The following is a 57,671-nucleotide window of genomic DNA, read 5'->3' as shown; positions in this document are numbered from 1 at the left end:
CCCTGCTCATGCCGCTGGCGCTGATGACCTACGTGCTCAAGTACACAATCTTGGGCCTTGTGCTCGTGTACGGCCTCGCGTCGGAGTGGAGCGGGAAGGCCGAGCTCGGCTGGGGGATAGTCGCGGGCGTCGTTGTCTGGACCGCGGTGCAGGCCTGGTGGTTCACCCGTCTCGGTCGCAAAAAATGATCTCGTACGGCGTGTTTTGCCTCGTCAGCGGCTCTTTCGTGGAGGGTTGACCACCTTTCGGTGACGTGAACGGTCGTGGCGTGTTGGGTTATGGCGAAGGGGGAGTACCGTGTCCGTTCAGTTGCGGGACTCCTGACGCCTGGACAACATCAGTTGTGCGGGGGGCCCCGCCTAGCCGTGTCTGCCCTGCTGATATCGTTCGGGCCAACATGACCGGTCATGAACCCTCACAGAATCCCCGCGGTGACGACGACGGTCCTCCCCCTGCCGACACCGGCATGGGCATGACAGCGCTCGCTTATCTCATTTCGGGCATGGTGGTGTGGGGCGGGATCGGTCTACTGGTCGACCACTTTGTGGGGACCAGGGGCATCTTCGCCGGGATCGGCTCGATCATTGGGATCGGCGCGGGTGTCTACCTCATCGTGCGCCATCTCGGCGCCTGACAGGAAAGGGCTACGGTGAGCGGTCAGTCGATCGTCCTCGCAGCGGACGTTCCATTCCCGCCGAGTGTCGAGGACTTCTTCCCGCCCAGCATCCTGCCGTGGGGTGAACAGAACAACTACTGGTTTACCAAGATCTCGCTGCTGGTCTTCCTCTCGATGGCAGCGATCATCATTTTCTTCCTGGTCACGTACCGGAAGCCGAAGCTGGTTCCGACCAAGAAGCAGTGGCTCGCCGAGAGCGTCTACGGCTTCGTGCGCAACAGCGTCTCGATCGACATGCTCGGGACGAAGGCGGGCATCCGGTTCGCGCCGTACTTCACGACATTGTTCTGTTTCGTCTTCCTGAACAATCTGTGGAGCATCATTCCGCTGGCGCAGATCTCGCCGAACTCGCACATCGCGTTCCCGGCGTTCCTGGCGATCATCAGCTACGTGATGTTCATCGCGGTCGGCATCCGCAAGCACGGCTTCTTCAAGTACTTCAAGATGGCTCTCGTCCCGCCGGCGCCGTGGTTCATCCTGCCGCTGCTCATCCCGATCGAGTTCTTCTCGAACTTCCTGGTGCGGCCGTTCTCGCTCGCCGTCCGTCTCTTCGCCAACATGTTCGCCGGCCACATGCTGCTGCTGGTGTTCACGCTCGGCGGCTTCGCGCTGATCAACGCCAACGTCGCGTTCGCGCCGTTCGCCGTCGTCTCGTGGCTGATGACGATCGCACTGACCTTCCTGGAGTTCCTGGTCATCGTCCTCCAGGCCTACGTCTTCACGGTGCTGACCGCGAGCTACGTCCAGGGCTCGCTCGCGGAAGGGCACTGAGGTTCACCTGCAATACCCCGTTTGTCGTCCCGCGTGACAGTCACGCGAGATACCAGGAGGATTCCTAATGATTACTGCTGATGTCGTCGGCAGCACCGCCGCTATCGGCTACGGTCTCGCTGCTATCGGCCCCGGCATTGGCGTGGGCCTGGTCTTCTCGGCCTACATCCAGTCGACGGCGCGCCAGCCCGAGTCGTCGCGTCTGACCCTTCCGTACGTCTGGATCGGCTTCGCGATCATCGAGGCGCTCGCGCTGCTCGGCATCGCCTTCGGCTTCATCTGGGCGGGCAACGTTTAATCTCCCTCCGCCTCGAAGGAGGTAAGTGTGATCACCGAATTCATGGTGGTGGCCGCCGAAGAGGGCGACCACAACCCGATCCTGCCGATCTGGCAGGAGATCCTTTTCGGCGTCATCGCCTTCGCGGTCCTCTGCTTCGTGCTGATGAAGTTCGTCTTCCCGATGATGGAGAAGACGTTCGCGGCGCGGGTGGACGCGATCGAAGGTGGCATCAAACGCGCCGAGACGGCTCAGGCCGAGGCGAACCAGCTGCTCGAGCAGTATCGTGCGCAGCTCGCCGAGGCCCGCACCGAGGCCGCGCGCATCCGCGACGAGGCCCGGGCCGACGCCGAGGGCATCCGTCAGGATGTGCTGGCCAAGGCACGCGAGGAGTCCGACCGCATCATCGCGGCCGGCCAGGAGCAGCTCGCCGCACAGCGCGAGAGCATCGTGCGTGACCTGCGCTCCGAGGTCGGCAACCTGGCGGTGGACCTGGCCGGCCGGATCGTCGGCGAAGCCCTCGAGGACGAGGCACGTCGTCGCGGCACGGTCGAGCGGTTCATCGACGAGCTCGGCGCGGCCGGCTCGGCGGGCGGGCGGCGCTGATGGCGTCGAGCGTCAGCCAGCAGGCCTACGCCGAGGCCCTGGAGCGGTTCACCGCGGACACCACGTCGGCCTCGGCCGCGCAGCTGTCCTCGGTGGCCGACGAGATCCTCTCGGTGGCCGCCCTCCTGCGGGACCAGCCCCGGCTGCGCCGGGCGCTGACCGATCCCTCGCGGGCCGGCGCGCAGCGGGCGGACCTGCTCCGCTCGCTGATCACGGGCAAGCTCTCCGAGGTCACGGTCGACACGCTGACCACCCTGGTGGCCGGCCGGTTCTCCGCGCCGACCGAGCTTCTCGACGTCACCGAGCGGCTGGGCGCCGAGGCGTTGCTGGCCTCGGCCCAGAAGGCCGGGAACCTGGCCGACGTCGAGGACGAGCTGTTCCGCTTCGGTCAGATCGTCTCGGGCAACCCCGAGCTGGCGGTTACGCTGAGTGATCCCGGGGCGCCGACTTCGCGCCGGGTTAAGCTTGTCGAGGACTTGCTGAAGGGCAAGGCCCAGCCGGCGACGCTCCGTCTCGCCGAGGTGGCGCTCGAGGGTTTCGGGGGCCGCAGTTTCGAGGGCTCGCTGACCCGCCTGGTGGAGCTCACCGCCGCGAAGCGCGACCGGGAGGTCGCCTACGTGACGGTGGCGAAGCCGCTCGCCGAGGCGGACGAGCAGGCGCTGGCTGCCAAGTTGTCCGACATCTACGGCCGGGAAGTGTCGCTGAAGGTGGACGTCGACCCCTCCGTCATCGGCGGCGTCAGCGTGCAGATCGGCCCTGACCTCTACGACGGCACCATCCTGCGCCGGCTCAACCAGGCGAAGCAGGCGTTCGCGAAGTAATTTTCCCTCGACCGGCGGCAACGCCGGGTCGAGTAGGCCCCTCGGCGGCGGTGACGTCCCGAGCTAGACAAAGAAGGCAGAGGATGGCCGAGCTGACCATCTCCTCGGACGAGATCCGGGGGGCGCTAGAGCGCTACGTCTCGTCCTATTCGCCCGAGGTCTCCCGTGAGGAGGTCGGCATCGTCTCCGATGCGGGCGACGGCATCGCACACGTCGAGGGTCTGCCCTCGACCATGGCGAACGAACTGCTCGAGTTCGAGGACGGCACGCTGGGTGTGGCCCTGAATCTCGACGTCCGCGAGATCGGCGTCGTGGTCCTGGGCGAGTTCGCCGGCATCGAGGAAGGCCAGCAGGTCAAGCGGACCGGCCGTGTCCTCTCCGTGCCGGTCGGCGACGCCTTCCTCGGTCGCGTGGTGGACCCGCTGGGTAACCCCATCGACGACCGTGGCGAGATCGCCAACGAGGGCTTCCGTGAGCTCGAGCTCCAGGCCCCGAACGTGATGGCCCGGCAGCCGGTGAAGCAGCCGCTGCAGACCGGCATCAAGGCGATCGACGCGATGACGCCGATCGGCCGCGGTCAGCGCCAGCTGATCATCGGGGACCGCAAGACCGGCAAGACCACGGTCGCCATCGACACGATCATCAACCAGCGCGCGAACTGGGAGTCCGGCGACCCGGACAAGCAGGTCCGCTGCATCTACGTGGCGATCGGCCAGAAGGCCACCACCATCGCCAGCATCCGGGGCACCCTCGAGGAGCAGGGCGCGCTCGACTACACGACGATCGTGGCGGCGCCCGCGTCCGACCCGGCCGGCTTCAAGTACATCGCGCCGTACACCGGCTCGGCCATCGGCCAGCACTGGATGTACGCCGGCAAGCACGTCCTGATCGTCTTCGACGACCTGACCAAGCAGGCCGAGGCGTACCGCGCCGTGTCGCTGCTGCTGCGCCGCCCGCCGGGCCGCGAGGCGTACCCGGGCGACGTCTTCTACCTGCACTCCCGGCTGCTCGAGCGGTGCGCGAAGCTCTCCGACGAGCTCGGTGGCGGCTCGATGACCGGTCTGCCGATCATCGAGACCAAGGCCAACGACATCTCGGCCTACATCCCGACCAACGTCATCTCGATCACCGACGGCCAGATCTTCCTGGAGAGCGACCTGTTCGCCTCGGGTGTCCGCCCGGCGATCAACGTCGGCACCTCGGTGTCGCGGGTGGGTGGTTCGGCGCAGGTCAAGGCCATGCGCTCGGTCTCCGGCCGCCTCCGGCTCGACCTGGCCCAGTTCCGTGAGCTGGAGGCGTTCTCCGCCTTCGCCTCCGATCTGGACAAGGCGTCGCGGGCCCAGCTGGACAAGGGCGTACGCCTGGTCGAGCTGCTCAAGCAGCCGCAGTACTCGCCGTACTCGGTGGTCGACGAGGTCATCGTGATCTGGGCCGGCACCACCGGCCAGCTCGACGACATCCCGGTCGGCGACGTGCGCCGCTTCGAGCAGGACTTCCTGCAGTGGATCAAGCGGCACCGCAGCGACACCTACACCGCGATCGAGTCGTCCGGCCTGCTGTCCGACGACAACATCGAGGCGTTGCAGTCCGGCGTGAACGAGTTCAAGGACCTGTTCAAGCGTGGCGAGACCGGCACTCGGGTCAACGAGAACCCGGCCGACGCGCTCGAAGAGGGCCGCGAGACCCGCGAGACGGTGACCCGCGAGGTCCGTCGTCCGGCCGCAGAAGAGAACTAGTCATGGCCGGTCAGGTACAGGCACTCCGGCGGCGCATCCGCACCGTCCGGTCGACCAAGAAGATCGCCAAGGCGCAGGAGCTGGTCGCCACCAGCCGCATCGCCAAGGCGCAGGAGCGGGTCGCCGCCTCCAAGCCGTACGCGGAGGCGATCACCCAGGTCCTGACCGCGCTGGCGTCGAACGCGACGATCGACAACCCGCTGCTGGTCCCGCGTGAGCGGGTCCGGCGGGCCGGCGTCCTGCTGATCACCAGTGACCGCGGCCTGGCCGGCGCCTACAACGCCAACGCCATCCGCACCGCCGAGCAGCTCATCACCCGTCTCCGCGGGGACGGCAAGGAGCCGCTGCTCTACGTGGTCGGTCGCAAGGGTGTCGGCTACTACCGGTTCCGCGGCCGGCCGATCCAGGCCAGCTGGACGGGCTTCTCCGAGCGGCCGTCGTTCGACGACGCCAAGCAGATCGGCGACGCCCTGCTGGAGGCCTTCATCGCGGGCGCGGACGACACCGACGCGCACTACGGTCCGGACGGCATCCTCGGCGTCGACGAGCTGCACATCGTCAGCACCCAGTTCCGGTCGCTCCTGACGCAGAGCGCGGAGGCGCACTTCCTGGCCCCGATGGAGGTCGAGGAGCGCGAGGCCGAGCCCGGCCTGCGCCCGGCGTACGAGTTCGAGCCGGACGCCGACGAGCTGCTGGACGCGCTGCTGCCGAAGTACCTCAACACGCGGATCTACGCGGCGTTGCTGGACTCGGCGGCGAGTGAGTCGGCGTCGCGGCGGCGGGCGATGAAGGCCGCGTCGGACAACGCGGACGACCTGCTCAGGCGGTACACGCGCGAGATGAACTCCGCGCGGCAGGCTGCGATCACCCAGGAAATCAGTGAGATCGTCGGCGGCGCCAACGCGCTGGCCGCGGCGGGAAGTGAAGTGTGATGACTGCTGTTGCAGAGCCCACCAAGGCGGGGACCAACGTCGGTCGTGTCGTCCGGGTCATCGGCCCGGTCGTCGACGCCGAATTCTCGCGCGACTCGATGCCCGACATCTACAACGCGCTGCACGTGGATGTGACCCTTTCGGAGGGCACCCGGACGCTGACGCTGGAGGTCGCCCAGCACCTGGGCGACAACATCGTCCGCGCCATCTCGATGCAGCCGACCGACGGCATGATCCGGGGCGCCGAGGTCACCGACACCGGCGCGCCGATCTCGGTGCCCGTCGGCGACGTGACCAAGGGCCACGTGTTCAACGCCCTCGGCGAGGTGCTGAACGCCGACCCGTCCTCGCTGGACATCCAGGAGCGCTGGGGTATCCACCGCAACCCGCCGGCGTTCGCCGACCTCGAGCCGAAGACCGAGATGCTGGAGACCGGCATCAAGGTGCTCGACCTGCTCGCCCCGTACGTGCGTGGTGGGAAGATCGGCCTGTTCGGCGGTGCGGGCGTGGGCAAGACGGTGCTCATCCAGGAGATGATCATCCGAGTGGCCCGGAACTTCGGTGGTACGTCGGTGTTCGCCGGCGTGGGTGAGCGCACCCGTGAGGGCAACGACCTCATCCTGGAGATGGAGGAGGGTGGCGTTCTGGACAAGACCGCCCTCGTCTTCGGCCAGATGGACGAGCCGCCGGGCACGCGTCTGCGGGTCGCCCTGACCGCGCTGACCATGGCGGAGTACTTCCGGGACGTCCAGAACCAGGAGGTGCTGCTCTTCATCGACAACATCTTCCGGTTCACTCAGGCCGGTTCCGAGGTGTCCACCCTGCTCGGCCGCGTGCCGTCGGCCGTGGGTTACCAGCCCACGCTGGCCGACGAGATGGGCCAGCTGCAGGAGCGGATCACGTCGGTCCGGGGCAAGGCGATCACCTCGATGCAGGCGATCTACGTGCCCGCCGACGACTACACCGACCCGGCGCCGGCTACCACGTTCGCCCACCTGGACGCGACCACCAACCTGGAGCGGTCGATCTCCGACAAGGGCATCTACCCGGCCGTGGACCCGCTGGCCTCCAGCTCGCGGATCCTCTCGCCGGAGTACGTCGGTGCCGAGCACTACGCGGTCGCCCGTGAGGTGCAGCGGATCCTGCAGAAGTACCGCGACCTGCAGGACATCATCGCCATCCTGGGTATGGACGAGCTCTCCGAGGAAGACAAAGTCACGGTGCAGCGGGCTCGCCGCATCGAGCGCTTCCTGTCCCAGAACACGTACGCCGCGGAGCAGTTCACCGGCGTGCCCGGCTCGACGGTCCCGCTGAAGGAGACCATCGAGGCGTTCAAGAAGATCAGCGAGGGTGAGTACGACAACTTCCCCGAGCAGGCCTTCTTCATGTGCGGCGGCCTCGAGGACCTCGAGCGCAACGCCCACGAGCTGATGAAGGGCTGAGCTGACATAGCTCCAACGGGGGCCGCGTCGACCACACGGTCGGCGCGGCCTTCGCGTACTCTGGGTGGCCCCCGATCCCCAAAAACCCTTGGAGAACGAGTGGCCAAGTCCTCCGTACGCCGTGCGCCTTTATGGGCGAGGCTCTGCGCGATCTTCGGCTGCGTTCTGATGGTGCTGGGCGGTGGCGCCCTGGTCACCACGCAGGTTCTCGAGGCGCGCTACGCCGGTGCGGTCGACCAGAAAGATCTGTTCGGTGGTAACGCGGCCGCCGCTGGCGCCGACCAGGAGGCGCCGGACATCAAGGGCGCGCAGAACATCCTGCTGGTGGGCATCGACCCGCGCACCGACGAGCAGACGCCCCTGTCCGACTCGATCATCGTGGCGCACATCCCGGCCGAGATGGACCAGGCGTACCTGTTCTCCATCCCGCGCGACCTGGTGGTCGACATCCCGGCGTTCGAGAAGACCGGCTTCCGCGGCGGCCGGGCGAAGATCAACGCCGCGATGGGCTTCGGCAGCTCGATCGGCAACGGGAAGCACGACGTGGTCCAGGGCTTCGACCTGCTGGCCCGTACCGTGCAGAACCTGACCGGCATCAAGGAGTTCGACGCCGGGGCGATCATCAACTTCAACGGCTTCAAGGCGATCGTCGACGCGATGGGCGGCGTCACCATGAAGATCGATCAGAACGTGAAGTCCGAGCACCTGCAGCCCAACGGCAAACCCCGCCCGCGCTTGTCGCGCTGCGCGGACAACACCTGCGAGCATCCGTACTACGGGCCGCAGGCGACGTACAAGAAGGGCACGTTCCACCTGCAGGGGTGGCAGGCCCTGGACTACGTGCGCCAGCGCTACGGCCTGCCGAACAGCGACTACGACCGCCAGCGCCACCAGCAGCAGTTCATCAAGGCGATGGCGAAGCAGGCGCTGAGCAAGGACGTGATCACCAGCCCGGGCAAGCTCGACAAGGTGCTCCGGGCGGCCGGCAAGGCGCTGATCTTCGACGGCAAGGGCAACGGCGTGGTCGAGTGGGCGCTCGCCCTCAAGAACATCCGGGCCGACAACCTGACGTCGATCAAGCTGCCCGGCGGCGGGCTCTTCGAGAACGGGAAGTATCAGGGCGAGCAGCTCGACCCGAGCGCCGAGAAGTTCTTCCGGGCGGTCAAGGCGGACGAGTTGCCCGAGTTTCTGCTGAACAACTCCGAGTACATCAACGACAACGTGTGACGCCCCGCCCGCCGTATGTGTCTGTGACCACCCGCCACCACGGGGGGTGGCCCGGCCGTTTAGACTGCACCCCATCGGTATTACAGGTTTGTAGGGAGACAGCGTGGCCAACCAGCTGCCCGTGAGGGTCGTCGCCGTCGAGCAGAGCGTGTGGTCCGGCGAGGCCGAGATGCTCGTCGCGCGCACCACCGAGGGTGAGATCGGTGTGCTGCCCGGTCACTCGCCGCTTCTCGGCCTGTTGAAAGAGCCGTCCCAGGTGCGCGTCAAACTCGCCGGCGGGGACGAGCTGACCTACGACGTCAGCGGTGGTTTCCTCTCGATCGACGCGGACGGCGTAACCGTTCTTGCCGAGAGCGCCACTCCCGCCACGCCCGAGACTCACTGACGCCGACGATGCGGGTTCTGGAAATCATCGGAATCTGCCTCGTCGCGCTGCTCGCGATTCTCTTCGTCATATTCTTCCGCCGCCGCCTGCTCATGCTGGGCGGCGGCACCATTCGGGTCCAGGTGCGCACCAGCACGCTCTACCCCGGACGCGGCTGGTCCTCCGGGATCGGGCAGTTCCAGGGCGAGGAGTTCCGCGTCTACCGCATGTTCAGCTTCGCGCTGCGGCCCAGGCGGGTCCTCAACCGCGGCGTGCTGCGCATCGAGAGCCGGCGGGAGCCGGAGGGGCCGGAACGCCTGAGCATGCCCGGCCACTGGACGATCCTGCGATGTCAGAGCGGCACGGTCGAGGTCGAGGTCGCGATGGCCGAGTCGACGGTGACCGGTTTCCTGTCCTGGCTCGAGGCGGCGCCGCCCGGGCAGGCCGGTCGCGGGCCACACCCGAGAATAAGGCCGCGCACCATCGAGCAGTGACCGTCTAACGTCGGCTCATGCGCATCAGAATCGTCGACGCCTTCACCGATCGCCCGTTCGCCGGCAATCCCGCCGGGGTCATGCTGCTCGACGAGTTCCCGTCGGCCGAGTGGATGCAGCGGGTCGCGGCCGAGGTGCACCTGTCCGAGACGGCCTTCGCGCACCCCCTGTCCGGCGACGGCGAGGCCGATTACGCGTTGCGCTGGTTCACGCCGGCCGTCGAGGTGGCGTTGTGCGGCCACGCGACGCTGGCGACCGCACACGTACTGGGTCGAGCCGGGACCGTGCGGTTCGCGACCCTCAGCGGGGTGCTGACCGCCACCGGGGACGGCTCCGGGGCGTACACGCTGGACTTTCCGACGGCTCCGCTGACGCCTTCGGAGGCACCGGACGGGCTTGCCGGGGTGCTGGGTGCCGAGATGCTGTCCGTGCACCACACCGGGCCGAACACCGACGATCTCCTGATCGAGCTGAAATCCGAGGAGGCCGTACGCGATTTGGCCCCGGACCTGTCCGCACTGGCTCGCATGGAGCGCCGCGGCGTGATCGTGACCGCCGCGGCCGCCGAGCCGGACGCCGGCTACGACTTCGTGTCCCGTTTCTTCGGCGCCGCCGCGGGCGTCGGGGAGGATCCGGTGACCGGTAGCGCGCACACCGCCTTGACCCCGTTCTGGTCCGCGCGCCTGGGCGGCCGCACCACGATGACCGGCTATCAGGCCTCGCCGCGGGGCGGGTATGTGCGGGTCGAGCTTCGAGGCGACCGCACGAGGCTGACCGGGAGCGCGGTCACCGTCATGGACGGTGACTTCCTGGCCTGATCCGCGTGCGGCCGCCCTTACGTGGCCTTACTTACTTCGCGGCGGAGGGCAGCACGAAGGTCGCGCCGGCGCCGAGCTGCTTCACCGCGGCCTCGGCGGGCTTGGCGGTCAAGTTGACGGTGTCGGCGACGACCCAGCCCGAACCGGCGGCGTAGGTGGCGCCGACCCAGGTCGGGTGCAGGATCGGGATCACCGCGCGCATCATCGTGGCGTACGAGTCGACGTCGGCCTGCCGGTTGAAGGTGATGACCGTGACCAGCGTGCCGTCGAGCGTGCAGGTGCCCTGGTCGCGGTAGTGGTACACCGACTCGTCGTGGGTGGTCTGCTTGGTGAACTGGGTGCAGCCGAGCGCGCCGGCCAGCACCGAGGCGTCCTTGCCCAGGTACGCCGTCGAGTCGTCGGCCAGCCGCGGCACGAGCCATCCGGCGGTGGCGGCCAGCAGTGCCACCAGGACGACGCCGGCGGTGAGCAGGACCCGGCGACGACGGCGGTTACTGGTGGGACGGTCGGTGACCAGGTTGTCGTCGGTGGCGGGGGAATCCTGAAGGGTGTTCACGCTTACTCCCCGTACTTAGGCAATCGGACGATTTCGGATATATACCGATATTACGTGAATCCGTTGTCACGCTCTGTCCCCTGACCGGTCGGGGGGTACTCAGCCGAACAGGCCAGAGCCGGGAGGGCTCTGGCCTGTTCGGGTCGGGTTGGGTGGGTTACGACAGGGTCGCCGGACCGGACACGAAGGTGTATCCGGCAGCCTGGATTCCCTCGACGGTCTGCTGCAGGTAGGTGACCGGGTTGTACGGGTGGAAGAAGAAGCTCGCCACGCCGTCCTTGATCACCAGGTTGCGCTGCGCTGAAGCGACAAGGTCGGCCGGCAACCGCGGCGGGTGGTTGTTGAACGCCTCCAGCTCGATGTTGCCGATGTTCTCCGGGACCACGAGCACCCCGTAGATGTCCCGGACCGTCCAGGGGAAGAACTGCCCGATGATCCTGGTGTAGTCGAGCGTGCCGCCCTTGAGCGCGCCGGCCGGGTACAGACCACGGTCGTACCGGTTCTGGAAGGTGGCCGCGACCGCCTTGTTGTCCGCGTCGCTGCCGGCGTAGTGCGGGAACTCGAACACCGTCGGCTTGGCCAGCCCCGCCGCCGTGAACGCCGCGAAGCTGTCGTTGATGCGGCCCTGCGCCCAGCTCTGCGAGTCCTCGGTGACCGGGCCGTCGTAGATCACGTTGTTCGACGTGTCGATGTGCGCCCGGTAGAACTCGAAGTCGTCCGCGCTGACCCCCTGGTACGGGTTCGGCACGTTCGAGTACTGATGGGTGTATCCGTGCATGAGCAACGTGCCGCCGTGCGACTGCATGTACTTGAGCTCGGCGACGACCAGCGGCCGCTGCGCCAGCGTGTAGTCCTCCGCCACGCCGTTGGTGTTGGCGCCCAACGGGTCCCGGTACCGCGGGTACACCGCGACCGAGAACGGGATGCCCTTGCCGAACAGGTAGTTCGTCATCGCGCGGAGCTCGGCCGGCTCGGCGTCGGGGCCGACGTCCTCGAGCCGGACCATCGCGCGGTGCCGGCTCACCGTCGCCGGCGCCAGGGTGTCCATCAGCTCCGAGCAGAAGGCGACATACCGATCATCCATGGTCATGTACGCGTACGGGATCTCGCCGATGTAGGTGAAGTTGCCGGACTTGACACCCCACGGGAACGTGGTGCCGTCCGCCCGCACCGAGTCGCCCAGGGACTGCGCCTTGGCCGGGTCGGTGATCGTCGTGTTCATGATGCCCGCGCCGTTCGCCGGGTCACGCGGGAACGAGGTGCCCTTGTACGTGATCGAGGAAACCGTCGAGAAGTCGAAGCCGGTCCACGTGAAGCCGCGGTTGGCGGTGAAGTTCGGGTCCCGCGCGGTGAGCTGCCAGATGTTGTCGTACATCCAGATGACCGGCTTGGTCGTCGCGGTCACGTCGTCCAGGAAAGCCAGCGGCAGCGGCTCGTCGTAGGTCGATCCGATGTAGACGAGCGCGTCGAAGCCGGCCAGCTCGCCGGCCGTGTAGTCGCCCGCGGGCTGCGCCGTCCAGTCCCCGAAGTGCGAGGTGAGCTGGGCGGTGACCAGGGCGTACTGCTCGCCGAGGAACGCGTACGGGCCGGTGTTGTCGTACACGACAAGGGTTTTGCCGGTCGCGCCGGGAATGCCGGCACCGGAGCGCGACCCGGGCACCTGCACCGCGCTGGTGGTGAACGACGCGGTGGCGGAGGCCGGCGAGGCGTTGCCGGCCGCGTCGTACGCCTTGACCGTGACGGTGTACGTCGTCGACGGGTTCAGGCCGCTCAGCGTGGCGGCCGGGGTCGCCGATGTGACCACCGTCGGACCGCCGGTGACCTGGTAGGAGACGACACCGACGGCGTCGGTCGAGGCGGCCCAGCTCAGCTCGGCGGTGGTCGGGGTGACCGTGCCGACCGTCGGCGCGCCCGGTGCGGTGGGCGGCGTCGTGTCCTGAGGCGGCGGCGGGGTCGCCGTGGTGACGGTGACGGTGTTGCTGGATGCCGAGCTGTTGCCGGCCGCGTCCTTCGCCGACACGGTGAAGTTGTAGGCGGTCGACGGTGTCAGGCCGGTGACCGTCGCGCTCGTGGCGGCGGTGGACAGGAGCACGGTCGAGCCGCTGGAGATGACGTACTCCGTGACGCCGACGTTGTCGGTCGAGGCGCCCCAGGAGAGGCCGACCGTCGTGGTCGTGGGGGTGTCGGCGACGAGGGTCCCGGGCTGGCTCGGCGCGGTGGTGTCCTTGCCGACGGTCGTGAAGGACCAGGAGTAGGCGCTGCTCGCGGTCGACCCGCTCTGCAGCTTGATGGTCATCGTGTACTTGGTGAGATACCCGAGCGGGGAGCGCGGGGTGAACGTGACCGTCTTCGAGGACGCGTCGTACCGGTAGTACGAGGAGACCGTGGTGTTACCGGCCGAGTTGACCAGCGAATACCGCAGGTCCGCGGGGTTGATGGCGGTGGCGAACGTGGCAGTGGGCTGTGCGGCCAGCGGCACCGCTGTCGCCTTGTTCGCCGGCGTCACCGACGTGATCGGCGGGGCCGCCGCGTACGCCGGTACCCCGGCGAGGCCGGCGGCCAGGGCCCCGGCCACCGCGGCAGTCAGGAGCTTCTTCATGCTTCGCACTTGCCTTCCTTCCTGGATGGCAGAACTTCCTCAATGGCCGGAACCGGGGGCCCCGGCATCCTGCCGGGGCCCCCGCCATGGGTGTTACGGAGCGACGCAGAAGACGTACGGCGTCACGGTCGCGTTCGAGACGCTGGTCTTGCTCCAGGTGAAGGTCCACTGGCCGTTGGTCTCGTCGCTCTCCACGTTGTGCGAGGCCGACTGGCTGACCGTGCCGGCGCTGGTGGTGAAGCCACCCCCGACGACGGTGCTACCGGACGCGCAGGACAACGTGGTGCTGCGGTTGGTGCCGGTGACGCTGAACGCCGAGCCGACGGTCTTGGTGAGGTTGCTGCCGGCGGTACCGGCCGGGCCCTGCGGACCCGTCGCGCCGGTGGCTCCGGTCGCACCCGTCGCACCGGTGGCACCCGTCGCGCCCTTGATCGAGCCGGACTGCACGGTCCACGTCGTGGTGCCGGTCTTCTTGTAGATCGAGCCGTCGGTGGTGTTGAGGTACATGTCGTTGACGGCCGAACCGGTCAGGGTGCCCGACGGGGTCCCGGCGCCGGCGAACCACTTCGAGTTGGAGAGACCGTCGGCACCCGCCGGACCGGCCGGACCCTGGGCGCCGGTGGCACCCGCCGGACCCTGCGCGCCGGTGGCACCCGTCGCGCCCTGGGCACCGGTCGCACCGGTTGCACCCTGAGCACCGGCGGCGCCGACCTCACCCTGCGCACCGGTGGCACCCGTCGTGCCTTGCGGACCGGTCGCACCCTTGAGCGAGGCCAGCCACTCCTCCGGCGTGCCGGCGAATCCACCGTCGACAGCCATCTGGTACGCGTCCTTGCCGTCCACGCCGTTCGCACCGATCAGCGACAGCAGCCAGTCCTGCACCGAGCCGATGGTCGGGTCGTTGGCGTAGGCCAGGTCGTAGGCGCTGGCACCGGGCACGCCCTGCAGGCCCTGGATGCCCTGCAGGCCTTGCAGGCCCTGAGCGCCGGTCTCGCCCTTCTCACCCTGAGCGCCGGCGTCACCCTTCTCGCCTTGTACGCCCTGAGCGCCGGTGTCGCCCTTGTCGCCCTGGACGCCCTGCGCTCCGGTGTCGCCCTTGTCGCCCTGGACGCCTTGCGCTCCGGTGTCGCCCTTCTCGCCTTGCGGTCCGACGGCGCCGTCCTTGCCGTCGGCGCCGGGCACGCCCTGCAGTCCTTGCAGGCCCTGGGCTCCGGTGTCGCCCTTGTCGCCCTGGATGCCTTGAGCGCCGGTGTCGCCCTTGTCGCCCTGCACGCCTTGCGCTCCGGTCTCGCCCTGAGCGCCGGTGTCGCCCTTGTCGCCCTGCAGGCCCTGGGCTCCGGTGTCGCCCTTGTCGCCCTGGACGCCTTGAGCACCCGTGTCGCCCTTGTCGCCCTGGGCTCCGGTGTCGCCCTTGTCGCCCTGGACGCCTTGCGCGCCGGTGTCACCCTTCTCGCCTTGCGGTCCGACGGCGCCGTCCTTGCCGTCGGCGCCGGGCACGCCCTGCAGCCCCTGCAGGCCTTCGGCTCCGGTGTCGCCCTTGTCGCCCTGGACACCTTGCGCGCCGGTCTCGCCCTGGGCGCCCTTGTCGCCCTGCGCTCCGGTGTCGCCCTTGTCGCCTTGCAGGCCCTGGGCTCCGGTGTCGCCCTTGTCGCCCTGGACGCCCTGCGCGCCGGCGTCGCCCTTCTCGCCTTGCGGTCCGACGGCGCCGTCCTTGCCGTCAGCGCCGGGCACGCCCTGCAGTCCTTGCGCGCCGGTCTCGCCCTGGATGCCTTGGGCGCCGGTGTCGCCCTTGTCGCCCTGGGCACCCTGAGCACCCGTTTCGCCCTGGACGCCTTGCGCGCCGGTGTCGCCCTTCTCGCCTTGCGGTCCGACGGCGCCGTCCTTGCCGTCAGCGCCGGGCACGCCCTGCAGCCCTTGCAGGCCCTGGGCGCCGGTGTCGCCCTTCTCGCCCTGCACGCCCTGCGCGCCGGTGTCGCCCTGGACACCTTGGGCACCCGTGTCGCCCTTGTCGCCTTGCAGGCCCTGCGCGCCGGTGTCGCCCTTGGCGCCCTGCGGTCCAGCGGCGCCGTCCTTGCCGTCGGTGCCGGGCAGACCCTGCAGGCCCTGAGCCCCGGTTGCTCCGGTTGCGCCCTGAGCCCCAGTCGCCCCGGTTGCGCCCTGCGCTCCAGTCGCGCCCGTTGCACCCTGCGCGCCGGTCGCGCCGGTAGCACCGGTAGCGCCCGTGGCTCCGGTCGCCCCAGTGGCTCCCGTCGCTCCGGCGGCCCCGGTCGCCCCGGTCGCGCCCTTGGCACCCGCCGGCCCCGTCGCGCCGGTAGCGCCGGTGGCTCCCGTAGCCCCCGTGGCTCCCTTGGCACCCGCCGGCCCGGTGGCCCCCGTGGCACCGGTCGCGCCGGTCGCGCCCTTGGCACCCGCCGCGCCCGTTGCGCCCGTCGCGCCGGTAGCGCCCTTCGGACCCGTCGTGTTCCAGGTCATCATCCGCTCGCTGGTCGTGCAGCGCTTGCCGGCCTCGTAGTCGATGACGCGGAGGGCACCCGTACTCGCGTTGCGGCAGCCCGTGATCACGCCCGTGCCGCTGGCCGGAATGGCGCCGTACGCTGCGGCACCTATCCCGAGCAGCCCGGCCACCGCGATCGCGGAAACCGCGGCGAACGTCCGCTTCCTTGATTGGAACATGGAGATCTCCTGGTTCGGTTCGGTGGTTGGGAGGAGCTACTTCGAGCCGACGACGACGTGAGCTATCGGCGTCTGACGTGGCGGACGCGGCGGAGCCGGGATCTGGTTCTCGCCGGGTGCGCCTTCGCGTACGGACGAGCTCTCGCCGGCGGCCGGTGAACTGTTCGACAGGGCGTAGACGCCCACACCGACACCGAGCGCCACGAGGCCGATGGCCAGGACGAGGACGATCTTCTTCCTCATGCGCGGACGCGCAGACGGGGATGACTGCGATGCATGTGGGGGGACTCCCGAGCTCGGCGGATCTACGGGCTCGGTTTCGCCACTAGCTCCCCGCCGGACCAAGGGCGACCAGTTGGAACGCCCGGCGGATCTCTGCTTCCCGACAGCCCACGCTGGGCTGATGCACAGACGGTAGCGATCTCGGTGCAGCCAGGGCGTCAGGAAGAGGGCCGGGTGTAGCCGACCAAAGGTACCGATTACCTATATCGGGCAAATATGGACCATAACCACTTATCAGACGGCTAACGGGACCCTAAAAGCGCGTTAACCCGGGACGCCGGCGGCGAGGTGGGCCGCCGGCGTGGTCTCGGACGCGGGCTTGCCGGGGTGCGGGGTGGATCCACTGGCCTGGGCCGGTAACGCGGACCCACCGTCCACATCGGCCAATTATTCCGGCGGAGCGGGCTGCAGCTCCACTTCGTAACCCCAGTTGTCCTCCAGGTACGCCGCGTAGGAACTCTGCCCACCGGCGTACGGGTGGCGGTCGGGAAAGAGCAGCGACCAACCGTGAGCCGGCGCCTCCGCGGTGAGGCGGTCGACCTCGGCCGGGCCCGCCACCGTGAACGCCAGGTGGTTCAGGCCGGGCGCCGTGCGGTCGTGCGCGATGCCGTTCAGCGCCGGGGACTGCTCCAGCACCAGATAGACGCCGCCGTCGCGCCAGGAGCGGCCCTGCGGCCACTCCTGGTACGGGGTCCAGCCCAGCGACGCCATCAGCCAGCCCCACGGGCGCAGGGCGCCGGTCAGGTCGGGCACCCAGAGCTCGACGTGGTGGAACGTCACGCGCCGCCGCCCGGCACCCATTTCACGTCGCCGCCGGGGTTCGCCACGCGGGACAGGATGAACAGCAGGTCGGAGAGGCGGTTCAGATACTTGGCCGCGAGCACGTTCGTCCGGTCCGGTTCGGCCGCGATCAAAACCCACGCGGAGCGCTCGGCCCGGCGCGCGACCGTGCGGGCCACGTGCAGCAGCGCCGCGCCGGGAGTGCCGCCGGGCAGGATGAAGCTGTCCAGCTTCGCCAGACGTTCGTTGAAGTCGTCGCACCAATCCTCGAGCCGGGTCACGTACTCCTCGGTGATCCGCAGCGGGGGATAGGGCGGGTCGTCCGAGATCGGGTTGCACAGGTCCGCGCCGACGTCGAAGAGATCGTTCTGGATCACCGTCAGCACGGAACGGACGTCGTCCGCCAGGTCGCCCAGCGCCAGCGCCACCCCCAGCGCGGCGTTGCACTCGTCCGCGTCGGCGTACGCGGAGATCCTCGGGTCGGTCTTCGCGGCGATCTCGTTGTTGCCGAGCCGGGTCTGCCCGGCGTCGCCGGTGCGGGTGTAGATGTGCGTGAGGTGAACGGCCATGGCACCACCCTACGGAGGCGGCGCTGGGCCGGGGCCCATACCATGGCCCGCGTGGATGTGATCAGGGTGAAGGGCGGCGCGCCGCTGATTGGCGACGTCGAGGTCGGTGGCGCGAAGAACTCGGCTCTCAAGCTGATGGCGGTCGCGCTGCTGGCTCAGGGGCGCAGCGTCGTCGACAACGTTCCCCGCATCACCGACATCGCGATCATGGCGGAGGTGCTGCGCCGGCTGGGTTGCCAGGTCACGCTGGAGGGTGGACGCGCGACCATCGATGTGCCCGCCGAGCCCGGCAGCGAGGCCGACTACGACCTGGTGCGCCGGCTGCGGGCGTCGATCTGCGTGCTGGGGCCGCTGCTGGCCCGCACCGGCTACGTGCGGGTCGCGCTCCCGGGCGGCGACATGATCGGTTCGCGGGGCCTCGACATGCACGTCTCCGGACTTGCCCGGATGGGTGCCGATATTTCCGGCGAGCACGGCTATGTCATCGCGTCGGCGCCGCACGGGTTGCGCGGCAGCAAGATCTGGCTGGACTTCCCGAGCGTGGGCGCGACCGAGAATCTGCTGATGGCGGCGGTACGCGCGAAGGGCGTTACGGAGATCGACAACGCCGCCCGCGAGCCGGAGATCGTCGACATCTGCGAGATGCTCACCGACATGGGCGCGCAGATCGACGGCGCCGGCACGTCGACGCTGACCATCGAGGGCGTCGACGAGCTGCACCCGGTCCGGCACACCACGGTGGGTGACCGGATCGTCGGCGGCACCTGGGCGTTCGGCACCGTGATGACCCGCGGTGACGTGACGATCCACGGTGTCCGGCCCGAGTTCCTGGACATCGCGCTGGACAAATTGGTCACCGCCGGTGCCGAGGTCACGCCGGGCGACAATGCCTTCCGCGTACGCATGGAGGACCGCCCCAAGGCTGTCGACATCGTCACCCTGCCGTACCCGGGGTTCGCCACCGACCTGCTGCCGATGGCCCTGGGGCTGGCGTCCGTGGCCGAGGGCGCGTCGCTGGTCACCGAGAACATCTTCGACGGCCGGTTCATGTTCGTGAACGAGATGGTGCGGCTGGGGGCGGACATCCGCACCGACGGCCATCACGCGGTGGTGAACGGGCGGCACCGGCTGTCCGGGGCGCCGGTGCGGGCGACCGACATCCGGGCCGGGGCGGGCCTGGTCATGGCCGGGCTGTGTGCCGACGGCGTCACCGAGGTGGCCGAGGTGCACCACATCGACCGCGGCTACCCGGATTTCGTGGCCGACCTGGCCAAGCTGGGCGCCGACGTGGAGCGGGCCGACGTGCCGGAGCCGTCATACGACTTTTAGCGCGCGCCGCGCTTCCTCCAGGTCCTCGGCGAACACCAGCACCGTCGGGCCGGCCAGGGTCGCGCGGATGCCGGCGTCGGCGAGCATCTGCCGGATCTCCTCGGCCGCTTCCTCGTCCCCGGCCACGGCCGCCGGGCGCAGCAGGCCGTAATCGTCGTCGGTCGAGTTGAGCGTCCACTGCAGTCCCATGCGCCAGAAGACGGCGCCGAGGAAGCAGACCAGGCCGACGGCGATCAGCGGCCCGATGAGGTACCAGCCGTTGCCTGTGGCCATGCGCACAGTCTGGCACCGTTAAGCAGGCATTTCCCCGGATTTGCCCCGATCGGGCGAGCGGCCCTCCCGTGTCCCCTGTCTCATTAACGCCCGTTAGGGTGAGCCGAGACGCAGGACACATGAAGGAGACGCACATGGCGGGTCGACTCGCGGTCATCGGTTCGGGCTTGATGGGTTCCGGCATCGCTCAGGTCTCGGCGCAGGCCGGCTGGCACGTGACCGTCCGGGATGTGGACGACGCCTCGCTGAAGCGGGGCATGGCGGCGATCCGGGACTCACTGGACCGCTTCGTGAACAAAGGCAAGATCAGCGCCGAGGACGTCGAGGCCACCCTCTCCCGGATCACCCCCACCACCGACATGGACGCGGCCGCCGACGCCGACATCGTGGTGGAGGCCATCTACGAGAAGGTGGAGGCCAAGCACGAGGTCTTCCGCCAGCTCGACAAGATCTGCAAGGCCGGCGCGATCCTCGGGACCAACACGTCGGCCATCCCGATCACCCAGATCGCCACCGTGACCGAGCGGCCCGAGTCGGTGGTCGGCATCCACTTCTTCTCGCCGGTGCCGATGATGAAGCTGGTCGAGCTGGTCCGCGGGTATCAGACGTCGGACGACACGTTATCCACCGCGCGCGTCTTCGCCGAAGAGGTCGGCAAGACGTGCGTCGAGGTCAAGCGCGATGTGGCCGGTTTCGTCTCGAACCGGCTGTTCTCGGCCATCCTGGTCGAGGCGATCAAGCTGGTGGAGACGGGTGTGGTCAGCGCCGCCGACCTCGACACGGTGATGAAGCTCGGCTTCGGGCACGCGATGGGCCCGCTCGCCACCGTCGACCTGACCGGCCTGGACGTGATGCTGAACGCGGCCGGCAACATCTACCGCGACACCGCCGATGAGAAGTTCTTCCCGCCGGAGCTGCTCCAGCGCATGGTCACCGCGGGTGACCTGGGCCGTAAGACGGGGAAGGGGTTCTACACCTACTGACGGCAAATGCCTCCTACCATGGCCATGGTGGCAAATCGGTCACGGGGGAGGTCCGCGGATGACGCGCGTCTTGCCGTCGCCCACCGAGCTGCAGTGGGCGTTCGACGAAGCGAACAAGGAAGCCGTCGGGGTCGCGCCGGGCTGGTTCCGCGCCTGGCCGACCGCCGGCGAGAAGTGGTCGGTGGTCAACGTGCGCGGCGCCACCCAGATCATCGTCAACCACAGCCGGGAGGACGACCGGCACCCGAACAGCTGGACCGTGCGCGCCCTGTTCGGCTCACACGCGGTCGAGCTGCGGGTCGGCCCCTACGACACCAAGGAGGAAGCGACCCTGGTGGCGCAGGCGGTGCTCTCGGTGGCGTACGCGGAAATCCCACGCTGAATCGGGCAGAAAGCTAGTGACGGGCCGCGAAGGCCAGCGACATCAGGGTGGCCGCGACCATGCCGCCCAGCAGGGTGAGGCCGACGCCGCCGATGTCCAGCCGGGCCTGCAGGCGGCGGTGCGCGAAAAGCGTGGCCACCGGCACCCCGGACGAGGGCGCACCCAGGAAGGCCAGCCAACCGGCTCCCCGAATCACCTCGCCGCCCCACACGCCCGAGTCGCCCACCGTTACCAGGCCCGACGCGATCAGCCCGGTCAACGCCGCGAACACCGCCCCCACCAGCGGCAACAGCGGTAACGCCCAGCGCGGCAGGGGTCGGTGCAAGGCTGGCCGCGCGGTCACGTCGATGCGCTCGGCGACCCGGGCGAGAAGGATCCGGGGCGGCATGTCGTCGTCGGACGGGTTCCGGGGCAGCGCCACCCGCGGCAGCGCCTCCACCGGGGCCGGCTCGGGCATCTCGCCCAGCGCCCGCACCCGCATCCCGCGGGCCCGGCGCAGCTGCTCCCACAGCCGGGCCGCCTCCCGGTCCACGTCGAGCACCTGGGCCGCCGCGGTACCCGCCCAGCGGTCCGCGGACAGCGCGTCGCCCTCGGCCCGGGCCAGCTCACCGGCCGCTTGCGCGGCGCTGTCCTGATAGGCCTGTTCCGCGTTGCCGAGCTCGGCCTCGCGGCGGCGGGAAGCCTCCGCCAGGGCACTGAGCATCAGCTGATAGTCGTGGCCCATCGGCTGCCGGTCACGTGTGGTCACTGTTCACCTCGTACGGGATGATCACTTCCGGGGTGCGGTGGACGGAACGGTCGAAGAACAGTGCCCGCCGGGTGCGCGGATACCAGACCGGGCCGCCGGGATGCGGGTAGAGCGGCGCCAGATCGGAGCCGTGCACGTCGAGTGCGACCCACGCGCCGATCGGGTCCAGCCGGGCGCCCGGGCCGCCGAGGCCGTCGCGCAGCCGGCCGGCCGAGCGCCACCAGCCGAGGACGTGGGTGCGCCGCTCCGGACCCTCGGCGAGCAGTTTGCGCAGCATCGTGTGGTCGGCGAAGGCGTCCAGCGTGTACCCGATGACGTAGTGCGGCACGTCCAGGAACTCCTCGCCCGGCAGGTCGTCCCGCCAGTCGGCGCTGGGCAGCTCGGCGATCAGCCGGGCCGCGTGCCGCCCCGCGTCCGGATCGGGGCAGACGATGCTGAAGTGCGCCGGGCCCTGCGCGGCCAGCGACAGCGCGGCCGAGGCGAGGACGTCGCACGCCTCGTCGATGCGGGTGCCGAGCACGGCCAGGTTGCGTCCGGGCATCCGGCCCAGCCGCAACCGGGCCGGGCGGGCGGCCACGTCGATGCGCTCGCCGAGCACCGCGCCCGGCGAATTGCCGATCGGCGCGGACGGCGGCGGCACCGGGCCGGACGGCCGGCACGACGACGGCAACCGGGGCACCGCGTCCCCGTCGAACAGCCGCGGCTCCTCGCACCCGGCCGGCCGGGACCGCCACAGCCGCCGCTGCAGGGTCCGCCACACCAGGCGGTCGCCGGCGTCCGGGAGGCGTACGACCACGTTGGCACCTGATGCGCCGGACTGGGCGTTGACGACGGCGTGGAAGCGCGGGATGAGCGCGGCCGCGAGGTTGTCCTCGGCAAGGATGCGGCGCGCCTTCGGCAGAGCGATCCGGAGGGTGAACTGGCCGATCAGCCCGGACCGGCCCCACAACGCCTCGATCCCGGAGACGTCCTGACTGGCCAGGACCAGGTGGATGCCCTGCGAGCGGCCGCGCCGGGCCAGGTCCTCGAGCAGCGCGACGGCCTCGTCGGCGACCGCGTCCCGGCCGGTGAGCAGCACCTGGAACTCGTCGATCACGGCCACGATCCGGGGCCAGTGGCCGTCCGGGTCCTCGCCGCGCAGCTCGGACAGTTTGGAGGCGTCGAACCGCTTGGCCGCCTGCGCCCGCTGCCGCAGCTCCTCGCCCAGGTGCCGGAGCATGGCCAGGCCGAACTCCCGGTCGGCGTTGACGTTGATGCCGGCCAGGCGCACCTGCGGCAGCCAGGCGGGATCGCGCGGCCCCGGGACGAACCGGGCGAACGACACGCCTTCCTTGAAGTCGAGCAGGTAGAGGGCCAGTTCCTCGGGGCCGTAGCGGGTGGCGAGAGCGGCGAGCCAGGCGTACAGGAGATTGGTCTTGCCGGAACCCGACGGGCCGCCGATCAGCGCGTGCGGGGGATCGTCGCCCAGTGGCACCTCGATCAGTGTGCCGTCGGTGGTGTCCCCGATCGGCGCGGCCAGCCCGTGCGCGGACGACTCGGCCCAGTACTCGGCCGGCTCCAGATCGGCGAACCGGGCCGGCGGCGGACCGGCGCGCAGACGTTCCGCGGTGGCCCGGCAGAACGCGGCGACCTGCTCGGCCGGTGGTGGCGGGTCGAGCCGGATCTCCAGCTCGCCGGTGGCCTGCGAATATGCAATTCCCTCCCGTACGGCGAGCCGGTGCACGGTCGGGTGATCCACCAGGTCGACGCCGCGCACGATCAGGTGCACGCCGCACGACACGCCGGTCCGGCAGACGCGGTCGAGCTGGGCGCGCTGGGCCTGGGTGAGCTCGGCGGCCGCGGCGGCGTCGGCCAGCAGCACGATCACCCGCCACGAGTCCACCGGCGGGCCACCGGCCAGCACCGTCTCGTTGATGCGGCAGATGTGCTCGACGAGTTCGTCCAGCATGGCCCCGAGACCGCCCGGCCCGACGAACGAGATGACCCCGAGCGGCGCGAACGGCGCGAGGGTGCCGCCGAGGTGCTCCGGGTCGTACACGGTGAGGTGAACCTGGCCCGGCCGGGTGCTGCCCAGGGCGCGTAACAGCAGGCCGGTGATGATGCCGTCGATCGTGCGCTGGTCGCCGGACAGGTTCACGTGGGCGATGTCGAGAAGCGGGACCAGGGCCGGGAGCAGGGCGGTGTCGTCGATCGTGAGGGTGCCGACGCGGAGCAGGCCGGGGCGGCTGCCCGGCTCCGGCTCGGTCGGGGTCCACATGCGCCACGGGGTGCCGGCCGCTCCGGTGGCGCTGATCGCGGCCAGGCGGCGCACGTTGCTGGCGAGCTTGGCGGATTCGTTCTCGTACCGGCGCTGGATGTCACGGCGGGCGGCGTCACGTGCCTCGGCGAGTTGGTTCAGGCAGGTGGCGTACGCGTCCCTTACCAGGCCGCGCCGCTGCTGCGCCTCACCCCGGGCGGTCTCGGCCGCGGCCAGCACGGCGCGCGCGGCGCCGCGCGCCTCCGCAAGCTCCTGCCGAATGGCGGCCACCACCGCTTCGCGGTGGCTAGGCACCCGCCCTCCCAAGATTCACGCTGCGGAACCTTACCGATTTATCCCCCTTTAACCGCAGAAACGTGCTGCGTGTCTTATATCGGCGGGTCGCAAACCGGACCGCACCACGCTGGCGGCCGCCCCGCAGGCCGACGCCGCGTGCCATCGCGACCCGCCGACCGCCAGCAAGAGTTGGTCGGCTAATCCGTGGTGCCGGCAGAAGTGGTCGGCTAATCCGTGGTGCCGGCAGAAGTGGTCGGCTAATCCGTGGTGCCGGCAGAAGTCGTCGGTCACCCGCGCCGCCCGGAAGAAGTGGTTGGCTCATCCGCGGGGCGCGTAACACGAGGTTGGTTCATCCGTGGCGCCGCGAGAAGTGCTCGGACCATCCGTACCGTCGGCGAGAAGTGGTCGGATCATCCGCACCGTCGGCGTGGAGCGCGGCGATCCGCTCGCCGGCTGGCGTCCCACTATCTGGATTATCCCAGCCACATCGTGGACTTTTGTGAACCTTGGAGAGTTGCGCCCACATGCCAGCCACAACTCTCCAAGGTTCACTTCCGGCCGGGAAAACCCGCTGGGCGAAAGCCGCTTTTCGCTACAAAATACTCCTCCACAATGGACGCCAGTCCCACATCGTGGACGCTGAATCCAGAACGTGGTCGCCCGTCTCAGTAGGCGGCCACCCGTCCCACGAAATGGAAGCGCCGCGCCAGCCGTCGAGCCCAGCAGCCCAGTCGATCAAGCTAGCACCGGAAATATCGGATATGCGCGCGACGCGGACGGGCAGCCAGAAGATGCGTCGCCTTGATCTCGGAGGGAGCGGTGTATCGGCCACTGAGCCCGTCTGCGCCGCGCGCCCTCGCCGAACCCAGCAGGTCAGCCGATCAAGCCCGCACCGGAAATATCGGATATGCGTCGTGGGCGGGCGGCACACGGCATTCCCGGTCACTGTGCCGCCCGCTGGATCCGTGCCGCCCGCTGGATCCGTGCCGCCCGCTTGGCTCGTGTGGTCGGCGTGATGGACGAGGGCTCCGCTCCGGGTGCTGGCTTGCGGCTACTGCACACGTCGAAACTTCACGATAAATCGTGAAAAATCGGGTGGGGCAGGGCGGCCAGGTACACCGCCTTCGTCGCGTCGGCGAGCCCCGATCCGGTGAGCCCATGCGTCGTGGCGGTTTCGTGGGCTGTTGTGTCGCGGGGGTGGCGGAGGTCGCGTGGGTGGCGTGTCGCGGGGTAGTGGGGGGTCGGGTGGGCTGGTGCGTCGCGGGCGGTGGCGGTTGGGTGGGCTGCTGTGTCGCGGGCGGTGGCGGTTGGGTGGGCTGCTGTGTCGCGGGTGGCTCAGCGGCGGGTTGCGGGCTGGTGGGGCAGCAGCAAGTCGTCGCGGAGGTGGGTTGCTACCAGGTGGGCGCCCTCGAGCTGCCAGCGGCGCAGCACCCGCGCCGGGACGTACTGGTGCATCCAGCTCAGCGCCTGCCGCGCCTCCCGGTCCAGGCCGTCGGTGCGCAGCCGGCGTAGCTTCGGGTTCACCCCCAGCACGCTGCAGAAGTGCAAGGCGCTGTAGTGGTGCCACGCGTCGCTGGTGGCGAACTGGCCGGGCGGGCGCAGGCGGTCGACGGCCTCGCTCAGCACCGCTCGCAACGCCGCGACCCGCACCAAAGGCTCCTCGCCCGGCCGGCCGGTGACGTGGCGATCCACGGCCGGCAGCTCGATCAGCGGGCTGCGCAGCAGGCGGGCGTCGTCACGGTAGTTGTCCAGGGCGTACCCGGTGAAGCGGACGAAATCGTCCGCGCCGGTGCGCGGCAGGCGGTGCCGGGGGCGACGGCGGGGCAGTGCGTCGCCGAGGCGCCGCAGCCCGGAGCGCGCCTCGCGTAGCCGGGGATCGTCGAAGAAGGCCACCGTGTCCAGGCCGCGCTGCACGCCGGGGCTCAGGCCGATCAGCGTCATCACGACCGCCACCAGCACATACTGGACGATCGTCACCAGCAGGTCGTCGTCCGCGGCGATCATCGTGAGCGCGGCCAGCCCACCGGCCACGATGGAACCGGCGATGCCCCCGGTCACCGCGCGGACCAGGTCGGGGCGCAGCCGTTCGCCCAGCTCGAGCGCCTCGGCCACGCACACCAGGAAGCCGAGCATCAGCAGGTCCACGCCGATCGCCGCGAGCACCAGGCTCTCGAAGCCGATGTCCAGCCGCAGGATCACCGCCAGCGCGACGGCGTACAGCACGGCGGCCACCGCCATCGCGGCCGGCAACATCGGCGGCCGTACGTGCGTACGCGCGCGCCACAACAGCACCAGCGCGCCGGCCAGCGGAGCCAGCGCCACCAGCCGCCCAGCCTGCGGCAGCGCGATCACCACGACCAGGAAGACGCCGGAGACGATCAGCCAGCCGCGGTCGAGATAGCGCCGCTCGGGGTGCAGGCCGATCGCGGCGCCGGCCCAGAGCAACGCCGGCACGCAGATCACGATCTGTGCTGCCGCGGAGTCCGGTTCGACCGTCCACAAGACCACCGCTATCCCGTACGCCACCAGGGCCGCCGCCGCCCGCTGCGGAGCTCGCCGTGCGGGGTCACGACCGATCAGGTAACACGCGGCCCACCACGCGAGGGCGAAGGCGGGGACAACGATCGCGGGCAGCACCGGAAGAGTCAACCAAGCACGCGGGTCGCCTCGGAATCGGAGACTTGGACACGCTTGGCCCGCCTCTTTTGCCGACGCAGCCGGATCACCATGATCGCGGCCCAGGCCAGCAACGCGAACGCGATCAGCACCAGCACGGGGACCAGCAGCGCGAGCAGCGACAGCACGACGCTGCTCACGTCCTCGGCGGTGCTCGCCACCGGCGCGCCGAAGCCGGCGGTGGTCACGTTGATCACGCCCCGGGACGCGGCTTTGACGCCGTGCACCCCGAGCGCGATCAGCACGCCGGACGCGATCGGCACCCATTGGTGTGAACCGAAGAACGTTCCCGGGTCGCTGACCGTCTGCGCGGACGAACCCGCGCCGAACGCGAGACCGCCCGCGGTCGGCCGGACAAACGTCTGGACGATGTCGTTCACGTGGTCGACCACCGGGATCTTGTCGGCGACCACCTCGACCGCCAGCAACGCGATGAGGATCGCCAGCGTCCAGCCGTTGGCCAGCCAGCTCCAGCCGCTCGGGAGGTCGACCTGGTCGGTGAAACGGGACAGCAGACCCATCACCACCAGGGGGATGTAGGCGTTGAGACCGGCCGATGCGGCCAGGCCGCTGCCGGTGAGCGCTTCGAGCACGAGTACAGGATGGCATCGCGATGCCAACCGAGTTCACCCTGCAGTACGGCGAAGCCGTTCGGTCGGCTCAGTCGGCTACTGTCGTGCGGTGCGTCTGGTCATCGCGAAATGCTCCGTCGACTACGTCGGCCGGTTGTCCGCCCACCTCCCGCCCGCGGTGCGGCTGCTGATGGTCAAGGCCGACGGCTCGGTGTCCATCCACGCCGACGACCGCGCCTACAAACCGCTGAACTGGATGAGCCCGCCCTGCAAGCTGCAGGAGGCGCCGGGCGTCTGGAAGGTGGTGAACAAGGCCGGCGAGGAGCTCCGGATCACCCTGGAGGAGATCTTCCAGGATTACTCGTACGAGCTGGGGGTCGATCCGGGCCTGGTCAAGGACGGCGTCGAGGCGCACCTGCAGGAGCTGCTCGCCGAGCACCCGGAGACGTTCGGCGAGGGATACACGCTGGTCCGCCGCGAGTACATGACCGCCATCGGCCCGGTCGACCTGCTCTGCCGGGACGCGTCCGGCGGCGCGGTCGCCGTCGAGGTCAAGCGGCGCGGCGAGATCGACGGCGTCGAGCAGCTCACCCGCTACCTCGAGCTGATGAACCGCGATCCGCTGCTCGCCCCGGTGCAGGGCGTGTTCGCGGCGCAGGAGATCAAGCCGCAGGCCCGGGTGCTGGCCACCGACCGGGGCATCCGGTGCGTGGTGGTCGACTACGACAAGTTGCGCGGCATGGAACGCGACGAGCTCACGCTTTTTTGAGCTCGACCCTCTCCGGCGACGTCGAGCCGGAGAGGTAGGCGCGGGCGCCCACCAGGCCGACCACGAGCTGCGTCAGGACGGTCAGCCAGGACAACGGCTGCCCCTGGCCGATCTCGATCAGCGTGGGCAGGCCGAGCAGCAGCATGTCCGGGCCGATCACCAGGTTGACGAGCGGGCCGGGCGACACCGTACCCATCGGGGTGTCCAACGGCAGCAGTTCATTGCGGACGAAGCCGACCCGCGCCCGGTGCACCGCGGCCGCCGCCCCGACCGGGCCGAGCACCAGCCCCAGCGCCCACCACGGGCCGGCCGGCAGCACGTCCAGCGCCTGCAGCACCGTCATGGCGACGGCCGCCCACACCCCGGCCAGCACGCCGGGCAGCACCATGCGCTGCAGGACGGCCTGCCGCGAGCTCAGCCCGAGCATCCGTAACAGGCCCGGGTTGCCGGCGTCGGTCTTGAGGTTGCCGGTCGCGGTGCCGGCGGCGGGCAGGAGTCCGATCAGCACGGCGACGCCGACCAGCCAGTGCGGCGCGCTCGTCAGCAGCACCGGGAGGGTGGTCGCCAGGGCCAGCCAGAGCAGCCGCCGCCGGCGCCGCAGCACCAGCAGCAGGTCTTGCGCCACCAGCGCGGGCAACCGGGCCGGCAGGCGGGTCGAGCGCAGCTTGCGGCGGGCCCAGAAGCGCCGCTCGATCATGTCGGTGAGGAACGACGGTTCCATCCCGAACGCCGAGTCGAACAGGGTGCCCGCCGTCTTGGACGCTTCCAGGATCCGGTCGTTGGGAGTGCGCGCGAGGTGGCGTACGGCAAGCAGGGAGAGCACCACGACGACCAGCGCGAGGCCGGCGATCACCGGAACCAGCACGGACGTCCCGGGCCAGCCGGTCGTTGCCAGCGGCTGGTCGCGGGCGGTGGCCGTGACCAGGCCGACCAGGCCGGCCGCGAGCAGCAGCGAGATCAGCGCGTCCACCGCGTCGCCCCAGCGGCCGCCGGCCTGGGCGGCGAGCGCGACCAGCAGCAGCGCCACGCCGACCAGCCCGGCACCGATGCCGAGCAGGGCCACGACCTCACCGGACAGCGATCGGGGCGCGGTGTGCCCGATGATCGCGATGCCTTCCAGCACCGCGACGATCGCCGCGACGATGGCGGCCAGCCGCAGCGACGGCAGCAGCAGCCGGCGCCGGCTCACCGGGGCCTGCATCAGCCAGGACGCGGCCGGACGGCTCAGCGCGAGCGGTCCGAACCGGCGCAGCGCCAGGTAGAGCAGGCCGAACAGGATCGCCACCAGCGAGCCCCCGGCCAGCGCGGAGGCGTTCGGCGCGGTCGGCCAGAACACCACGGCGAGCTGTTTGTGCAGGATGCCGCCGACCACCGCGATGAACAGGACGGTGAAGTAGATGTTGCCGGCGGTCGCGCCCCGCTCGCGGTGCGCCGACTGGGTGCGGCCGATCCAGCGACGGACGGGGGCGAGCGGGACGGTGATGGTGGTCATCAGGCGCTCAAGGATTCCATCGTGGTGATCGCGCAGCCGGACTTTTCCGCGAAGACCTCGTCGTGGCTGGCCATTAACACCGAGCCGCCGGTCGAGAGATATTCGGAGATCAGCGCGGCGACCGTGTCCCGGCCCTCCGAGTCGAGGCGCGCCTCCGGCTCGTCCAGGATCAGCAGCGAGCTGGGCCGCATGAAGGCGATCGCGAGCGTGAGCCGCTGCTTCTGGCCGGAGGAGAGCGACGGCGGGATGGCGTCGGCGTGCCCGGCCAGGCCAAACCGCTCCAGCGCCTCGTCCACGCCCTGCTCCTCGGCGTCCAGACCGTTCGCGCGGCAGACGAGCTCGGCGTGCTCGCGGGCGGTGAGCCCCGGATACCACGTCGGGGGCTCGACCGTGGTGACCACGGCCCGCCAGAACTCGGGGGTCGAACCCGGGTCGCCGCCGAACACCCGGATCGTCCCGGAGTCGGGCTGCTGCAGGCTGCTCACGCAGCGGAGCAGGGTGGACTTGCCGATACCGTTCTCGCCGGTGACGCAGACGCCGGTGCCGGCCCGCACGGTCAGCGCGACGTCGACCAGAACCGGGGTCGACCCGTAGCTGACATGCAGGCCGTCGACCTCGACCGCGGGGTGATCTGCCACCCGCTCAGCTTAGGTGCGCCTCCCGTAAAGAAGTCTGAGGGTCTTGATGAGCGCCGCGATGTGCTTCGGCGTACGCCCGTACGACTGCACCGGGATCGCTGAGGGACCGCGCCGCACGAGGATCGACTTGGCCCGGGCGAATTCGCGTAGTCCGTCGTCACCGTGGATACGGCCGAACCCGGAGTCACCCGTTCCGCCGAACGGCAGGTTGCCCACGCCGACGAAGGTGAGCGTCGAGTTCACCGCCACCATGCCGGAGCGCAGCCGCCGCGCGATCCGCACCGCGTCGCGCTTGCCGAAGACCGATCCACCCAGCCCGTACGCCGTGTCGTTGGCCTTGCGCACCGCCTCGTCCGCGTCCGCCACCTTGGTGATCGTGACCGTCGGGCCGAACGTCTCGTCGCGGATCTCGAGGGAGTGGTCGGGCACGTCCACGAGCACGGTCGGCGCCACGTACGGGGGCTGGACCGCGGACGCGCCGCCGAGCACCGCCCGGCCGCCCTTGGCCAGCGCGTCGTCGATGTGCTCGCGGATGATGTCGAGCTGTTTCGGCATGGTGATCGGGCCGATCTCCGCGCCGGTGCGCAGCTTGCCGGCCCGTTCGACGACCGCCTCGACGAACGCGTCGTAGACCGGGGCCACCGCGTACACCCGCTCGATGCCGATGCAGGTCTGCCCGGCGTTGGTCATCGAACCCCAGACGGCGGCGTCGGCAGCGGCCGCGATGTCGGCGTCCGCGTCGACGATCATCGCGTCCTTGCCGCCCGCCTCGATCACCGTCGGCACCAGGTTCTCGGCGCACGCGGCCATCACCTTCTTCGCGGTGGCCGTCGAGCCGGTGAACGCGATCTTGGCGACCCCGGAACGGCACAGCGCGGCGCCGGTGTCGCCCATCCCGTGCACGGCCTGCAGCACCGGATGCTCCGGGACCACCTCGGCGAACGTGTCCACCAGCCACTGGCCCAGGACCGGTGTGTATTCGCTCGGCTTGAAGACGACCGCGTTACCCGCGGCCAGCGCACCGCTGATCGGGCCGATCGGGGTGACGATCGGGTAGTTCCACGGGCCGATCACGCCGACCACGCCGTACGGGAGATATTCGAGGTGTCCGCCGTGCTCGACGGTCAGGACCCGGCTGCGGGTGCGGCGCGGCCCGAGGACCCGTTTCGCGTTCTTGGCCGACCAGTCCAGGTGCTCGATCGCGGCGGCCGTCTCGACGATCGCGTCCGCCTCCGGCTTGCCCGTCTCCAGCTTGCTGATCTGGGCGAGCTCGGTGATCCTGCGCACGATCAGCGAACGCCAGCGCAACAGCCGCTCGCGGCGCCCGTCGAAGCCCAGCGACTGCCACCACTGCGCCGCCTCGCGCGCCCGAGCCACCGCCGCACCCACCGCTGCCTGGTCAGACACCGGAAGACGACCGGCTTCCGCACCGGTCGCGGGATTGGTGGAGATCATCACGCCGTCTTCGATCACCGGCACACCGGGCACGCGGGTAGCGGTCATGGGCGAAGTCTAGGTGGCCGGTTACTTGACAGTCACTACCCTTGATAAGCGTGCCCCGACGTAACCACTCCCGGCGCAAGTCCACCGGAAATCCGCCGCCTCCCGAACTGAACGACGACGACCGCGTCCGCAAGGGCATCGGCGGCGTTCAGCAATGGCAGGACGGTGAGTGGATGGTGCGCTCGATCTTCGGCGGGGCGGCCACCAAGACATACCTGTGTCCGGGGTGCATGCAGGAGATCCGGCCCGGCGTGGCGCACATCGTGGCCTGGCCCAGCGACGACCGCGGCGACGCGGGCGACCGGCGGCACTGGCACACCGGCTGCTGGAAGGCGCGCGACCGCCGCGGCCCGGGGGTGGAGCGGTCCCGCAACGCCCCGCGCTACGGGTAGGCGAGGATCTACGGCATGAGTAACACCATCCGCGCCAACTCGATCCTGCCGGCGCGCCGCGAGGACATCGAGCTGCAGACCGCCGACGGGCTCACCCTGGTCGGTGAGCTGGCCCGCCCGCTCGACCGCGACCCGGTCGCCACGCTGATCTGCCTGCACCCGCTGCCGACGCACGGCGGCATGATGGACAGCCACCTCTTCCGCAAGGCGGCGTGGCGGCTGCCCGCGCAGGCCGGGCTCGCGGTGCTGCGGTTCAACACGCGCGGCACGACGAGCGTCCGCGGCACCAGCGAGGGCACCTTCGACAACGCGGTCGGCGAGAAGTACGACGTGGCCGCCGCTATCGAGTACGCGGAGTTCCACGACCTGCCCAATGTCTGGCTGCTCGGCTGGTCGTTCGGCACCGACCTGACGCTCATGCACGGCCTCGACCCGGCGGTGGCCGGCGCGATCCTGCTCTCGCCACCGCTGCGCAACACGCGTCCGGAGCATCTGGCCGCGTGGGCCGCGGACGGCCGGCCGCTGACCGCGCTGATCCCGGAGTTCGACGACTACCTGCGCCCGGCCGAGGCGGCCGAGCGGTTCGCGGCCGTTCCGCAGGCCGAGCTGATCCCGGTGGACGGCGCCAAGCACCTGTGGGTCGGCGACGCCGAGCGGGTCCTCGACGAGATAGTCCGCCGGGTCGCGCCGGACGTCGCGACGCCGCTGCCGCGCGAGTGGGACGGTCCGATCGAGACCGGCGACATGAACGCCTACGCCAACCGAACGACCGCTGCCTTCGCCGACGTGCCGATGCCGAAACCTACCGGTGCTGCTGACTAGGCACCACGACCTCGCGGATGATCAGCTGGACCGCGGCCACCATCGGGATCGCCACCAGCGCGCCCACGACGCCGAACAGGGCGACCCCGAGCAGGGCGGCGACCACGGCGGCCACGTCGCTGACCTTCACCGAGCGGCGCATCACGTTCGGGTAGATCAGGTAGTTCTCCACCTGCTGGTAGACGATGAAGAAGATGACGCAGACCAGGCCGTCGGTCACCGAGGAGGCGAAGCCGACCAGGCTCACGATGATCGCCCCGAGCGTGGCGCCGATCTGCGGGATCAGGTCCAGCACGGCGACCACGACGGCGAGGGCGAACGGGTACGCCAGTCCGACGATCACGGCGAGCAGCATGGTGCTGATGCCGGCCAGGATGGCGATCGCGAGGGCGCCGGCCATGTACGCGCCGACCTTGGTGAGGATCTCGTCGGTGAGCAGGCGTACCCGGGTGCGCCGCGAGGACGGCACCAGCGAATAGCCCAGCTCGCGGATCTTGTCGAACGCGGCCATGAAGTAGATGGTCAGGACCAGCACGGTCAGGACGTTGAAGATGGTCCCGAAGATCAGCCGGGCGCCGCCGACGACCCCGCCGACCGCGTTGCCCACCGTGCCCGCGTTGATCGCGCTGGTGACCCTGTCCATGATGTGGTAGCGCACGACCAGGTCGTTGATCGTCTCGCTGCGCTGCAGCCGCGTGATGTAGTCGGGCACGTTCTGGATCAGCTGGTTGGTCTGCGTCACCAGCGGCGGGATCAGCGCGTACAGGCCCGCGCCGAGCAGGCCGACCACGAGCAGCGCGACGATCGCCACCGCCAGGCCCCGCGGCACCCCCCACTTGCGCAGCCGGACGATGGCCGGGTTGAGGCCGATCGCCAGGAACAGCGCGATGAAGATGAGGACAAGGATCGAGGCGGCGTTGCGCACACCCAGGAAGATCGCGTACGCCAGGATGATGCCGAGCCCGCCGAGCAGACCGATCATGAACGGGTTGCGCCGGTCGATCGGTGGTCCCGGCCGGCCGAAGCGGCCCTCCCGGGACTCTTTCTCGGCCTCGTCCACCGGCGGTTTGACCTGGTCCTCCGGCGGCTCAGCCTGCTCGGCTGACTTTCCCGGGACCGTCTCGTCGTCCGCCGTCACCAGATAACCCCCGTTCCCCACCGGACATCTCGGCGGGGACGTTATCCCGCTAGGCCGTCAATAGCTACCTTCGTCTACTCCGCGTCGGCGCCGACGCGCGTGGCGGGCGGCACAGCGACCTTCGCGGACGCGCTGATCTTGCCGGTCTTCTCGGCGCCCTGCGCCGCGACCGCGCCGCCGGACACGGCCGATCCGCCCTCGTCGGCATCCTGGTCGTCGGGCGACGCGGCGGCCGCGAGGACCGCGGCGGCGGCCAGCTCGGCCACCCGCTTGGCTTCCTTCTGCACCTGGCGGCGGACGTCGGTGGCGTGCCGCTCGGCCGCCTCGCTCGCCCGCTTCGCCTCGGCGCCGCGCTTCAGCTCGGCCTCGAGCGCCTTCTGCGCCTCGGCGACCCGCTTGCCGATCCGCTCGGACTCCTCCTCGCCGGAGCGCGCGCGTTCCTGCGCGGCGGCCACCCGGCTCTCCGCCTCGGCGACCTTGGCCTGCGCGGCCTCCAGCTCGTGGCGGGCCTTCGACGTCTTCTCCTGCTGTGCGGCGATCTCGTTGCGCACCGCGGTGGCCTGGTCGTCGGAGCGGCGAAGCACTTCCTCGGCGTACTTGTCGGCCTCGCTGCGCAGGTCGGCGCACTGCTTCTCGACCCCGCTGCGCATCTGGGCCAGCTCCTGCGCGACGGCCTGGCGCTTCTGCGCGAGTTCCTGCTCGGCGAGCGTGTGTCGCTCGTGGTGCTCGCGCGCGGCGGTGTTCCGCTGCGCGGCGATCTCCTGCTGCACCTTCTCGCGCTGCGCCTTGACCTCCTGCTGCACTTTCTCGCGCTGCGCCTTGATCTCCTGCTCGGCCTGGATGCGAGTGGACTGCACATAGCCGTCGGCCTCGGCACGCAGGCGGTGCGTCTCGTGGGCGGTGGAGTCGGCGAGCTGCTGCGCCTCGGCCCGCGCCCGGCTGCGGATCGCCTCGGCCTCGGCGCGGATCTGCTCGGCCGACTGGCGGCTGGCGATCAGTGCCTTCTCGGCGCTGGCGCGCTTGCTCGCGTCGGCTCGCTCCTCCTCGGCGCGGCGGGCGGCGAGCGCGATCTCGAAATCGCGGATGCCGTCGTGGGCGTGCGCCTCGGCCTCGGCCCGCACCCGCTCGGCCTCGGCCAGGCGGGCGGCGATGTCGTCGGTGGCCGACGACTTGATCGCCTCGGCCTGCTCCTCGGCCAGCGCCAGGATCTGCTCGACCCGGGGGCCGAGATGCCGGAACGAGACCTCGGCGCCGATCCCGTTCTGCCGGCGGGCCTGCCCGACCTCCTGCTGCAGCCGCTCGATCTGCGCGGCCATCGCCTGGATCTGCGAATAGGCCTGTTCGCGCTCGGATGCCAAGGCGGCAATCTCGTTCTCCGCGCGGGCGACGTACCGCTCGACCTGCTTCTTCTCGTAACCCCGCAGGGCCGTCTCGAAGCTGGGTTCGGTAGCCGCGTCTCCGCCGAGACCGAAGATTTCACCACCGTGCGACATGCTGTCCATCCTCACATACGCACCATGCCGGGTTGAACCGGTACACACCGATCCGTATCCGAAGTATGCGTCTAGTTGTGATTTGTCTGAGCCGCCTTGGGAAGCTTAAGGCTACGCGGCCAAAACGAGTCAGGCCGCACCGGAGACACTCCGGCACGGCCCGCTTCGATGTAGGACCGCCCTCGATCAACGGTTGCGCACCCTGGGTGCGCCCGCAACTGGAGCGGTCAGTGGTGTGCGACTCAGGAATTGCTCTTGGCAGCCACCGTCTTGTCCGGATCGAGCTTCGGCTGCTCCGGCGCCCGCTGCGCGGGCGGCTCCGGCTTGGCGGCTTGAGCGCCCTGATTCCCGCCCTGGTTCCCGCTTTGGTTGGCCTGGCCACCCTGGTTCGCCGGGCCGCTCTGACTCGCGGCGGCCGCGGCAGCGTCCGGCTTGGCCGGTCCGACGCCCGGTACGAGTCCGGAAAGGCCGGACAACATCTGCCCGAGCTGGTTGGTGACCGCGTCCTTCTGCCGGGTGAGATCCTCCACCTCGCGCCGGGCCGCCTGGGTGGTCAGCTCGGCCTCGGTGCGGGCGTCACTGAGCAGGCGCTGCGCCTCGGACCGGGCCTCGGTCACCGTCTTCTCGGCGAGCGCGCGGGCCTTCTCGATGGTCTCGGTCGCGTTGCGCTCCGACTCGACGCGGCGCTGCTCGGCGCGCTGCTCGATCTCCTTTGACCGGTCCTCGGCGGCGCGGGCGCGGCCCTCGGCCTCGGTGACCATCTTCTGCGTGGCGTTGACCTGCGCGGCGTGCCGCGCGGCCTCCTCGCTTTCGGCCTTCTCCCGGCGCTCGGCGATTTCCAGCGCCAGGGCCTGGAGGTCCTTGTCGCGCTTGTCGCGGGCGTCGGTGAGCAGCTTGGTCGCCTCGGCGCGCTTCTCCTCCGCCTCGCGGGAGGCCTTGGCGCGCAGCTGGGTGATCTCCCGCTCGGCGGTGGCGCGCAGCGACGCCACCTCACGCTCGACCGTGGACTTCAGCTCGGCGACCTCGTGCGCGGTGACCGTGCGCAGCTGCTTGGTCTCGCGGTCGGCGTCCGAGCGCAACGTGTCCGCCTCGCGGCGGGCCTGCACCCGGGCCTCGGCGGCCTCACGCTCGGCGTGCGTGCGCACCTGGCCGGCCTCGCGCTCGGCGGTCGCCTTCATCGCGGCGGCCTCGGCGCGGGCCTTGTCGGTGATCTCGCGTGCTTCGAGGCGGGCCGCGGAGAGGATGCCCTCCGACTCTCGCTTGGCCTCACTTCGGTGGTCGTTCGCCTGTTCCTCGGCCAGCCGCAGGATCTGCTCGACCCGGGTGCCCAGCCCGGAGAGCGTCGGCCGATTGTTCTCCTCCAGCAATTTGTTGCTGTCGGCAAGTTTCTGCTCGAGCGCGGCCAGCCGCTGCTCGGCCTGACGCAGCCGCCGCTGCGCGTCGTTCATCCGCTGCTCGGCCTCACCACGGGCCTGTTCGGACTGATTGAGCGCCGCCACGATCCGGCCCAGGTGCTGATCGACCTGGTGACGGTCGTACCCGCGAAGCACCACAGTGAAGTCAGTCTGGGAATTCGCGGTGTCGAAAAATGCCAAATTGGGATCCTGCTGCTGGGGCATTGGGCCATCCTGGCGAAGACACCCGGAGCATGCAAGACCGGACCGGCGTCATTAGCAACACCTAGATCACCTTTGAGCTGGCACTCAGCTCCGGGGGCGGCCGTTCGGCAGCTGCCAGGAGCCGGGCCGTCACCTGCTGTATCCGGGGTCCGGGTGATGATCGCCCCGAGCGCGCCGGCCGACGTCCTCGATCCTGCCAGCCGGCGCCCGGCACGTCAGGACGATTCACCCGCCAGGTGTACGGATCCGGCAGGCTCCACCAATTCGACCAAAACCCCACCGGCGTCCTTGGGGTGCACGAAGTTGATCCGCGAGCCGGCCGTGCCGCGTCTCGGGCTGTCGTAGAGAAGGCGCAGCCCGCGGGCGCGCAGCGCGTCCGACGCCGCCTCGACGTCGGCCACTGTGTACGCGAGCTGCTGCAGGCCGGGCCCGGATCGGTCGAGGAACTTGGCGATCGCCGAGTCGGGCCGCGCGGGCGCCAGCAATTGGATCCGGGGCCCGGAGCCGTCCCCGACCGCGAGCATGGCCTCGCGTACACCTTGGTCCTCGTTCGTCTCTTCGTGCACAGAGTGCATACCGAAGATCCGCCCGTAGAACTCCAGGGCGGCGTCCAGGTCCGGCACCGCGATGCCCACGTGGTCCACGCGGAGCAGGCCGACATCGGCAAATGTGACATTCTCATGTCCGGGGGAACTAGGTGGCGTCTGGCTCATCCCACTAGTCTTGCCTAAACGGCCGTTAAGGCTGTACCCGACCCCATCGCAGATCGGAATGACCCCGTGACCAGCTCGGTGATCGTGAGCGGCGCCCGCACCCCGATGGGCCGCCTGCTCGGCAACCTCAAGGACGTGCCGGCCACCAAGCTCGGCGGCCATGCCATCGAGGCCGCCCTGCAGCGCGGCGGCGTCCGCCCCGACCAGGTGCAGTATGTGATCATGGGCCAGGTCTTACAGGCCGGCACCGGGCAGATCACCGCTCGGCAGGCGGCGGTCGCGGCGGGCATCCCGATGACCGTCCCGGCGCTGACCGTCAACAAGGTGTGCCTGTCCGGGATGGACGCGATCGCGCTGGCCGACCAGTTGATCCGGGCCGGCGAGTTCGACATCGTGGTGGCCGGCGGCATGGAGTCGATGACCAACGCGCCGCACCTGCTGATGAACCAGCGCCGCGGCACCAAGTTCGGCGACGTGCCGGTGCGCGACCACATGGCGTTCGACGGCCTGGTCGACCCGTGGGACGGCATCTCCATGGGCGAGTCGACCGAGCGCAGCGGGGCCCACCTCGGCATCTCGCGCGCCGAGCAGGACGCGTTCGCCGCGCTCAGCCACCAGCGCGCCGCCGCGGCCCAGCGCGAGGGCCGGTTCGCCGCGGAGATCGCGCCGGTGACGGTGAAGGATCGCCTGATCGACACCGACGAGGGCGTGCGACCCGACGCGACCAAGGAGTCGCTGTCCACATTGCGCCCGGCGTTCGCGTCCGACGGCACGATCACCGCGGGCAGCTCGTCGCCGATCTCGGACGGCGCGGCCGCCGTCGTGGTGATGAGCCGCACCAAGGCCGAGGAGCTCGGTCTCACCTGGATCGCCGAGATCACCGCCCACGGCAACGTGGCCGGCCCCGACGCGTCGCTGCAGTCCCAGCCGGCCAACGCGATCCGGCACGCGCTGGGCAAGGCCGGCCTGGGCGTCGACGACCTCGACCTGATCGAGATGAACGAGGCCTTCGCGCAGGTGGTCATCCAGTCGATGCGCGAACTCAAGGTCGACGAGGAGATCGTCAACGTCAACGGCGGCGCGATCGCGCTCGGCCACCCGATCGGCATGTCCGGCGCGCGCCTGGTGCTGACCCTGGCGCTGGAGCTCAAGCGTCGCGGCGGCGGCGTCGGTGCGGCCGGTCTGTGCGGCGGTGGCGGCCAGGGCGACGCCCTGATCATCAAGGTGCCCGCCGCGTCGTGAGCCGGAGGTTCGACGTCGCGACCCTGGTCGCCAGGGCGCGTGAAGGCGACCCGCGATCGGTCGCGCGGCTGATCAGTCTGGTGGAGAACGGCGATCCGGCGCTGCCCGAGGTCGCCGCGGCCCTCGCGCCCTACGCCGGGCGCGCGCAGGTCGTCGGGCTGACCGGCTCGCCCGGGGTCGGCAAGTCCACCACCACCAACGAGCTGGTCAAACAGCTTCGTGGCGAGGGACATCGGGTCGGCGTGCTCGCGGTCGACCCGTCCAGCCCGTTCACCGGCGGCGCCATCCTCGGCGACCGGGTGCGGATGCAGGAGCACACCACCGACCCGGGCGTCTACATCCGGTCCATGTCCAGCCGGGGCCAGCTGGGCGGTCTGGCCGCGGCCACCCCGCAGGCCGTACGCGTCCTGGAGGGCGCCGGCTGCGACGTGATCCTGGTCGAGACCGTCGGCGTGGGCCAGGCCGAGGTGGAGATCGCGTCGCTGGCCGACACCACGCTGGTGCTGCTCGCCCCCGGGATGGGCGACGCGATCCAGGCGGTGAAGGCGGGGGTGCTGGAGATCGCCGACGTCTTCGTGATCAACAAGGCGGACCGGCCCGGCGCCGACGCGACCTACCGCGACATCCAGGGCATGCTCGGGCTCGGCGAGCGCGCGCCGGGCGACTGGCGTCCGCAGGTCGTGCGGGCCACGGCGGTCAAGGGCGAGGGCATCGACGACGTGGTGGCCGCGATCGGCAAGCACCGCGCCTGGCTCGGCACCGGTGACCATCTGCGGGCCCGACGCGAGCGCCGGGCCGCGGTCGAGGTCGAGGCGATCGCGCTGGGCACGCTGCGGGCGCGCATCGGCGACCTGCACGCCGGCACGGCGCTGACCACGCTCGCCGCGGCGGTCGCGGCCGGCGAGATCGACCCGTACGCGGCGGCCGACGAGCTGATCAAGGGCTTGTAGAGAACTCCGCGAGGGTCTGCTCGATCATCGCGCGGTCCCACGTCAGGGTGCCGTCGGCGAGATCCCGCACGACCCCGCGGAGCCACTCGATCTCGGCGGTCAGCATCGCCGCGCGGTACTCGTCCTCGATCAGGAACAGCCGGGGAAGGCCGGGCGGCGCCTGTTCGCGGATGGCCGCGAGCCTCCGGGCCTGCGCCGTGATCCGCTCGGTGAGCAGCTCGCGCACCCGTGCCGGGGCCAGCACCGCGACGAACGCGAGCGCGGCCGGGAACTCGGGGAACTCGCGGGCCGGCGCGGGCAGCATGCCGGTGAGCCAGCGGTGCATGGTGTCCGTGCCGGACTCGGTGATCTCGTAGATCGTGCGCTCCGGGCGGCCCGCCTCGCGCGTGGTGCTCGCCGGGCGCGCCAGCCCGTCCCGCACCAGGCGCTCGAGCGCCTGGTAGACGCTGTTGCGCTGGGCCACGTTGACCAGTACGTGGCGCTACGGGAGGCGGCGGTCGCCCGCGGGATTCCGATCTCCTACGACAAGCGGGTGCGCGATCTCCGGACGGTGCCGGACGGGGTCGAGGCGACGTTTGGGGACGGCTCCAGGGCGTACGGGGAATTGCTGGTGGGAGCCGATGGCATCCGGTCGCGTACGCGGGAGATCCTGAATCCGGACGGCCCGGCGCCGAGCTATCTGGGGTTGCTCAACGCGGGCGGCTTCACCGCCGGGCCGATCGAGGCCGACCTGGACCGTACGCCCGGACTGGTGCACATGACGTTCGGCCGGCACGCGTTCTTCGGCTGGAGCATGGCGCCGGACGGTTCGGTCTGGTGGTTCGCGAACCCGCCTCGCAAGGAACCGCTGCGCGGTGGGGAGTTCACCGAGGCCACCTGGCGGGCGCACCTGCTCGGCCTGTTCGCCGGGGACGCGACGCCGGGCGCCGCGATCATCCGGGCCACGCCCGAGGTGCTCGGCCCGTGGAACACCGACGACCTGCCCCGGGTGCCGGTCTGGCAGCGCGACCGGGTGGTGCTGCTCGGGGACGCCGCGCACGCCGTCTCGCCGTCCTCCGGCCAGGGCGCGTCGATGGCCATCGAAGACGCGGTCACGCTGGGCCGGTGCCCCGATCTGGCCGACTACGAGCGGCAGCGTCGCCGGCGCGTGGAGAAGGTGGTGGCGTTCGGCCGGCGCAACAGCCGCACCAAGACCGCCGGGCCGGTGGGCGCGGCGATCCGCGACTCGCTGACCCCGCTGATCATGAAGTTGCTCTACCGCAACGGCGACCCGGCTCGATGGATCCTGGAGCACCGCCTCTGAACTTCTCAGGTCGCCCCGGCGGGCGCCGATCTTCGCGGACAGCGTCCCGACCGCTCCGGTCGTGGCGGACGAGGGGATGGGGTGACCATGGCGCGACGCGATCCGTTGCTCGGCGCGCTCGTCCTGGTCGCCGCGCTGCTTCCGCCGTTGTTCGGGCTGTTCGGCGGTGGGGACGACCGGGGACCGGCGATGACCGTGTTCTGGCTGGCGATGAGTGCGATCCACGGGTCGTACGCGCTCCTCACCCGGCGGATCGCGGCCCTGCTCGTCGGCGACGACCCGCTGCTGCGCGGCGGCCGCCGGCTGTGGCGCCTGATCTCGGTGGCCGCCCTCGTGTGGACCGTCGGTGATCTCTCCCAGGTCGCCTACGCGCTGGGCAGCCCCGGCGACCGGGCGATCGTGATGGGCACGCCGTTCTTCATGGCCTGCATGCTGGGCGGGATGGCACTCGCGCTGACCGGTGCGCTCACCTTCCCCGGCGGCACCCGCGCCGGCCTGCGCATGGACGTGGCCACCGTGATGGCCGCGGCGATCACGGCCGGCTGTCTGCTGATCGAACTCCCGCCCGGCCCGCACAACTCGAGCTGGGTGCTCACCCTGATCGTCACGTTGCTGGTGGCGCCCGGCGTCTTCCTGCTCGCGGCGTTCGCCGTCCTGCGGATCACGCTCACCAGCCGGCACCCGGTAACGCTGGCCGCGGCGGTTTTGAACGGCCTGGCCACGCTGCTGCAGGCGTTGATGCAGGCGGTGCCGCTGCCCGTCTACCTGAACCCGCGCAGTGGGGCGTGGCTGCTGGCCGGCACCCTGCTCGCGAACATGTTGCTGCTGATCGGCGGCCGGGTGCAGCACCAGGCCGACACCGTACGCTTCCGGCGGCGCTCCGAACGGCCGTACAGCCTCCTCCCGTACGCGGCGATGGCCGTCACCTGGATCGCCGGGGTGGGGATGCTGGTCGCCGAGGGCCTGACGTGGCGGTCGTGGCTGGTCATCGCCGGCAGCATGGTGACCACGGGTCTGGTGGTGGCGCGGCAGGCGGTGGCGTTCCGGCACATCGCGGTGCTGCTCGGCGAGCGCGACGAACTCGCCGCGAAACTGACCGAGCAGGCGTTCCACGACGCGCTGACCGGTTTGGCGAACCGCGCGTTGTTCATGCGCGAGCTGACCGAGACGCTGTCCCGTACCGAGGTCACCGTGTTCCTCATCGACCTGGACGAGTTCAAGCCGGTGAACGACCGGTTCGGACACGCCACCGGCGACCGCCTGCTGATCGAGGTCGGCCGCCGCCTCCGCCGCTGCGTCCGCGCCGGCGACGTGGTGGCCCGCCTGGGCGGCGACGAGTTCGCGGTCCTGATGACCGACCTGGACCCGGCCCGCCGCGCCGAGGTGGAGGCGGCCCTGACGGCCGAGCTGACCGGCCTGGTGACGCTCGCCGACGTGCGGGTGCCGCTGCGCGCGAGCATCGGCACCGCAACCGGCCGCCTCGACCCGGACTCGCTGCTGCACGAGGCGGACATGGCCATGTACGCGGTGAAGAACGCCGGCCGGCCGTTTCAGGCGAACAGCGCCGCGTAGCGGTCGAGGTAGAGCGGCCAGCCCTCGTCGTGGGCGACGCCGTCGCGGACCGACTCCCAGCCCGGGCCGTGCCGGTCGAGGTGGCGATGCTCCAGATCGACGCGGGTGCGCTCCGGGCTCTCGGCGGGTGAAGGTCACCTCGACCTCGCTGGTGCGCTCCGGATCCGACTCGACCTGCCAGGTCGGCCCGATGTCCCAGGAGAACACCACGCGGTACGGCGGCTCATGTCGAGCTGCCTGACATATACGTTATTTCCGGGCAGCGTCGGCTCGCTGTCTCTCTCGGCGCGAGTGGCGGGCCGACGCCATGCCTGACATATCCGGTATTTCCGGGCAGCATCGGCTCGCTGTCTCTCTGGGCGCGAGTGGCGGGCCGTCGCCGTGCCTGACATATCCGGTATCTTCGGCCAGCCATCGCCCGTTGCCTCGGTGTGCGGGCGATGCCCGAGGGGGACCCCGCCCGCGCTCGCACCGAGGACCTTGCGGGGCACCCGCTTTGGGAAGGCTGGCCAGCGGCTGTACCCGACATATCCGTTATTCCCGGCTAGTCGGCGGCCGGCCGCTGCCGCGGCGCCCGGGCGCTGGCCGAGACTGTGTCTGGGGGAGCGGCGCGGGTCATGTCGGGCCCGCCTCGCTGATCGTGCCAAGTCGACGCCGCCCCACTGATCGTGCCAAGTCGACGCCGCCTCGCTGATCGTGTCGAGGCTGCCTCGCTGATCGTGCTATGTCGAGGCCGCCCCGCTGATCGTGTCAAGTCGAGGCCGCCCCGCTGATCGTGGATCGCCTCAAGGTCGCCCGACATATCCGTTATTTCCGGGCGGCCTTGGGTCCCTGGGTGTGAGCGGCGGGCGGTCGGGCCCTCGCGACGCGGTGGGCGTGTACCGCTGCCGGCCGGTGCCTCGGCGGGCGAGCGGCGGGCCGACGGTCGTGTCCACATTCCGGGAAGAGTGCCCGCCAGCCGGGATGAGCGACCACATCGTGAACTGAGGTCCAGTTAGTGGGATTTTCGTCTATTGTGGAGGGAGTTTTTGTCCTCGAATGAGGCTTTTATCCGCCAACTTCCAGCCGTCGAATGCGAACCTTGGAAAGTTATGGCTCGTATGTGGGCGTAACTCTCCAAGGTCGCAATATTTCCCACGCGACCGGGCTGCGTGACCCAGAGCCAGACCCGAGGTAGCGGCGCAACCAGCGGCGCCCGGCGTTTTGGGGTCGCCGATTTGCGGCTTTGGCTACGGGGCGCGACCGTCGGGTCGGAGTGACGGGCGGCAGTTGGCGCGGGTGTCGCGGGGGCCGCCGTGGCTATTGACCGCGACCGCTGGCCTGCCGTGACGGGCGGCAGTTGGCGTGGGGCTCGCGAGGCCGCCGTGGCTAGCGGGCGCAACCGTCGGGTTGGAGTGACAGGCGGCAGTTGGGGTGGGGTCGCGGGGCCGCCGCGGCTACCGGGCGCGACCGTCGGATTGGGGTCACCGGCGGCAGTTGGCGTGGGGACCGGGGCCGCCTTGGCTACCGGGCGCGACCGGTGGTCTGACGCGACGGGCGGCAGTGGGCGTTGGGTCGCGCAGCCCGCCATTGCTAGCCGGCGCAACCCAGGCGGCCGTCGTCGGCGGGCTGTGCGGAAGCGGACATATGGCGTGCCGGCTGTGTCTCGCGGTGGAACTGGGCCGATCCTCCTTAGCGATCGTTCAGGATTTGCCCTTAGGATGGCGGCATGGAATCAGCCGACATCGCCGCCGGCCGGGAGCGCTGGCAGCGGCGCTACGATGCCGCGCGCAAGCGGGACGCCGACTTCACCACGCTCTCGGGCGAACCCGTCGAACCGGTGTATGGGCCGCCCGACGACGCGAGCTATCCGGGGTTCGAGCGGATCGGCTGGCCGGGCGAGTTTCCGTACACGCGGGGGCTCTATCCCACCGGCTATCGCGGCCGCACCTGGACGATCCGGCAGTTCGCCGGGTTTGGGAACGCGCAGCAGACCAACGCGCGGTACAAGATGATTTTGGACGCGGGCGGGGGCGGGCTCAGCGTCGCGTTCGACATGCCGACGCTGATGGGGCGCGACTCGGACGACGCGCAGTCGCTCGGCGAGGTGGGGCACTGCGGGGTCGCGATCGACTCGGCCGCCGACATGGACGTGCTGTTCGACGGCATTCCGCTGCAGGACGTCACCACCAGCATGACCATCTCCGGGCCGGCCGTGCCGATCTTCGTGATGTACCTGGTGGCGGCCGAGCGGCAAGGGGCCGACCTCAGCAAGCTCGACGGCACGCTGCAGACCGACATCTTCAAGGAGTACATCGCGCAGAAGGAGTGGCTGTTCGCGCCCGAGCCGCACCTGCGGTTGATCGGCGACCTGATGGAGTACTGCGCGCGGGAGATCCCCAAGTACAAGCCACTGTCCGTCAGCGGCTACCACATTCGCGAGGCCGGGTCGACCGCCGCGCAGGAACTGGCGTACACGCTGGCTGACGGTTTTGGTTATGTCGAGCTGGGGCTGAGCCGAGGGCTGGACGTCAACCAGTTCGCGCCGGGGCTGAGCTTCTTCTTCGACGCGCACATCGACTTCTTCGAGGAGATCGCGAAGTTCCGGGCGGCCCGCCGTATCTGGGCCCGGCACCTGCGCGACGACTACGGCGCGACCAGCGAGAAGGCGCTGTGGCTGAAGTTCCACACGCAGACCGCCGGGGTCTCGCTCACCGCGCAGCAGCCGGTCAACAACGTGGTCCGCACCGCGGTCGAGGCGCTGGCCGCCGTGCTGGGCGGGACGAACTCGCTGCACACCAACGCGCTGGACGAGACGCTGGCACTGCCCACCGACGAGTCGGCCGAGATCGCCCTGCGCACGCAGCAGGTGCTGATGGAGGAGACCGGCGTGGTGAACGTGGCCGACCCGCTCGGCGGTTCGTGGTATCTGGAGGCGCTCACCGACCGCATCGAGGCCGAGGCCGAAGAGATCTTCAGCCGCATCCGGGCGCTGGGGCACGACGGCTCGCTGACGGCGGGCATCCTGCGCGGCATCGAGGACGGCTGGTTCACCGCGAACATCGCCGAGGCCGCGTTCGTCTACCAGCAGGCCCTCGAAAAGGACGAGAAGCGGATCGTCGGCGTCAACGCGCACCTTCGTACGGTGGCGAAGGAACTGGAAATTCTCCGTGTCTCGCACGAGGTCGAGCTGGTGCAGCGGCGCGAGCTTACCGCTCGCCGAGCTTCCCGCGATTCCGTACGCGTGAAGGCCGCCCTGGACAACCTGGTGGCCGTGGCCCGCACCGAGGAGAACATGATCCCGGCGATGCTCGAAGCCGCCCGCGCCGAGGCGACCTTGGGCGAGATCTGCGAGGCGTTGAAGGGGGAGTGGGGCATCTACCGCGAACCGGCACGTTTCTGAGGTTCGCAAACGACCGCAAAAGGGGCGGTCCGTGAGGGGAACCCGCATGGACACGTATCGGCGCCGGGTATCGCCATGACGTGGGGTTGTGACGTCTGATATCAGCCGCGCCGCGGCGCGGCGAACCGCGTAGTCAGCGTGCGAAACTAGGTAACCATGAGCGACCCACGGACCACCCCGTCGATCTTCACCCGCGGCGCGGTCGATCTCAGCGCGCTGCGCGCACCCGCCGCGTCCCCGGCGCCGGCCCGCCCGGACCAGGGCCAGGCCCCAGTCGGCAGCACCCCGAGCGGCGCGGCGCAGAACGCCGGCGCGCCGGGTGCGCTGCCTGGTGGGCTGCCCGGCGGCGCCGAGACGATCATCGACGTCACCGAGGCCAACTTCCAGTCGGCCGTTCTCGAGCGTTCCCTGTCCACCCCGGTCATCCTCGACTTCTGGGCCGACTGGTGTGAGCCGTGCAAGCAGCTCTCGCCGATCCTGGACCGTCTCGCCGAGGAGGGCGGCGGCTCCTGGGTGCTGGGCCGGGTCGATGTGGACTCCAACCCCCGTCTCGCCCAGGCGCTGCGCGTGCAGGGCATCCCGATGGTGGTCGCGGTGGTCGGCGGCCAGCTCGTCGAGGGCTTCACCGGCGTGCTCCCCGAGTCGCAGGTCCGGCAGTACGTGGACGCCGTGCTCAAGGCCGGCGGCGTCGCCGTGGCCACCCCGGAGGATCCGCGTCTCGACGCCGCCGACGACGCGCTGATGACCGGCGACCTGGAGGCGGCCGAGGCGGCGTATCGGAAGATCCTCGCCGAGTCGCCCGCCGACGCCGCCGCGGAGTCCGGTCTCGCGCAGGTCGAGCTCTACCGGCGGGTCTCCGGCGTGGACCCGTCCGGCGCGCTCGCCAAGGCCACCGCCAACCCCGAGGACATCGGCGCCCAGTCGCTCGCCGCCGACGTCGAGGTGCTCAGCGGGCAGGCTCCGGAGGCGTACGACCGGTTGATCGCTCTTGTCAAACGCACCTCCGGCGAGGAGCGTGACACCGTCCGGAAGCATCTGCTGTCGCTGTTCAGCATCGCCGGTCCGGACGACCCCGCGGTGGCCGGCGCACGACGCGCCCTGGCCAGCGCCCTCTTCTAGGAGGGGAGACGCTCCGTGCGCCGCATCGCCGTCCTCGACGCACCGTCCAATCTCGGTCTGCGCCCGCCGACCGTGACCTCGGTGCCAGGCTGCGCCAAGGCGCCCGGAGCACTTCGTGACCAGGGGTTACTCACCAAGCTCGACGCCCGGGACGCCGGTTGCCTGACCCCGCCGCGGTACGACCCGGGCGACTGGCGGCCCGGGGACGGGGTGGCGCACGCGCGGCAGATCGCGTCGTATTCCAAGGCGCTGGCCGACCGGATCGGCGCGATCCTGGACGCCGGCGAGTTCCCGGTGATCCTCGGCGGGGACTGCTCGATCCTGCTCGGGTCGGGCCTGGCCATGCACCGGCTCGGCGAGACCGTCGGCGGCCGGATCGGGCTGGTCTTCGTCGACGGTCACTCCGACTTCCGGCATCCCGGCAACGCGTCCTATGTGGGTGCCGCCGCGGGCGAGGATCTGGCGTTGGTCACCGGCCGTGGGCAGGCCGATCTGGCGGCGATCGAGAGCCGCCGGCCCTACTTCCGCGACGTCGACGTGGTGGTCATGGGGATCCGCGCGCAGGACGAGTACCGGCTGGACCTGCAGGCCGCGGGCATCGTGACCAGGCCGGTGCCGGCGTTGCGGGCCGAGGGTGCCGCGCGCAGCGCCCAGTGGGCCCAGGACCAACTGACCGACTGTGTCGGGTATTGGGTGCACGTGGACGTCGACGTGCTTGACCCGGCGGTGATGCCGGCGGTGGACGCGCCGTCGCCCGGCGGGATCGCGTTCCCCGAGCTGGAGCTGCTGCTGGCCGGACTGGTCGAGTCGCCGCACTGCCTCGGGGTGGAGCTGACCGTCTTCGACCCGGATTACGACGACGACGGCGAGTACGCCGCGGAGATCACGTCGGCGGTGGTCGCGGGCCTGGCGAACGCTCATACGGTGACGCCGCGGCCGGATCTCGTGGCGGCCCGCGCCGACCTGAACGACGACGAGAGCCGCCGTCAGCGCCGGGCCGAGGCGGCCGCGGAGAGTGTGACGCTGGCGGCCGAGGGTGCGTCCGAGGGGTTGGCGACGGACGAGGTCGCCGTTCCGGCTACGACGATCATGGGCGTCGAGGTGGGCGACGAGGTGCCGGCCGTCGACGGGGAGACCGCGGAGTTCCCGCCCGACGACGAAATGGGTGCCGCGGATCGCTGGGCCGAGGCGGAGGATCCGGAGCCGGGCGAGCGGTGGACCGAGGCGGGGAGCGCGGACGAGGCCGAGCGCGCGGAACGCTGGAGCGAGGCGGCGGGCACCGACGAGGCCGAGCCCGCGGAGCGCTGGGCGGACGATTCCGCCGCGGACGGGCCGGAGGCCACCGAAGCGGAGCAGCCCGCCGATTCGAACGGCGATGGGCCGAACGGGAACGGCGCGTCCGGCGATGGTCCGAGCGACGGCGGCGCGACCGACGAGGGGTCCGGCGGCGACGAGCCGGGCGGGTTTGCCCGGCGGCCCCTCGGATCGGCGCCGCTGCTCGATTCCGAGCCGCTGCCCGCCACCCGGCCGGGCATGCTGCGTCCACGCGCCCCCGAGGAGCCGCGCCCGCACGGCTTCTCCCTGCCGGCCCAACGGCCGGCGTTCGACGTCGGCTCCGGCGAGCCGGCCGACATCGCCTGAGCCGAGCGGGCCGGCCCAGCCCGAGCCGGCTCAGGCCGGGGCGGCCCAACGCGAGCCGGCTCAGACCGGGCGGCCCGGCCCTACTTGTGCAACGCGGTCAAGAACCGGTTGATCGCCGGCACGGCCGCCTCGGCGCCCGCGCCGCCCTTCTGGATCATGCAGGCGAAGGCCACGTCGCCCTGGTAGCCGATGAACCAGGAGTGGGTGTCCTCCGAGCTGTCCGAGAACTCCGCCGTGCCGGTCTTGCCGTACACCGGGCCGCCCGGCGTATTGCGCAGGCCGGTGCCCGTCCCCGAGGTGACCACCTCGCGCATCATCGTGCGCAGCGACGAAAGCGCCGCCGCGTCCAGCTTGTCGCCGTCGGGGGCGGGCTTCGCCGGGGCCGGGTCGAGCACCAGGCGCGGCTGCTTGAACTGGCCCCGGGCGACCGACGCCGCCACGTCCGCCATCGCGATCGGGCTCACCACCGTCTGGCCCTGCCCGAACGCCGCCGCGGCCAGCTCGGTCGGGCTGTTCGCCGGGGAGATCTTGCCGCTGAACGCCTCGATGCCCAGGTCCCACGGGGTGCCCAGGCCCAGGGCGGAGGCCGCGCTGTGCAAGCCGTCGGCACCCAGCTTCGGGGCCAGCCCGACGAAGGCCGTGTTGCAGGACTTGGAGAAGTCGGTGTGGAACTCGACCTGGCCGAACACCTCGCCGTCCGAGTTCTTGAAGTCGCGCCCGTTCACGTTCGCCGTCTTCGGGCACGGCACCACCGTGTCCTCGGTGACCGACTTCTTGCTGAGCAGCCCGTACGCGGAAACGGTCTTGAAGGTGGACCCGGGTGGCACCTGGCCGGTGAGCGCCGTGTCGACCGTCCCGCCGTTCGGCCCGTTGGCCACCGCCAGCACCGAGCCGTTACTGATCTTGATGGCGACCAGGGAGCTGGCCTGGGTGACCGGCGCGAGTGCCTGGTCGGCCGCGTTCTGCGTCTTCACGTCCAGCGACGTCTTGATCGGCTTTCCGGCCACCGGCTTGGTGCTGAACACCTGGGTGTCGGTGTTGTCGCCGTTCGCGGAGACCTGCTCGATCACCACGGACTGACCGGCCGTGCCGCGCAGCTGCTGGTCGTACCGCCCCTGGAGGCCGCCGTGCCCGACCGTGTCGCCGCGCCCGATGGTCTGCGGGTTCTTCTGGATGTCTTCGGCGGTGGCCTCGTCGGCGGTGCCGAGCAAGGCGCGGGCGAAGTTCCGGGTGGGTGCCAGGTCGTGCTGCTCGTCGCGGAAGACGGTGCCGGTCAGCGCGTGCAGGTCATCTCGGATCTTGTCGTAGTCGGTCTGCCGCAGCGTGATCAGCTCGACGAAGGCGCCCTTGTCGGCGTCGTCGACCCGGTTCTTGAGGTCGGACAGGTCGAGCGTGACCCCGATCTTCTGGAAGGCCGCCACCAGGCCGGACTGCAGTTTCGGCAGGTCCTCGATGGCCTGCGGCTCGACCCCGATCACCGTCACCGGCCGCTTGACCACGAGCGGCTGCCCGGCCGAATCCTGAATGCTGGCCCGGCTCGACGCGACCCGGCGTAGCCGTAGCTTCTGGCCGGTGGTCAGGTCGCTCTGCAGGATCGCCGGCTCCCAGACCACGCGCCAGTCGTCGCTGCCCTGTTTGGTGGAGCGCACGGTGCTCTGGTACGACCAGGGGATCCCGCCGGGCAGCGTCCAGTCCAGCTTGATCGGCGTGGTGGCGTTGTCCCCGGTCACCTTCGCGTCGCCGGCCACACTCAGCGTCAGCGGCTGCTTGGCCAGGTCACCCGAGAGGTCGTGCAGCTGGGTGACCACGTCGGCGGCCGCGATCTTGCTGCCATCGGCGCCGACGAATCCCACCTTGCTGAGGTCGCCGCTGCGCCACCCCGCCAGGAAGGCCTTGACGGTGTCGTCCGGGGCGTCCTTGGTACACCCGGCCAGACCACCGCCGGCCAGGGCGAGCACGGCAATTGTTGCGGCCGCGCGGAAGCCGGTGCGGTGTCGTGCGAGGCGCATGAGCCTCCCCTTCCTGGGGTAGCGGACTCACGAGACGGTAATAAACCAAGACACGTCCCGTGGACCCGTGCGGCGTGAGTTGCGTCAAACTCTCGCCCGGCGGGAGCGATTTGATGCGCCCTACCCCCGGAGTTCTAGGCTGTGGGTGGACACGTTCGAACCCACAGTGTCGTGGGTGAGGGGAGCACCAGGTCATGCCGGTCGCCGATGAGGCAGCGACGGAACCCGACGATGAAATCGACCTCACACAAGGTCCCGGTCTCGCCCTGACCGGCCGGCTCGGCACCTCCGCGGAGGACGGTGAGCTGGACGAGCCGTTGCCGAACGGGGAGCGCCTGGTCGCGCACGCGGTCGAGATCGCGGGTGCTGATCATCAGATCGCGTGCCTGGTGGGGCGCTTCTGGCGGTTCGCGCCGGACGAGGAGCTGGTCGGGCTCACCGCGCAGGAGATGTACGACGCGGCGGTGGAGCATCGCGAGCTCGCCACCGTCCGGTTGCCCGGCGAGCTGAAACTGGCCATCACCGAGCCGCGCGGCTCGCAGGGCCACACCATCGTCCAGATCGTCACCGACGACATGCCGTTCCTGGTCGACTCGGTGATCGCCCTGCTCACCGCGCATCAGCTCCAGGTGCATCTGATGGTGCACCCGTTGATCGTGGTGCGCCGCGAACCGCTCGGCGCGCTCGGCGAGATGTGCGCGGACGTGGAGCCCGACGACGCGATCGAGGGCGACATCGTGGAGAGCTGGATCCGGATCGAGGTCGATCCGGTGCGCAAGCCCGAGGCGCGCGCCCAGCTGCTCAACGAGGTGCGCCGGGTGCTGACCGACGTCCGCGAGGCGGTGGAGGACTGGCCGCGGATGCGCCAGCGGGCCGTCGTGATCGCCGACGAGCTGGCCACCGCGCGGGGCTCGGACGCCAAGCTCCCGGTCCCGGACAAGGACGTCACCGACTCGATCGAGCTGCTCAAGTGGCTCGCCCACGACCACTTCACCTTCTTGGGCTACCGCGAGTACCGCCTGCGCGACGACGTGCTGCACGCCGTGCCGGGCACCGGGCTGGGCATTCTGCGCGGCGAGTCGACGCCGCGAGCGCTGTCCTCGATGAGCCCCGAGGCGTCGCAGCGGGCCCTGGAGAAGCGCCTGCTGGTCATCACGAAGGCGAACTCGCGCGCCACCGTGCACCGCTCGGCATACCTGGACTACATCGGCGTGAAGGTCTTCGACGACCACGGCGAGGTGATCGGGGAACGCCGCTTCCTGGGACTGTTCTCCAGCTCGGCCTATCGTACGAGCGTACGGGAACTGCCGGTGGTGAAGCGCAAGGTGACCGAGGTGCTGGACCGCTCGGGGTTGTCGCCGCGCGGGCACTCCGGCAAGGACCTGCTGCAGATCCTCGAGACGTACCCGCGGGACGAGCTTTTCCAGATCAAGACCGATGACCTGTACGAGGCGGTGATCGGTGTCCTGCGCATGGCCGGGCGCCGCCAGCTGCGGTTGTTCCTGCGCCGCGACGGGTACGGCCGGTTCATCTCCTGCCTGATCTACCTGCCGCGCGACCGGTTCACCACCGGCAACCGGCTGCGCATGCAGGAGATCCTGCTGCGCGAGCTGAACGGCGTCGGCGTCGACTACACGACCCGGGTCACCGAGCGGATGCTCGCCCGGGTGCACTTCATCGTGCGCACCGACCCGTCCGACCCGCCGGGCCAGGTGGACCCGAACGAGCTGGCCGAGATGCTGGCCGACGCGACCCGCATGTGGGACGACGACTTCTCCCTGGTCCTGGAGCGCAAGCTGGGCGAGGAACCGGCCCGCGAGCTCTTCGCGAGGTACGCGACGGCCTACCCGGACAGCTACAAGGACGGTCACACGCCGTACGAGGGAATGCAGGATCTTGCCAAGCTCGAGCTGCTCGAGGAGGCGGGTCAGCTGGAGATGCACCTGTACCGCAAGCGGCACCCGGGCAAGGACGGCACGCCCGAACCGGACGATCACGACATCCGGTTCAAGGTCTACCGGTACGGCGAGCCGATGCTGCTGTCCGCGGTGCTCCCGGTGCTGCACTCGCTGGGCGTGCAGGTGGTCGACGAACGGCCGTACGAGATCCGGCGCAGCGACGGCACGATCTACCTGTACGACTTCGGCCTGCGCCCACCGGCGTCGCACCGCGACCTGTCCGAGGTGCGTCCGCAGGTGGAGAACGCGTTCGCGGCGGCGTGGCGGGGCGAGGCCGAGGTGGACGGGTTCAACGAGCTCGTGCTGCGCTGCGGGCTCACCTGGCGTCAGCTGGTGGTGTTACGGGCGTACGCGAAATATCAGCGGCAGGCCGGCACCGTCTTCACTCAGCGGTACATGGAATCGACGTTCATCGCGTACCCGGAGATCGCTCGGCTTCTCGTGCGGTTGTTTGAGACGCGTTTCTCGCCGGGGCTGGAGGTCAGCACGGGCGAGCGCACCCGACTCGCCGACGAGCTGACCGACCGGATCACCGAGCTGCTCGACGGGGTGGACAGCCTCGACCAGGACCGGATCCTGCGGTCGTACCTGACACTGATCCGGGCGACGCTGCGCACCAGCTTCTTCCAGCGTGGCCTGGACGGCCGGCCGAAGTCCTATGTGGCCTTCAAGCTCGACCCGCAGTCGATCCCGGAGTTGCCGCAACCCCGGCCCAAGTACGAGATGTTCGTGTACTCGCCGCGCTTCGAGGGCGTGCACCTGCGCTTCGGCGACGTGGCGCGCGGCGGGCTGCGCTGGTCCGACCGCCGGGAGGATTTCCGCACCGAGGTCCTGGGCCTGGTCAAGGCGCAGATGGTGAAGAACGCGGTGATCGTGCCGGTGGGCGCGAAGGGCGGCTTCGTGCTCAAGCAGAAGCCGGGCGACCGGGACGAGGCGGTGGACTGCTACAAGCTGTTCATCACCGCGCTGCTGGACGTCACCGACAACATCCTCAGCGGCAAGATCGTGCCGCCGCGGGACGTGATCCGGCACGACGGCGACGACCCGTACCTGGTGGTCGCGGCCGACAAGGGCACCGCCACGTTCAGCGACATCGCGAACGCGATCTCGGTGAAGAAGGAGTTCTGGCTGGGCGACGCGTTCGCCAGCGGCGGCTCCGCCGGGTACGACCACAAGAAGATGGGCATCACCGCGCGCGGTGCGTGGGAATCGGTCAAGAAGCACTTCCGCGACCTCGGCCACGACACCCAGACTGAAGACTTCACCGTCGTCGGCGTCGGTGACATGTCCGGCGACGTCTTCGGCAACGGGATGCTGCTGTCCGAGCACATCCGGCTGGTGGCGGCGTTCGACCATCGGCACATTTTTCTGGACCCGTCGCCGGATGCCGCTCGCTCCTACGTGGAGCGCCGGCGCCTGTTCGAGCTGCCGCGATCGTCGTGGGCCGATTACGACAAATCCCTCATTTCCGCCGGGGGCGGGATTTTTCCGCGCACGGCTAAATCGATCCCGGTGACCCAAGAGGTCCGCGAAGCGCTCGAACTCGGCGACGCCAAGACGGTCAGCCCGGTCGAGCTGATGCGGGCGATCCTGCGGGCGCCGGTCGACCTGCTGTTCAACGGTGGCATCGGCACGTACGTGAAAGCGTCCTCGGAGTCGCACGCCGACGTCGGCGACAAGACCAACGACGCGATCCGGATCAACGGCTCCCAGTTACGCGTCCGGGTCGTCGGCGAGGGCGGCAACCTCGGGCTCACCCAGCGCGGCCGGATCGAGTTCGCCCGCGCCGGCGGCCGCATCTACACCGACTTCATCGACAACACGGCCGGGGTGGACTGCTCCGACCACGAGGTCAACATCAAGATCCTGCTGGGCGGGGCGGTCGCGGACGGCGAGATGACGCTGCCCGAGCGCGACGAGCTGCTGGCCACGATGACCGACGAGGTGGCGGCGCACGTCCTGCGGGACAACTACGAGCAGGCGTTCGCGCTGAGCAACGCGCGCGCGCAGGCGCACTCGTTGCTGCCGGTGCACCGCCGGATGCTGACGTCGCTGGAGGAGAGCGGGCAGCTCAACCGCGAGCTGGAGGGACTGCCGGGCGACGCCGAGCTGGCGGCCCGTTCCGAGGCGGGCGACGGGCTCACCGCTCCGGAGTTCGCGGTCCTCATGGCGTACGTGAAGATCCGCTGGGAGACCGAGGTCCTCGCCGACGAACTGGTCGACGAGGCCTGGACCAACGAGGTGCTGGCCAACTACTTCCCGGCGCCGCTGCGCGAGCGGTGCGGCGGGCGGATGGCCGGTCACCGCCTGCGCCGCGAGATCATCAGCACCGCCCTGGTCAACGAGGTGGTCAACCGGGGCGGCACGTCGTTCGTCTTCCGGGCCATGGAGGAGAGCGGGGCCTCGGCGGCGGACGTGATCCGGGCGTACGTGGTGATCCGCGAGGTGTTCGGCCTGCGCGAGATCTGGGCCGACGCGGAGGCGCTCGACAACCAGGTGCCCACGGCGGCGCAGACGCTGGTCTTCCTGGAGTCGCGGCGGCTGCTCGACCGGGCGGTGCGCTGGCTGGCGTCCAACCGCCGGTCGCCGATCGACGTGGCCTCCGAGATCGCGAAGCTGCGTCCGGGCGTACGCGAACTGCTCCCGAAGCTGCCGTCGGTGCTGATCGGCATCGAGCGGCGGTCGATGGACGAGCACGTCGCGACGATCGTGGACAAGGGCGTGCCGGTGCGCCTCGCCGAGCAGGTGACCTGGGCCAATTACGGGTTCGGGCTGCTCGACGTGCTCGAGGTGGGCGCGTCGGTGGACCGGCCGATCGCCGAGGTCGCGCAGGTCTACTTCGTCATGTCCGAGCGGTTCCATATCGACCAGCTGCTGTCGCTGATCTCCCGGCTGCCGCGCGACGACCGGTGGCAGACGCTGGCCCGGATGGCGTTGCGCTACGACCTGTACGCGGCGCTGGCCGCGCTCACCGCCGAGGTGCTGAACTCGACGCCGTCCACGAACGCGGCCGACGACCGGGTCTCCGAGTGGGAACGCAAGAACGCGGCGTCGATCGCGCGAGCTTCGAACGCGATGGGCGACGTCTCGCAGACGCCGGCCGAGCTGGCGGCATTATCGGTGCTGCTGCGGCAGATACGCACGCTGGTCAAGACGTCCGCGGCGGTGTGAGTGACGGGGAGTCGCGGCGACGCGGCTCCCCGGTTCGCGGTGTTCGTGTCGGGGCGGCGGCTCGCGAACGCAGTGTGAGCCGGGCTGCGGCGGATCGCTCCCGTAATCCGTCATGCCGCCGCCCGGCTCACTGTCGCGGTGACTCGACCGGTCCCGTGGGCCGAGCGTTCCGCGACGTTCCCCAGATCCACCTGCGGGCATGACGCTACGTGCTGGCCCGCTGCCGCCGGAAGCTCTGCGTGGTCGAAATGGCCGTTCGGTCAGACGGTTGGGAGCGATGAGTCCGGATTTATTCGGACACTAAACTATATATCGCAGAGTGACGCTACTGAGCGTGATGAAGCTTCATCTGTACGGTGAGTGATCAGTCGTCCCGGCGCACGGAATCGATCAAGGCCAGGACCTGGCGCAACGCCGGCTTGAGCACCGGAATCCGGGACAGCCGCACCAGCCGGTCGATCAACGGGACCACGCCGTCGATGAGCCGCCGGGTGCGGCGCTGCCCGGGCGACTTGTCGTGCACCCAGAACAGGATCACGCCCATCCACGCCAGCCACAGCAGCTCCGGCAGCTCTTTCTGCAGGTCGCGGTCGAGCTTGACGTTCGAACCCTCGATCACCTCGCGGAACAGCCCGATCGCCGACTCGCGCGACGGCGACGACTCCCGCGAGAAGGGGCTCATCGGCGAGCTCGGCTCGGCCGCCGTCTTGAAGAACGTCGCCGCGAACGCGTGATAGGGCCCGTTGACGTCGATCCCCGCGTGCAGCACACCCTTGAGCCGGGCGGCGAACTCTTTCTCCCCGCCCAGGACGCCCTCGGCGGCCGCCCGATGCGCCAATTGCACCCGGTCGTAGAACCCCTGAATCAGGTGTTCCTTCGAATCGAAGTAGTAATACGCGTTCCCGACCGCGACCCCGGCCTCCTTGGCGATGGCCCGCATGGTCGTCTCGGTGTACCCGCGCTCGCGAAACAGCCGCAGCGCCGTCTCCAGGATCAGCTGCCGCGTCTGCTCCCCACGCTGCCGGCGCGGCTTGTCCTCCCCGGCGGCGGGCGCGTCGGGCTCAGCGGTGGGCGCGTCGGGCTCAGCGGTGGGCGCGTCGGGCTCAGCGGTGGGCTCGTCGGGTTCCGTGGCAGCGATCCTCACATGCGTCACCGTAGTCCGCCACCGCCTCACGGCACGCCGGCCTCCGATGCGGGCCCCGACCCGGCCACCCCCGTAGATGGCCGGGTCCGGACGTTTCCCTCGCAGCCGCTTATCGCCGCCTTGAACGCGTTCAACGTCGCACCGTCGAGAGTAGAGGGAGCATTGAACGCGTTCAACCGATGTGACGAAAGCGACAAAACCCAAAGTCAAGAGCACGCTGTCGTAGCGGGGTGGGTGGTGCGGACCGCTGCTCCCGCCGAGGGCCGAGCATGGGCGCGGGGCGCCCAGAACACTCGGCGACGTGCGTGAGCGGTAACGCCCAGAACAGCCCACCACGCCGCCGCCGGGGCGTGCGGAGTTGCCCCGCCGCGGCCGCCGTTGGTGTGCACGCCGGGGCGGGTGTGGGGAGCTGGGCGAGTAGGTCCTAAGCCGAGTCAGTGGCCGTAGCCGAGTCGGTGGCTGTAGCGGGAGTTGGTGGCTGT

The 57,671-nt window shown here is 70.2% G+C and carries 48 protein-coding genes (1 of these 48 running past the window's edge); 27 read left to right on the top strand and 21 right to left on the bottom strand.

Features of this window, described 5'->3' with window-relative positions:
• The 13 genes from HH310_RS33195 to HH310_RS33135 form a co-directional block, all read left to right on the top strand.
• Positions 1-188 carry the 3' end of a hypothetical protein gene (locus HH310_RS33195; protein WP_312034487.1) on the top strand. It extends 283 nt beyond the left edge of the window, so only the last 188 of its 471 coding nucleotides appear in the window; its start codon lies beyond the left edge, outside the window; its stop codon occupies positions 186-188.
• A gap of 209 nt (positions 189-397) precedes the next feature.
• Positions 398-634 (top strand): hypothetical protein, encoded by a 237-nt coding sequence (locus HH310_RS33190; protein WP_169179631.1) that lies wholly within the window; start codon positions 398-400, stop codon positions 632-634.
• A gap of 15 nt (positions 635-649) precedes the next feature.
• Positions 650-1,447 carry a F0F1 ATP synthase subunit A gene (gene atpB / locus HH310_RS33185; protein ID WP_169179668.1) on the top strand — a complete coding sequence of 266 codons (798 nt, stop codon included), beginning with the start codon at positions 650-652 and terminating at the stop codon, positions 1,445-1,447.
• A gap of 67 nt (positions 1,448-1,514) precedes the next feature.
• The gene (locus HH310_RS33180) at positions 1,515-1,745 is read left to right on the top strand and encodes an ATP synthase F0 subunit C (protein ID WP_169179667.1); all 231 of its coding nucleotides are present in this window, start codon (positions 1,515-1,517) and stop codon (positions 1,743-1,745) included.
• A 45-nt stretch (positions 1,746-1,790) separates the two neighbouring features.
• Entirely contained in the window at positions 1,791-2,330 is a 540-nt protein-coding gene (locus tag HH310_RS33175) for a F0F1 ATP synthase subunit B (RefSeq protein WP_396027561.1), read from the top strand.
• Positions 2,330-3,151 carry a F0F1 ATP synthase subunit delta gene (locus tag HH310_RS33170; RefSeq protein ID WP_169179666.1) on the top strand — a complete coding sequence of 274 codons (822 nt, stop codon included), beginning with the start codon at positions 2,330-2,332 and terminating at the stop codon, positions 3,149-3,151. The genes HH310_RS33175 and HH310_RS33170 overlap by 1 nt, the downstream gene beginning before the upstream one ends.
• Before the next feature lie 83 nt (positions 3,152-3,234).
• Positions 3,235-4,887 (top strand): F0F1 ATP synthase subunit alpha, encoded by a 1,653-nt coding sequence (atpA, locus tag HH310_RS33165; RefSeq protein ID WP_169179665.1) that lies wholly within the window; start codon positions 3,235-3,237, stop codon positions 4,885-4,887.
• A 2-nt stretch (positions 4,888-4,889) separates the two neighbouring features.
• A complete protein-coding gene (locus HH310_RS33160) occupies positions 4,890-5,819 on the top strand; it encodes a F0F1 ATP synthase subunit gamma (RefSeq protein ID WP_169179664.1) in 930 nt (309 codons plus the stop codon).
• Positions 5,819-7,261, top strand: coding sequence for a F0F1 ATP synthase subunit beta (gene atpD / locus HH310_RS33155; protein WP_169179663.1), 1,443 nt, complete (start codon positions 5,819-5,821; stop codon positions 7,259-7,261). Before HH310_RS33160 ends, atpD begins: the two co-directional genes overlap by 1 nt.
• 168 nt (positions 7,262-7,429) lie before the next feature.
• Positions 7,430-8,488 carry an LCP family protein gene (locus HH310_RS33150; protein ID WP_169179719.1) on the top strand — a complete coding sequence of 353 codons (1,059 nt, stop codon included), beginning with the start codon at positions 7,430-7,432 and terminating at the stop codon, positions 8,486-8,488.
• Between the two features lie 103 nt (positions 8,489-8,591).
• On the top strand, positions 8,592-8,873 hold the full coding sequence (locus HH310_RS33145) for a F0F1 ATP synthase subunit epsilon (RefSeq protein ID WP_169179662.1): 282 nt from the start codon (positions 8,592-8,594) through the stop codon (positions 8,871-8,873).
• Positions 8,874-8,881: 8 nt separating this feature from the next.
• Positions 8,882-9,346 carry a DUF2550 domain-containing protein gene (locus HH310_RS33140; RefSeq protein WP_169179661.1) on the top strand — a complete coding sequence of 155 codons (465 nt, stop codon included), beginning with the start codon at positions 8,882-8,884 and terminating at the stop codon, positions 9,344-9,346.
• A gap of 17 nt (positions 9,347-9,363) precedes the next feature.
• Positions 9,364-10,164: a PhzF family phenazine biosynthesis protein gene (locus HH310_RS33135; protein WP_169179660.1), complete on the top strand. Its 801-nt coding sequence runs from the start codon at positions 9,364-9,366 to the stop codon at positions 10,162-10,164.
• Positions 10,165-10,195: 31 nt separating this feature from the next.
• Here HH310_RS33135 and HH310_RS33130 read toward each other — a convergent pair whose 3' ends face one another.
• The 6 genes from HH310_RS33130 to HH310_RS33095 form a co-directional block, all read right to left on the bottom strand.
• A complete protein-coding gene (locus HH310_RS33130) occupies positions 10,196-10,720 on the bottom strand; it encodes a hypothetical protein (protein ID WP_169179659.1) in 525 nt (174 codons plus the stop codon).
• Between the two features lie 157 nt (positions 10,721-10,877).
• On the bottom strand, positions 10,878-13,319 hold the full coding sequence (locus tag HH310_RS33125) for a DUF2334 domain-containing protein (RefSeq protein ID WP_211192924.1): 2,442 nt from the start codon (positions 13,317-13,319) through the stop codon (positions 10,878-10,880).
• 93 nt (positions 13,320-13,412) lie between these two features.
• Positions 13,413-15,992 carry a hypothetical protein gene (locus HH310_RS43325; protein ID WP_211192923.1) on the bottom strand — a complete coding sequence of 860 codons (2,580 nt, stop codon included), beginning with the start codon at positions 15,990-15,992 and terminating at the stop codon, positions 13,413-13,415.
• 36 nt (positions 15,993-16,028) lie between these two features.
• A complete protein-coding gene (locus tag HH310_RS33105; protein ID WP_169179658.1) occupies positions 16,029-16,235 on the bottom strand; it encodes a hypothetical protein in 207 nt (68 codons plus the stop codon).
• A 426-nt stretch (positions 16,236-16,661) separates the two neighbouring features.
• Positions 16,662-17,075 carry a VOC family protein gene (locus HH310_RS33100; protein ID WP_169179657.1) on the bottom strand — a complete coding sequence of 138 codons (414 nt, stop codon included), beginning with the start codon at positions 17,073-17,075 and terminating at the stop codon, positions 16,662-16,664.
• Entirely contained in the window at positions 17,051-17,623 is a 573-nt protein-coding gene (locus HH310_RS33095; RefSeq protein ID WP_169179656.1) for a cob(I)yrinic acid a,c-diamide adenosyltransferase, read from the bottom strand. The genes HH310_RS33100 and HH310_RS33095 overlap by 25 nt, the downstream gene beginning before the upstream one ends.
• A 42-nt stretch (positions 17,624-17,665) precedes the next feature.
• On the opposite strand from HH310_RS33095, the gene murA reads away from it, so the two are divergent.
• Entirely contained in the window at positions 17,666-18,952 is a 1,287-nt protein-coding gene (gene murA / locus HH310_RS33090; protein ID WP_169179655.1) for a UDP-N-acetylglucosamine 1-carboxyvinyltransferase, read from the top strand.
• On the opposite strand, the gene HH310_RS33085 is transcribed toward murA, so the two are convergent.
• Positions 18,938-19,225: a hypothetical protein gene (locus HH310_RS33085; protein ID WP_169179654.1), complete on the bottom strand. Its 288-nt coding sequence runs from the start codon at positions 19,223-19,225 to the stop codon at positions 18,938-18,940. The two genes, murA and HH310_RS33085, sit on opposite strands and share 15 nt — an antisense overlap.
• Before the next feature lie 134 nt (positions 19,226-19,359).
• Between HH310_RS33085 and HH310_RS33080 the strand changes: the two genes are divergently transcribed.
• Together HH310_RS33080 and HH310_RS33075 are read left to right on the top strand one after the other, a co-directional pair.
• On the top strand, positions 19,360-20,208 hold the full coding sequence (locus tag HH310_RS33080) for a 3-hydroxyacyl-CoA dehydrogenase family protein (RefSeq protein ID WP_169179653.1): 849 nt from the start codon (positions 19,360-19,362) through the stop codon (positions 20,206-20,208).
• 58 nt (positions 20,209-20,266) lie between these two features.
• Positions 20,267-20,590 (top strand): hypothetical protein, encoded by a 324-nt coding sequence (locus HH310_RS33075; protein WP_169179652.1) that lies wholly within the window; start codon positions 20,267-20,269, stop codon positions 20,588-20,590.
• Positions 20,591-20,603: 13 nt separating this feature from the next.
• Here the strand turns inward: HH310_RS33075 and HH310_RS33070 are convergent, their stop codons facing one another.
• The 4 genes from HH310_RS33070 to HH310_RS33055 all read right to left on the bottom strand — a co-directional run bounded on the left by HH310_RS33070 (position 20,604) and on the right by HH310_RS33055 (position 27,140).
• On the bottom strand, positions 20,604-21,338 hold the full coding sequence (locus HH310_RS33070; protein ID WP_169179651.1) for an OmpH family outer membrane protein: 735 nt from the start codon (positions 21,336-21,338) through the stop codon (positions 20,604-20,606).
• Complete coding sequence (locus HH310_RS33065; protein WP_169179650.1) at positions 21,325-23,889, bottom strand: FtsK/SpoIIIE domain-containing protein; 2,565 nt, start codon at positions 23,887-23,889, stop codon at positions 21,325-21,327. Before HH310_RS33065 ends, HH310_RS33070 begins: the two co-directional genes overlap by 14 nt.
• 1,317 nt (positions 23,890-25,206) lie before the next feature.
• Positions 25,207-26,508, bottom strand: coding sequence for a hypothetical protein (locus HH310_RS33060; RefSeq protein ID WP_312034486.1), 1,302 nt, complete (start codon positions 26,506-26,508; stop codon positions 25,207-25,209).
• An 8-nt stretch (positions 26,509-26,516) separates the two neighbouring features.
• The gene (locus tag HH310_RS33055) at positions 26,517-27,140 is read right to left on the bottom strand and encodes a DUF4126 domain-containing protein (protein WP_169179649.1); all 624 of its coding nucleotides are present in this window, start codon (positions 27,138-27,140) and stop codon (positions 26,517-26,519) included.
• Positions 27,141-27,228: 88 nt separating this feature from the next.
• Here HH310_RS33055 and nucS point away from each other — a divergent pair, with 88 nt between their 5' ends.
• Positions 27,229-27,888, top strand: a complete 660-nt coding sequence (gene nucS, locus HH310_RS33050) for an endonuclease NucS (RefSeq protein ID WP_169179648.1) — start codon at positions 27,229-27,231, stop codon at positions 27,886-27,888.
• Here the strand turns inward: nucS and HH310_RS33045 are convergent.
• The 3 genes from HH310_RS33045 to HH310_RS33035 are packed head-to-tail and all read right to left on the bottom strand — an operon-like array spanning position 27,875 to position 31,521.
• Positions 27,875-29,380 carry a DUF6297 family protein gene (locus HH310_RS33045; RefSeq protein WP_169179647.1) on the bottom strand — a complete coding sequence of 502 codons (1,506 nt, stop codon included), beginning with the start codon at positions 29,378-29,380 and terminating at the stop codon, positions 27,875-27,877. The two genes, nucS and HH310_RS33045, sit on opposite strands and share 14 nt — an antisense overlap.
• Positions 29,380-30,018: an ABC transporter ATP-binding protein gene (locus tag HH310_RS33040; RefSeq protein ID WP_169179646.1), complete on the bottom strand. Its 639-nt coding sequence runs from the start codon at positions 30,016-30,018 to the stop codon at positions 29,380-29,382. Before HH310_RS33040 ends, HH310_RS33045 begins: the two co-directional genes overlap by 1 nt.
• A 9-nt stretch (positions 30,019-30,027) precedes the next feature.
• Positions 30,028-31,521, bottom strand: coding sequence for an aldehyde dehydrogenase family protein (locus HH310_RS33035; protein WP_169179645.1), 1,494 nt, complete (start codon positions 31,519-31,521; stop codon positions 30,028-30,030).
• Between the two features lie 107 nt (positions 31,522-31,628).
• Between HH310_RS33035 and HH310_RS33030 the strand changes: the two genes are divergently transcribed.
• Both HH310_RS33030 and HH310_RS33025 read left to right on the top strand, forming a co-directional pair.
• The gene (locus tag HH310_RS33030; protein WP_211192936.1) at positions 31,629-31,913 is read left to right on the top strand and encodes a hypothetical protein; all 285 of its coding nucleotides are present in this window, start codon (positions 31,629-31,631) and stop codon (positions 31,911-31,913) included.
• Positions 31,914-31,928: 15 nt separating this feature from the next.
• Positions 31,929-32,735 (top strand): alpha/beta hydrolase, encoded by an 807-nt coding sequence (locus tag HH310_RS33025; protein WP_169179643.1) that lies wholly within the window; start codon positions 31,929-31,931, stop codon positions 32,733-32,735.
• Here the strand turns inward: HH310_RS33025 and HH310_RS33020 are convergent.
• The 4 genes from HH310_RS33020 to mce form a co-directional block, all read right to left on the bottom strand.
• Complete coding sequence (locus HH310_RS33020; protein WP_396027559.1) at positions 32,716-33,873, bottom strand: AI-2E family transporter; 1,158 nt, start codon at positions 33,871-33,873, stop codon at positions 32,716-32,718. The genes HH310_RS33025 and HH310_RS33020 overlap by 20 nt on opposite strands.
• A 74-nt stretch (positions 33,874-33,947) precedes the next feature.
• On the bottom strand, positions 33,948-35,366 hold the full coding sequence (locus HH310_RS33015) for a Laminin subunit beta-1 (protein WP_169179642.1): 1,419 nt from the start codon (positions 35,364-35,366) through the stop codon (positions 33,948-33,950).
• A 242-nt stretch (positions 35,367-35,608) separates the two neighbouring features.
• Entirely contained in the window at positions 35,609-36,985 is a 1,377-nt protein-coding gene (locus tag HH310_RS33010; protein ID WP_169179641.1) for a DivIVA domain-containing protein, read from the bottom strand.
• Positions 36,986-37,200: 215 nt separating this feature from the next.
• Positions 37,201-37,698 carry a methylmalonyl-CoA epimerase gene (gene mce, locus HH310_RS33005; protein ID WP_169179640.1) on the bottom strand — a complete coding sequence of 166 codons (498 nt, stop codon included), beginning with the start codon at positions 37,696-37,698 and terminating at the stop codon, positions 37,201-37,203.
• A gap of 66 nt (positions 37,699-37,764) precedes the next feature.
• Between mce and HH310_RS33000 the strand changes: the two genes are divergently transcribed.
• Together HH310_RS33000 and meaB are read left to right on the top strand one after the other, a co-directional pair.
• Positions 37,765-38,940 carry an acetyl-CoA C-acetyltransferase gene (locus tag HH310_RS33000; RefSeq protein ID WP_169179639.1) on the top strand — a complete coding sequence of 392 codons (1,176 nt, stop codon included), beginning with the start codon at positions 37,765-37,767 and terminating at the stop codon, positions 38,938-38,940.
• Complete coding sequence (gene meaB / locus HH310_RS32995) at positions 38,937-39,890, top strand: methylmalonyl Co-A mutase-associated GTPase MeaB (RefSeq protein WP_169179638.1); 954 nt, start codon at positions 38,937-38,939, stop codon at positions 39,888-39,890. The genes HH310_RS33000 and meaB overlap by 4 nt, the downstream gene beginning before the upstream one ends.
• On the opposite strand, the gene HH310_RS32990 is transcribed toward meaB, so the two are convergent.
• Positions 39,877-40,353: a PadR family transcriptional regulator gene (locus HH310_RS32990; RefSeq protein WP_312034482.1), complete on the bottom strand. Its 477-nt coding sequence runs from the start codon at positions 40,351-40,353 to the stop codon at positions 39,877-39,879. The two genes, meaB and HH310_RS32990, sit on opposite strands and share 14 nt — an antisense overlap.
• A gap of 12 nt (positions 40,354-40,365) precedes the next feature.
• Here HH310_RS32990 and HH310_RS32985 point away from each other — a divergent pair, with 12 nt between their 5' ends.
• The 5 genes from HH310_RS32985 to HH310_RS32960 all read left to right on the top strand — a co-directional run bounded on the left by HH310_RS32985 (position 40,366) and on the right by HH310_RS32960 (position 48,907).
• Positions 40,366-41,193, top strand: a complete 828-nt coding sequence (locus HH310_RS32985) for an NAD(P)/FAD-dependent oxidoreductase (protein WP_312034481.1) — start codon at positions 40,366-40,368, stop codon at positions 41,191-41,193.
• A gap of 87 nt (positions 41,194-41,280) precedes the next feature.
• On the top strand, positions 41,281-42,765 hold the full coding sequence (locus HH310_RS32980) for a GGDEF domain-containing protein (RefSeq protein ID WP_169179637.1): 1,485 nt from the start codon (positions 41,281-41,283) through the stop codon (positions 42,763-42,765).
• A 1,708-nt stretch (positions 42,766-44,473) separates the two neighbouring features.
• Positions 44,474-46,147, top strand: coding sequence for a methylmalonyl-CoA mutase (locus HH310_RS32970; protein ID WP_169179636.1), 1,674 nt, complete (start codon positions 44,474-44,476; stop codon positions 46,145-46,147).
• A 156-nt stretch (positions 46,148-46,303) separates the two neighbouring features.
• The gene (locus HH310_RS32965) at positions 46,304-47,266 is read left to right on the top strand and encodes a tetratricopeptide repeat protein (RefSeq protein ID WP_169179635.1); all 963 of its coding nucleotides are present in this window, start codon (positions 46,304-46,306) and stop codon (positions 47,264-47,266) included.
• Between the two features lie 15 nt (positions 47,267-47,281).
• Positions 47,282-48,907, top strand: coding sequence for an arginase family protein (locus tag HH310_RS32960; protein WP_169179634.1), 1,626 nt, complete (start codon positions 47,282-47,284; stop codon positions 48,905-48,907).
• 80 nt (positions 48,908-48,987) lie between these two features.
• Here the strand turns inward: HH310_RS32960 and HH310_RS32955 are convergent, their stop codons facing one another.
• The gene (locus HH310_RS32955; RefSeq protein WP_169179633.1) at positions 48,988-50,916 is read right to left on the bottom strand and encodes a penicillin-binding transpeptidase domain-containing protein; all 1,929 of its coding nucleotides are present in this window, start codon (positions 50,914-50,916) and stop codon (positions 48,988-48,990) included.
• A gap of 194 nt (positions 50,917-51,110) precedes the next feature.
• Between HH310_RS32955 and HH310_RS32950 the strand changes: the two genes are divergently transcribed.
• Positions 51,111-56,045, top strand: coding sequence for an NAD-glutamate dehydrogenase (locus HH310_RS32950; RefSeq protein WP_169179632.1), 4,935 nt, complete (start codon positions 51,111-51,113; stop codon positions 56,043-56,045).
• Positions 56,046-56,409: 364 nt separating this feature from the next.
• On the opposite strand, the gene HH310_RS32945 is transcribed toward HH310_RS32950, so the two are convergent.
• On the bottom strand, positions 56,410-57,189 hold the full coding sequence (locus HH310_RS32945) for a TetR family transcriptional regulator (RefSeq protein WP_312034480.1): 780 nt from the start codon (positions 57,187-57,189) through the stop codon (positions 56,410-56,412).
• Positions 57,190-57,671: the final 482 nt, after the last annotated feature.

This window comes from Actinoplanes sp. TBRC 11911, assembly GCF_012933445.1.
GTDB lineage: Bacteria > Actinomycetota > Actinomycetes > Mycobacteriales > Micromonosporaceae > Actinoplanes.
Note: the sequence above shows the minus strand (reverse complement) of the source record. Positions and strands in the feature narration are given on the sequence as shown.

Bases quoted from the DNA above. Each gene is read 5' to 3' on its own strand.
- HH310_RS33190 (WP_169179631.1), top strand. From the start codon at position 398: ATGACCGGTCATGAACCCTCACAGAATCCCCGCGGTGACGACGACGGT.
- HH310_RS33180 (WP_169179667.1), top strand. From the start codon at position 1,515: ATGATTACTGCTGATGTCGTCGGCAGCACCGCCGCTATCGGCTACGGT.
- HH310_RS33170 (WP_169179666.1), top strand. From the start codon at position 2,330: ATGGCGTCGAGCGTCAGCCAGCAGGCCTACGCCGAGGCCCTGGAGCGG.
- atpA (WP_169179665.1), top strand. From the start codon at position 3,235: ATGGCCGAGCTGACCATCTCCTCGGACGAGATCCGGGGGGCGCTAGAG.
- HH310_RS33160 (WP_169179664.1), top strand. From the start codon at position 4,890: ATGGCCGGTCAGGTACAGGCACTCCGGCGGCGCATCCGCACCGTCCGG.
- atpD (WP_169179663.1), top strand. From the start codon at position 5,819: ATGACTGCTGTTGCAGAGCCCACCAAGGCGGGGACCAACGTCGGTCGT.
- HH310_RS33150 (WP_169179719.1), top strand. From the start codon at position 7,430: ATGGTGCTGGGCGGTGGCGCCCTGGTCACCACGCAGGTTCTCGAGGCG.
- HH310_RS33140 (WP_169179661.1), top strand. From the start codon at position 8,882: ATGCGGGTTCTGGAAATCATCGGAATCTGCCTCGTCGCGCTGCTCGCG.
- HH310_RS33135 (WP_169179660.1), top strand. From the start codon at position 9,364: ATGCGCATCAGAATCGTCGACGCCTTCACCGATCGCCCGTTCGCCGGC.
- HH310_RS33125 (WP_211192924.1), bottom strand. From the start codon at position 13,319: ATGAAGAAGCTCCTGACTGCCGCGGTGGCCGGGGCCCTGGCCGCCGGC.
- HH310_RS43325 (WP_211192923.1), bottom strand. From the start codon at position 15,992: ATGTTCCAATCAAGGAAGCGGACGTTCGCCGCGGTTTCCGCGATCGCG.
- HH310_RS33105 (WP_169179658.1), bottom strand. From the start codon at position 16,235: ATGAGGAAGAAGATCGTCCTCGTCCTGGCCATCGGCCTCGTGGCGCTC.
- HH310_RS33100 (WP_169179657.1), bottom strand. From the start codon at position 17,075: ATGGGTGCCGGGCGGCGGCGCGTGACGTTCCACCACGTCGAGCTCTGG.
- HH310_RS33095 (WP_169179656.1), bottom strand. From the start codon at position 17,623: ATGGCCGTTCACCTCACGCACATCTACACCCGCACCGGCGACGCCGGG.
- murA (WP_169179655.1), top strand. From the start codon at position 17,666: ATGGCCCGCGTGGATGTGATCAGGGTGAAGGGCGGCGCGCCGCTGATT.
- HH310_RS33085 (WP_169179654.1), bottom strand. From the start codon at position 19,225: ATGGCCACAGGCAACGGCTGGTACCTCATCGGGCCGCTGATCGCCGTC.
- HH310_RS33080 (WP_169179653.1), top strand. From the start codon at position 19,360: ATGGCGGGTCGACTCGCGGTCATCGGTTCGGGCTTGATGGGTTCCGGC.
- HH310_RS33075 (WP_169179652.1), top strand. From the start codon at position 20,267: ATGACGCGCGTCTTGCCGTCGCCCACCGAGCTGCAGTGGGCGTTCGAC.
- HH310_RS33045 (WP_169179647.1), bottom strand. From the start codon at position 29,380: ATGACCACCATCACCGTCCCGCTCGCCCCCGTCCGTCGCTGGATCGGC.
- HH310_RS33035 (WP_169179645.1), bottom strand. From the start codon at position 31,521: ATGACCGCTACCCGCGTGCCCGGTGTGCCGGTGATCGAAGACGGCGTG.
- HH310_RS33025 (WP_169179643.1), top strand. From the start codon at position 31,929: ATGAGTAACACCATCCGCGCCAACTCGATCCTGCCGGCGCGCCGCGAG.
- HH310_RS33015 (WP_169179642.1), bottom strand. From the start codon at position 35,366: ATGTCGCACGGTGGTGAAATCTTCGGTCTCGGCGGAGACGCGGCTACC.
- HH310_RS33010 (WP_169179641.1), bottom strand. From the start codon at position 36,985: ATGCCCCAGCAGCAGGATCCCAATTTGGCATTTTTCGACACCGCGAAT.
- mce (WP_169179640.1), bottom strand. From the start codon at position 37,698: ATGAGCCAGACGCCACCTAGTTCCCCCGGACATGAGAATGTCACATTT.
- HH310_RS32980 (WP_169179637.1), top strand. From the start codon at position 41,281: ATGGCGCGACGCGATCCGTTGCTCGGCGCGCTCGTCCTGGTCGCCGCG.
- HH310_RS32970 (WP_169179636.1), top strand. From the start codon at position 44,474: ATGGAATCAGCCGACATCGCCGCCGGCCGGGAGCGCTGGCAGCGGCGC.
- HH310_RS32965 (WP_169179635.1), top strand. From the start codon at position 46,304: ATGAGCGACCCACGGACCACCCCGTCGATCTTCACCCGCGGCGCGGTC.
- HH310_RS32955 (WP_169179633.1), bottom strand. From the start codon at position 50,916: ATGCGCCTCGCACGACACCGCACCGGCTTCCGCGCGGCCGCAACAATT.
- HH310_RS32950 (WP_169179632.1), top strand. From the start codon at position 51,111: ATGCCGGTCGCCGATGAGGCAGCGACGGAACCCGACGATGAAATCGAC.